The 57,671-nt window shown below is 62.9% G+C and carries 42 protein-coding genes and 11 pseudogenes (1 of these 53 running past the window's edge); 16 read left to right on the forward strand and 37 right to left on the reverse strand.

The genetic code is table 11. The features are described 5' to 3' along the window. Positions 1 to 593 precede the first annotated feature (593 nt). Together D3877_RS27875 and D3877_RS29655 are read right to left on the reverse strand one after the other, a co-directional pair. Positions 594 to 890: a hypothetical protein gene (locus tag D3877_RS27875; protein ID WP_147395305.1), complete on the reverse strand. Its 297-nt coding sequence runs from the start codon at positions 888 to 890 to the stop codon at positions 594 to 596. Then, positions 853 to 1,329: a hypothetical protein gene (locus D3877_RS29655; RefSeq protein WP_147395306.1), complete on the reverse strand. Its 477-nt coding sequence runs from the start codon at positions 1,327 to 1,329 to the stop codon at positions 853 to 855. The genes D3877_RS27875 and D3877_RS29655 overlap by 38 nt, the downstream gene beginning before the upstream one ends. A gap of 240 nt (positions 1,330 to 1,569) precedes the next feature. Between D3877_RS29655 and D3877_RS27880 the strand changes: the two genes are divergently transcribed. Continuing rightward, positions 1,570 to 2,715, forward strand: coding sequence for a class I SAM-dependent methyltransferase (locus D3877_RS27880; protein WP_158600022.1), 1,146 nt, complete (start codon positions 1,570 to 1,572; stop codon positions 2,713 to 2,715). 119 nt (positions 2,716 to 2,834) lie between these two features. Here D3877_RS27880 and D3877_RS27885 read toward each other — a convergent pair. Both D3877_RS27885 and D3877_RS27890 read right to left on the reverse strand, forming a co-directional pair. After that, positions 2,835 to 2,986 (reverse strand): annotated as a pseudogene (locus D3877_RS27885) (IS110 family transposase); the annotation flags it as partial. Between the two features lie 30 nt (positions 2,987 to 3,016). Next, positions 3,017 to 4,219, reverse strand: a pseudogene (locus D3877_RS27890) (IS256 family transposase). Positions 4,220 to 4,262: 43 nt separating this feature from the next. Between D3877_RS27890 and D3877_RS27895 the strand changes: the two are divergent. Next, a pseudogene (locus D3877_RS27895) lies at positions 4,263 to 4,418 on the forward strand (IS110 family transposase); the annotation flags it as partial. Positions 4,419 to 4,908: 490 nt separating this feature from the next. Continuing rightward, positions 4,909 to 5,820 (forward strand): sulfotransferase, encoded by a 912-nt coding sequence (locus D3877_RS27900; RefSeq protein ID WP_119834086.1) that lies wholly within the window; start codon positions 4,909 to 4,911, stop codon positions 5,818 to 5,820. A 9-nt stretch (positions 5,821 to 5,829) separates the two neighbouring features. Here D3877_RS27900 and D3877_RS30695 read toward each other — a convergent pair. From D3877_RS30695 to D3877_RS27915, 3 genes and pseudogenes are all read right to left on the reverse strand, one after another. Further along, positions 5,830 to 6,015 (reverse strand): annotated as a pseudogene (locus D3877_RS30695) (transposase); the annotation flags it as partial. Between the two features lie 247 nt (positions 6,016 to 6,262). Further along, on the reverse strand, positions 6,263 to 6,838 hold the full coding sequence (locus tag D3877_RS27910) for a recombinase family protein (RefSeq protein ID WP_119834087.1): 576 nt from the start codon (positions 6,836 to 6,838) through the stop codon (positions 6,263 to 6,265). A gap of 83 nt (positions 6,839 to 6,921) precedes the next feature. Continuing rightward, positions 6,922 to 8,040 carry an ISAs1 family transposase gene (locus D3877_RS27915; RefSeq protein WP_119834088.1) on the reverse strand — a complete coding sequence of 373 codons (1,119 nt, stop codon included), beginning with the start codon at positions 8,038 to 8,040 and terminating at the stop codon, positions 6,922 to 6,924. Positions 8,041 to 8,699: 659 nt separating this feature from the next. Here D3877_RS27915 and D3877_RS27920 point away from each other — a divergent pair. Beyond that, complete coding sequence (locus D3877_RS27920; RefSeq protein ID WP_119834241.1) at positions 8,700 to 9,611, forward strand: recombinase family protein; 912 nt, start codon at positions 8,700 to 8,702, stop codon at positions 9,609 to 9,611. Positions 9,612 to 9,623: 12 nt separating this feature from the next. Here the strand turns inward: D3877_RS27920 and D3877_RS27925 are convergent. The 10 genes and pseudogenes from D3877_RS27925 to D3877_RS27965 form a co-directional block, all read right to left on the reverse strand. Continuing rightward, positions 9,624 to 10,581 (reverse strand): IS630 family transposase gene (locus D3877_RS27925; protein ID WP_119834089.1). Its coding sequence is split into 2 segments (ribosomal slippage): positions 9,624 to 10,238 and positions 10,240 to 10,581, totalling 957 coding nucleotides; the frame shifts between segments, so codons are not numbered across the junction. A gap of 84 nt (positions 10,582 to 10,665) precedes the next feature. Continuing rightward, entirely contained in the window at positions 10,666 to 11,634 is a 969-nt protein-coding gene (locus tag D3877_RS27930; protein WP_119834090.1) for a hypothetical protein, read from the reverse strand. Continuing rightward, positions 11,631 to 12,932: a tetratricopeptide repeat protein gene (locus D3877_RS27935; RefSeq protein ID WP_119834091.1), complete on the reverse strand. Its 1,302-nt coding sequence runs from the start codon at positions 12,930 to 12,932 to the stop codon at positions 11,631 to 11,633. The genes D3877_RS27930 and D3877_RS27935 overlap by 4 nt, the downstream gene beginning before the upstream one ends. Positions 12,933 to 12,947: 15 nt before the next feature. Beyond that, a complete protein-coding gene (locus tag D3877_RS27940) occupies positions 12,948 to 14,621 on the reverse strand; it encodes a glycosyltransferase family 4 protein (RefSeq protein WP_119834092.1) in 1,674 nt (557 codons plus the stop codon). A 43-nt stretch (positions 14,622 to 14,664) separates the two neighbouring features. Further along, a complete protein-coding gene (locus tag D3877_RS27945; protein WP_119834093.1) occupies positions 14,665 to 16,182 on the reverse strand; it encodes a glycosyltransferase in 1,518 nt (505 codons plus the stop codon). Continuing rightward, on the reverse strand, positions 16,179 to 17,399 hold the full coding sequence (locus D3877_RS27950; protein WP_119834094.1) for a glycosyltransferase family 4 protein: 1,221 nt from the start codon (positions 17,397 to 17,399) through the stop codon (positions 16,179 to 16,181). The genes D3877_RS27945 and D3877_RS27950 overlap by 4 nt, the downstream gene beginning before the upstream one ends. Positions 17,400 to 17,418: 19 nt before the next feature. Next, on the reverse strand, positions 17,419 to 19,047 hold the full coding sequence (locus tag D3877_RS27955; RefSeq protein WP_158600023.1) for a tetratricopeptide repeat protein: 1,629 nt from the start codon (positions 19,045 to 19,047) through the stop codon (positions 17,419 to 17,421). After that, a complete protein-coding gene (locus D3877_RS30700; RefSeq protein WP_238475141.1) occupies positions 19,026 to 20,318 on the reverse strand; it encodes an O-linked N-acetylglucosamine transferase, SPINDLY family protein in 1,293 nt (430 codons plus the stop codon). Before D3877_RS30700 ends, D3877_RS27955 begins: the two co-directional genes overlap by 22 nt. A 696-nt stretch (positions 20,319 to 21,014) precedes the next feature. Further along, positions 21,015 to 21,233, reverse strand: a pseudogene (locus D3877_RS31105) (hypothetical protein); the annotation flags it as partial. An 81-nt stretch (positions 21,234 to 21,314) separates the two neighbouring features. Next, a complete protein-coding gene (locus D3877_RS27965) occupies positions 21,315 to 22,856 on the reverse strand; it encodes a calcium-binding protein (RefSeq protein WP_119834097.1) in 1,542 nt (513 codons plus the stop codon). A gap of 368 nt (positions 22,857 to 23,224) precedes the next feature. Here D3877_RS27965 and D3877_RS30345 point away from each other — a divergent pair. Both D3877_RS30345 and D3877_RS27975 read left to right on the forward strand, forming a co-directional pair. Next, positions 23,225 to 23,356, forward strand: a pseudogene (locus D3877_RS30345) (transposase); the annotation flags it as partial. 498 nt (positions 23,357 to 23,854) lie between these two features. Further along, positions 23,855 to 24,244 (forward strand): annotated as a pseudogene (locus tag D3877_RS27975) (transposase); the annotation flags it as partial. 203 nt (positions 24,245 to 24,447) lie between these two features. Here the strand turns inward: D3877_RS27975 and D3877_RS29660 are convergent. Beyond that, positions 24,448 to 25,182, reverse strand: a complete 735-nt coding sequence (locus D3877_RS29660; RefSeq protein ID WP_147395308.1) for a hypothetical protein — start codon at positions 25,180 to 25,182, stop codon at positions 24,448 to 24,450. 444 nt (positions 25,183 to 25,626) lie between these two features. Between D3877_RS29660 and D3877_RS27990 the strand changes: the two genes are divergently transcribed. Next, positions 25,627 to 26,463, forward strand: a complete 837-nt coding sequence (locus D3877_RS27990) for a hypothetical protein (protein ID WP_119834100.1) — start codon at positions 25,627 to 25,629, stop codon at positions 26,461 to 26,463. A gap of 37 nt (positions 26,464 to 26,500) precedes the next feature. On the opposite strand, the gene D3877_RS27995 is transcribed toward D3877_RS27990, so the two are convergent. Genes D3877_RS27995 through D3877_RS28005 form a run of 3 tightly spaced genes read right to left on the reverse strand, consistent with a single transcriptional unit; the run spans position 26,501 to position 31,241 of the window. Next, the gene (locus D3877_RS27995) at positions 26,501 to 27,490 is read right to left on the reverse strand and encodes a hypothetical protein (RefSeq protein ID WP_119834101.1); all 990 of its coding nucleotides are present in this window, start codon (positions 27,488 to 27,490) and stop codon (positions 26,501 to 26,503) included. Then, the gene (locus D3877_RS30055; protein WP_158600026.1) at positions 27,477 to 29,474 is read right to left on the reverse strand and encodes an HAD-IIIA family hydrolase; all 1,998 of its coding nucleotides are present in this window, start codon (positions 29,472 to 29,474) and stop codon (positions 27,477 to 27,479) included. Before D3877_RS30055 ends, D3877_RS27995 begins: the two co-directional genes overlap by 14 nt. Before the next feature lie 48 nt (positions 29,475 to 29,522). Further along, complete coding sequence (locus tag D3877_RS28005) at positions 29,523 to 31,241, reverse strand: hypothetical protein (protein ID WP_147395309.1); 1,719 nt, start codon at positions 31,239 to 31,241, stop codon at positions 29,523 to 29,525. Between the two features lie 452 nt (positions 31,242 to 31,693). Here D3877_RS28005 and rfbF point away from each other — a divergent pair, with 452 nt between their 5' ends. Continuing rightward, the gene (rfbF, locus tag D3877_RS28010) at positions 31,694 to 32,467 is read left to right on the forward strand and encodes a glucose-1-phosphate cytidylyltransferase (RefSeq protein ID WP_119834103.1); all 774 of its coding nucleotides are present in this window, start codon (positions 31,694 to 31,696) and stop codon (positions 32,465 to 32,467) included. Between the two features lie 288 nt (positions 32,468 to 32,755). Then, positions 32,756 to 33,940, forward strand: a complete 1,185-nt coding sequence (locus D3877_RS28015) for a radical SAM protein (protein WP_119834104.1) — start codon at positions 32,756 to 32,758, stop codon at positions 33,938 to 33,940. 295 nt (positions 33,941 to 34,235) lie between these two features. On the opposite strand, the pseudogene D3877_RS30350 reads toward D3877_RS28015, so the two are convergent. Both D3877_RS30350 and D3877_RS28025 read right to left on the reverse strand, forming a co-directional pair. Further along, positions 34,236 to 34,411, reverse strand: a pseudogene (locus tag D3877_RS30350) (IS110 family transposase); the annotation flags it as partial. 46 nt (positions 34,412 to 34,457) lie between these two features. After that, positions 34,458 to 35,108, reverse strand: a pseudogene (locus D3877_RS28025) (transposase); the annotation flags it as partial. A 366-nt stretch (positions 35,109 to 35,474) separates the two neighbouring features. Between D3877_RS28025 and pseB the strand changes: the two are divergent. The 4 genes from pseB to D3877_RS28045 all read left to right on the forward strand — a co-directional run bounded on the left by pseB (position 35,475) and on the right by D3877_RS28045 (position 39,466). Further along, a complete protein-coding gene (gene pseB / locus D3877_RS28030; RefSeq protein ID WP_119834243.1) occupies positions 35,475 to 36,467 on the forward strand; it encodes a UDP-N-acetylglucosamine 4,6-dehydratase (inverting) in 993 nt (330 codons plus the stop codon). Positions 36,468 to 36,486: 19 nt separating this feature from the next. Further along, positions 36,487 to 37,734 carry a UDP-4-amino-4,6-dideoxy-N-acetyl-beta-L-altrosamine transaminase gene (pseC, locus tag D3877_RS28035; RefSeq protein WP_119834105.1) on the forward strand — a complete coding sequence of 416 codons (1,248 nt, stop codon included), beginning with the start codon at positions 36,487 to 36,489 and terminating at the stop codon, positions 37,732 to 37,734. Positions 37,735 to 37,850: 116 nt separating this feature from the next. Further along, entirely contained in the window at positions 37,851 to 38,147 is a 297-nt protein-coding gene (locus D3877_RS28040; RefSeq protein WP_119834106.1) for a hypothetical protein, read from the forward strand. A gap of 83 nt (positions 38,148 to 38,230) precedes the next feature. Next, positions 38,231 to 39,466: a calcium-binding protein gene (locus tag D3877_RS28045; protein WP_119834107.1), complete on the forward strand. Its 1,236-nt coding sequence runs from the start codon at positions 38,231 to 38,233 to the stop codon at positions 39,464 to 39,466. 12 nt (positions 39,467 to 39,478) lie between these two features. Here the strand turns inward: D3877_RS28045 and D3877_RS28050 are convergent, their stop codons facing one another. The 8 genes and pseudogenes from D3877_RS28050 to rfbC all read right to left on the reverse strand — a co-directional run bounded on the left by D3877_RS28050 (position 39,479) and on the right by rfbC (position 46,083). Further along, on the reverse strand, positions 39,479 to 40,387 hold the full coding sequence (locus D3877_RS28050) for a hypothetical protein (protein WP_119834108.1): 909 nt from the start codon (positions 40,385 to 40,387) through the stop codon (positions 39,479 to 39,481). Positions 40,388 to 40,689: 302 nt separating this feature from the next. Then, positions 40,690 to 40,821: pseudogene (locus D3877_RS28055) on the reverse strand (IS256 family transposase); the annotation flags it as partial. A gap of 326 nt (positions 40,822 to 41,147) precedes the next feature. Next, positions 41,148 to 41,419, reverse strand: a pseudogene (locus D3877_RS28060) (transposase); the annotation flags it as partial. Positions 41,420 to 41,504: 85 nt separating this feature from the next. Beyond that, positions 41,505 to 42,458 carry a UDP-glucuronic acid decarboxylase family protein gene (locus D3877_RS28065; RefSeq protein WP_119834109.1) on the reverse strand — a complete coding sequence of 318 codons (954 nt, stop codon included), beginning with the start codon at positions 42,456 to 42,458 and terminating at the stop codon, positions 41,505 to 41,507. A gap of 52 nt (positions 42,459 to 42,510) precedes the next feature. Next, the gene (rfbA, locus tag D3877_RS28070; RefSeq protein ID WP_119834244.1) at positions 42,511 to 43,374 is read right to left on the reverse strand and encodes a glucose-1-phosphate thymidylyltransferase RfbA; all 864 of its coding nucleotides are present in this window, start codon (positions 43,372 to 43,374) and stop codon (positions 42,511 to 42,513) included. Positions 43,375 to 43,467: 93 nt separating this feature from the next. Further along, on the reverse strand, positions 43,468 to 44,364 hold the full coding sequence (gene rfbD, locus D3877_RS28075) for a dTDP-4-dehydrorhamnose reductase (RefSeq protein ID WP_119834110.1): 897 nt from the start codon (positions 44,362 to 44,364) through the stop codon (positions 43,468 to 43,470). Continuing rightward, positions 44,361 to 45,449, reverse strand: a complete 1,089-nt coding sequence (gene rfbB / locus D3877_RS28080) for a dTDP-glucose 4,6-dehydratase (RefSeq protein ID WP_119834111.1) — start codon at positions 45,447 to 45,449, stop codon at positions 44,361 to 44,363. Before rfbB ends, rfbD begins: the two co-directional genes overlap by 4 nt. Before the next feature lie 82 nt (positions 45,450 to 45,531). Beyond that, positions 45,532 to 46,083, reverse strand: coding sequence for a dTDP-4-dehydrorhamnose 3,5-epimerase (gene rfbC / locus D3877_RS28085; protein ID WP_119834245.1), 552 nt, complete (start codon positions 46,081 to 46,083; stop codon positions 45,532 to 45,534). Between the two features lie 207 nt (positions 46,084 to 46,290). Between rfbC and galE the strand changes: the two genes are divergently transcribed. Next, entirely contained in the window at positions 46,291 to 47,301 is a 1,011-nt protein-coding gene (gene galE, locus D3877_RS28090) for a UDP-glucose 4-epimerase GalE (protein ID WP_119834112.1), read from the forward strand. A gap of 58 nt (positions 47,302 to 47,359) precedes the next feature. On the opposite strand, the gene D3877_RS28095 is transcribed toward galE, so the two are convergent. The 5 genes from D3877_RS28095 to D3877_RS30715 form a co-directional block, all read right to left on the reverse strand. Beyond that, positions 47,360 to 47,953, reverse strand: a complete 594-nt coding sequence (locus tag D3877_RS28095) for a D-sedoheptulose-7-phosphate isomerase (protein WP_119834113.1) — start codon at positions 47,951 to 47,953, stop codon at positions 47,360 to 47,362. Between the two features lie 16 nt (positions 47,954 to 47,969). Then, entirely contained in the window at positions 47,970 to 52,610 is a 4,641-nt protein-coding gene (locus D3877_RS28100; protein WP_119834114.1) for a glycosyltransferase, read from the reverse strand. Continuing rightward, a complete protein-coding gene (locus tag D3877_RS28105) occupies positions 52,610 to 53,809 on the reverse strand; it encodes a glycosyltransferase family 4 protein (protein WP_119834115.1) in 1,200 nt (399 codons plus the stop codon). Before D3877_RS28105 ends, D3877_RS28100 begins: the two co-directional genes overlap by 1 nt. Before the next feature lie 19 nt (positions 53,810 to 53,828). Then, positions 53,829 to 54,704, reverse strand: a complete 876-nt coding sequence (locus D3877_RS28110; protein WP_119834116.1) for a glycosyltransferase family protein — start codon at positions 54,702 to 54,704, stop codon at positions 53,829 to 53,831. Positions 54,705 to 55,043: 339 nt separating this feature from the next. Then, positions 55,044 to 55,181 carry a hypothetical protein gene (locus D3877_RS30715; RefSeq protein ID WP_238475143.1) on the reverse strand — a complete coding sequence of 46 codons (138 nt, stop codon included), beginning with the start codon at positions 55,179 to 55,181 and terminating at the stop codon, positions 55,044 to 55,046. On the opposite strand from D3877_RS30715, the gene D3877_RS31110 reads away from it, so the two are divergent. Together D3877_RS31110 and D3877_RS28120 are read left to right on the forward strand one after the other, a co-directional pair. Continuing rightward, positions 55,158 to 55,523 carry a tetratricopeptide repeat protein gene (locus tag D3877_RS31110; RefSeq protein ID WP_420796921.1) on the forward strand — a complete coding sequence of 122 codons (366 nt, stop codon included), beginning with the start codon at positions 55,158 to 55,160 and terminating at the stop codon, positions 55,521 to 55,523. The genes D3877_RS30715 and D3877_RS31110 overlap by 24 nt on opposite strands. A gap of 36 nt (positions 55,524 to 55,559) precedes the next feature. Beyond that, complete coding sequence (locus D3877_RS28120; RefSeq protein WP_119834118.1) at positions 55,560 to 57,458, forward strand: hypothetical protein; 1,899 nt, start codon at positions 55,560 to 55,562, stop codon at positions 57,456 to 57,458. 37 nt (positions 57,459 to 57,495) lie between these two features. Here the strand turns inward: D3877_RS28120 and D3877_RS28125 are convergent, their stop codons facing one another. Continuing rightward, positions 57,496 to 57,671, reverse strand: partial view of a sensor histidine kinase gene (locus D3877_RS28125; protein WP_119834119.1) — the 3' portion only. Its footprint extends 1,288 nt past the window's final position; only the last 176 of its 1,464 coding nucleotides appear in the window; its start codon lies off the right edge, out of view — the gene reads right to left on this strand; it ends in the stop codon at positions 57,496 to 57,498.

A 57,671-nucleotide genomic window follows, 5' to 3' on the forward strand; every position in this document is an offset into this window, starting at 1 on the left:
GCCCGGCCGCCTCGATCGCCCGCTTGACGATCAGACGCCGCCGCCGGCTCCAAACAGATAAACCGGCCCAACGCCTTCAGGCGCCGAGGATGAGAGAGCGTCTTCATGTGGGCGCGGTTTCCGAGTCGCTGACACGTGGACGGGGGCTTGGCGCGAGCAGGCCACGGGAGACCAGCGCCTGGGCGATGGCATCGGCGATGGCGTCGGCAAACGCTGCGGTGTAATGGACGGCATCGACATAAGCGGTTCAGCGCGCTCGTCCTGAAGATCAGCCAGCCAGATGAAAGTGTCGCCCATGGGCGAAGCCGCGACCCATTCCGCCATCCGCGCGTAACCCATCCCGGACCGCTCATGCCCGCACAGACCTGTGTCGGGTGCATCGCGATGTGATGGCGCAGGTCGTAACGATAACCGGGAACGGGCTGCCAGACGAACACGCCCTCGTCCCGTTCTCTTCGGACACCGTTCGATCACGTTCTTGTTGAAGAGATAACGGCGGATGACCGCATCAGCCGCCATGGGCGTGAGCGATTCGGTGCGGTAGACGGCGGTCTGTTCCGTCCGTGTCAGATGGCGTCGATCAGGCCGGTCGATCAGACGGGGAACCGGCAGGCTGTTCCAGACATGCGCAGAGCATGCCAATTCGGCCGGGAGCCGGTTTCGTCGAGCCCACTCCTCGCATGCCGCCGCAAGGCGTCCCGGAAAATGGCTCCGGTCGCCGGAACCCCATCGTGGAAGTAGAAATCATTGAGGCCGTCGAGAAAGATCGCCATGTTCGGGATGTAGCCCCGACAGACAAGGTCCAGATATAAAAGCGCTTCCTGCGAGGAGAAATAAGCGCCCCGGCCAAAGTTATAGATCTTCACCTGTTTCTTGGTCGAACCGGCCAAGGCGTCCTGAAGCCGATTGGCGATGCCGGTCCAATCGGGACCGAAATGCATTGCCGTTGAACCGCCGAAAAAAAAGATCGGTGTACTGATCAGATGGTGGGGGCCAGGGACCTTGCTCCATCACCGGGCGGAAGCCATGCTCGGACATGTTGAGGGTGATGCCCGTGACGGGCGAATGGCGAAATTCCACGAATGGCTCGTAGACATACCCGAACCTGTGCATGAGCCGGGTTTCCGCCTCGTACACCGGCCATTGTTCAGCGCTCAGCCGGAACCAGCCAAGGGCATGAGCCTTTAATGAACCATTGAGGCGCGAAAAAATATCATTCGGGTCGTCCTGAACGAAACGGGGCATTGCCGCGAGTACAGCCAGTGCCGCACCGTTCAAAAACATCAATGCCACGATAAGATAAACAATGTAGATGCCGATCTGCGCCATGTTGGAAAACACCTTCTTTGCCATTCCATGGAATAGCCGCCTGACGCAGGCTTTTTTGAATTAGATAGCCCAAGGTTTCCTGCCAATCAACGCGTTTGCCGCGACGGGTGGCGGCTTTCCTGTACGGTTGCCGGACAGAGAACGGAAGCGGAGATCTGGACAGGGGGATTTCCAAAAAACCGCTGATCGTCTATGGAGTTCCTGGGCGCAACGCGCGACCTTATGCGAGGAGCCGCAAAGATGTCCACGGCAGGAGCCACCCCCGGCAACACTCCCACCGCCAACTTGGCCGCCGAAGCGGCCGCTTTCGACCAAAGGATCCAGGAGCGCGTGGCCGCTGGCTTTGTGCCGGACCTACGACGGATGGCGCCTTGCGATTACTTCTACAAAAGCTTCTGGCGGGATCCGCATTTCGCCAACCTGTTCGTGGGGTGGAGCGTTGATCGCTACCTGCAACTCTTGAGCGATCGCTGCGGTCCCGGCCAACGCATCCTAGATGTCGGCTGCGGTCCCGGATACGTCTCGCTTGAACTGGCGCGCGCCGGGCATCACGTCACCGGCATCGACATCTCCGAAGCCAACATCGACATCGCGCGTCAAACCCTGGCGCAGAATCCCTGGCACGAGGGATTCGGCTCGCTCGACTACCAAATTACCCCGCTGCACGCGGTCAAGGGGTGCTGGGACGTGGTGCTGTTTTCAGTGTCGCTGCACCATATGCCCGATGTGGCGGCGGCGGTCGCCCACGCCCACACGCTGGTGCGTCCCAGCGGTTGGCTCTTGACGTGGGAGCCGTGCCACGACCGCTTCACCGAACGGGACGCGGCGACCGTGGCGCTGGTCCGCACCCTTCTCGCGCTTACCGGTCACTGGTATGAACCGGCGGACATCGCCAACCTGACGGACGAGAACAGCCTTGCCGCGCATGTCCGCGATGTATGGTCGGAGTACGTGTTCGAACGCGACCCGTCCGAACCGGATGGTCAGTCCCCAACGATCTGGCGGCGGACGGCGCGGCGATCCTGGCCGCCCTACGGGGCCGCTTCGAAGAGACGGACTTCTTCCCCGGCTATTCCTACATCTACCGCCTGCTGGGCGGTATCCGCGGCGACGCGGCAACGGTCCGGCGGTTGGCCGACGCGATCACCCTGTTCGACCGGCTGTCGGTTAAGTCTTGGGGGCAAAATCCCAACCATTTCTTCTTCATGGGCCGACGCCGCGACTGAGCGGACCCTCCCCGCCCGTAATTTCTTCCGTAATGGGCGGTTGGTCGTCAAGCCCCCGAATGGATCATGTCGCCGGTTTCATGCTTCCGTCCGTGGTCAGCACGTGGCCGCCACACCATGCGGTCAGAAGGAAGCCGCGAGCCGATCTCACAGAGCGTGACGCCCGTCCGCAAGGGCGGGTTCACCAGCAATTGCCCGGCTTCATCGGATCCTGCGTCCCGGCGACGGGACCTCGGGCGGCTGGGCCGCTGATCAGCCCGACCGGAAACGGTTTGGTTCTTATGCGGCGGCGGTCTCCTTGCCGAAGCGGAAGTCGGCGCCCCCCACATCCGGTGGCGGACAGTGGCCAGCTTGCGCGCCAAGGCGACCTTGGCGCGCATCATGCCGCAGCGCTTGGCCACGTCCAGCGCCCAGCGCGAGAGTGTCAGGAATTCCGTGTGTGGCCGGGCGGTTGACCAATTTCAGGCCATAGCCCAGGTGAAGCGCTCACCGAAGAGGATGGCGAGCTGGGCCTTGGCCATGCACCACTCACGCGTCGGCATGGTCCGCTCTTTTTCGGTTCAGTTCAAGACCAGGAAGAACAGCTTGATGGCGGCTTCGTCGGTCGGGAAATGGCCCTGCGCCCGCACCGCTCGCCGCAGCTTGGCGTTGAACGGCTCGATGGCGTTTATGGTGTAGAGGATGCGCCGCACCTCGGCTGGAAAAACATAGAACGGCACGACCTCACTCCAGGCCCGCCGCCAGATTTGGCCGATGGCCGGGCATTTCGGCCCCAGGGGCTGTCCTCGAAGGCGGTGAGCGCGGCCTCTCCGGCGGCGGCATCGATGGTCCGGTAAAGGTCCTTCAGCGCGGTGGCGACCGCCTTCCGGTCCTTCCACGATACGAACTCAAGGCTGCCGCGCAACAGATGCACGATGCAGCTTTGGACCAGCGTGTCGGGGAAGGCGGCGCGGATGGCGTCGGGGAAGCCCTTCAATCCATCGACCACCGCCAGCAGGATGTCCTCGACGACGCGGTTCTTCCGCTCGTTCATCACCCGCAGCCAGAACTTGGCGCCCTCGTTCTGTTCCAGCCAAAGACCCAGCACCTCCTTGGCGCCGTCGGCACGCACGCCGAGGGCGACATGGACCGCCTTGTTGCGAACCAACGCTGCGCGGGCTTACGCCGCCTTCGGCGACGGTCCTGCTCGCCATCGCGGATCTTGACGCGCAGGGCGTCGAAGAACACCAGCGGGTAGACCGCGCCTCCAGCGGCCGCGCCTGCCAGCTGACGGTCTCGTCCAGCACGGCGTCGGTCACCGCGCTGATCAGGTCGGGCGACACCTCCACCCCATACAGCTCGCGCAGGTGGCCGGTGATCTCCCACACGCTCATGCCGCGCACGTACAGCGACACGATCTTGTCGTCGAAGCCGGGAAACCGGCGCTGGTACTTTGCGATCAGTTGCGGGCCGAAGCTGGCCCGGCGGTCCCGTGGGATCTCCAGTTCCAACGCTCCGGCGCCGGTCAGCACCGTCTTGCGACCGTAGCCGTTGCGGCTGTTGCCGGCCTCCGCCTCGCTGGCCAGATGATGGTCCATCTCGGCGTTCAAGGCGCGCTCGCTCAGCGCCTTCTTCAGCCCGTCCAGCAGGGCGTCCGGTATGACAGGCGGTTTGCGACGGGCCATTCGAGGTCTCCTTCTTCCTCAGTATGCCCGGCCACACACGGAATTCCTGACACTCTCGCGCTGGGCGCTGGACGTGGCCAAGCGCTGCGGCATGATGCGCGCCAAGGTCGCCCTGGCGCGCAAGCTGGCCACTGTCCGCCACCGGATGTGGGGGGGGGGCGCCGACTTCCGCTTCGGCAAGGAGACCGCCACCGCATAAGAACCAAACCGTTTCCGGTCGGGCTGATCAGCGGCCCAGCCGCCCGAGGTCCCGTCGCCGGGACGGAGGATCCGATGAAGCCGGGCAATTTCTGGTGAACCCGCCCTTGCGGACGGGCATCACGCTCTGTGAGATCGGCTCGCGGCTTCCTTCTGACCGCATGGTGTGGCGGCCACGTGCTGACCACGGACGGAAGCATGAAACCGGCGACGTGATCCATTCGGGGGCTTGACGACCAACGGCCCATTACGGAAGAAATTACCAAGCAAACGCCACCTCACCGAAGACGATCAGGACCATCGCCGAATTTGCAGCATCTTAACGGACGCTATCGAAATCGCTGCCCAATTGAGCCAGTGGCGGAGTCACATTGACAGAATCAATGCGGAGTGATATTGGTCCCCGCAAAATCAGGGTCCAACCAAGAATTACATTGTTGCTATCTTGGTGATCTCTGAAGAGGCAAAAATCTTATTGTTATGAGAGAACTATGAAATTCCACATGCACACAGAGGTCACCTCCATCGTCGAAAATTCCATCTTTATAACGGGTGGATCACGCTCTGGAACGACGATGATGAGTCGTCTCGTGAATTCTCTGTCGAATGTGGAAAATTTTTTTGAACATCCTTTTGTTTACCTTCATTTTTATCTTATCGATAAAATCGAGGAGAGCGCTTGGCGCTTTCAGTTGGAAGGATTCCTAGTCGAAGAGTTGATGCTACAAGCAATGTGTGGGCGGATTCTCAATTTCAATTCGCATGATGATTCTTGGGTTTTCCATGGTCGTCCACGCGAGGAAATCGAAGCTCGAATGGCGCGGACTTGGCGCCGACAGGAAGCGTTCCCGCTCATGCTTGATCGCAGACTTGCATTCAAAATGCCGGAAATGCTTCCGCAGCTTGATCGTTTAAAGATGTACTACCCCAACATGACATCCTTGGTTATGTTGCGACGCCCAGAAAGCGTGATCTCTTCAGTTATGAAGAAGGGCTGGTATTCGGACGATCAGATGCAGGGTATAAATGGGGAGTTTATCTTTAAGACTGGATACAGCAAGAGAATTCCACCTTGGGTTCCCGACGGAATGGAGGAGAAATATATTGCAATGCCTGAAGTTGAACGGGCAGCTTTCTGCTATATTCTCCAGTATGAAAATCTAATATCTCGCAAAGACTGCGTGGTTGTTGATTACGATAAGATGATGCTTGATCCATATAATTATTTTTCTGCGGTGTGCGAACGAATTGGATGCAGCTTTGGATCTCTGACGAATGAAATAATTCAAAGTATTCGAGAGCCGTCTAAAGACAGATCTGTTGAAGTCAATATGATTACTCCTGAGTATCGTCAAAAAATATCTGACGTTTATGAGACATGCCGAGCGCTTGCCATCAGATAAACGATTACTTTAAGAGTCTGTTCGACAGCCTGTACAGTGGGGAACTCGTCGGAGTGGCATGGTGCCCATAGCGATCAGAATCATGCCGCCTGACACATCGATGCGTCGTTTGAAATCGCGGACCAATCGTCTCGAACGTGTCATCCATCTGAAAATTCGCTCGACAACCCATCGTCTTGGCAGAAGCTTGAAGCCCAAGTTCAGCATCGGTGCGTTTGACGATTTCGATCGTGAAGTCGAGGTGGGCGGCTTTGTCCATTAATTCTACTATGCCATAGAGTGCGCAGTTGATGGCGGCAGGGACATCGTTGGAGATTTCGAGCGAGCATCCGGACGATAGCGATGCGCAGGGTGGCAATGGACGTCGGGACATGGCCTTCAAGACAGAGCGGCGGAACTCGGGTCAGTACATTATTGGGACTCAGATATACGGTAGGGCGCCCTACCCCGGCAGCATCGCTTGGCGATGGGCGGCGATGAGACGCGAGACGGTCGCTTCACTGATGTTGTAGAGGCGAGCCATCTGCGCCGCCGTCCGCCGTCCGGATAGGACGTTGTCGATGACATCCGCCTGCTGGACGGGATTGAGCTTGTGCCGGCGGCCTCCAATTCGGCCTTCCGCCCGCGCCGCCGCCAAGCCGGCCCGGGTCCGTTCCCGGATCATGGCGCGCTCGAATTCGGCGAAGGCGCCGACCATCTGCATCATCATGCGGCCGGCGGGGATCGTGGTGTCGACGGCCTCGGTCACCGAACGGAAGCCGGCGCCCCTCTCCTCGATCCGGTCCAAGATCGCCAGCAGATCCTTCAACGACCGTGACAGCCGGTCGAGCTTCCAAACCACGACGACATCCTCGGTCCGGATCTGGTCGAGCAGGCGGTGCAACTCCGGCCGATCCCAGCAGCCGCCGGACGCGGTCTCTTCGAAGAAGCGCTCCACCCCGGCCTGGGTCAAGGCGCGGCGTTGAAGGGCGGTGCTCTGGTCGTCGCCCTTGGAGACCCGGAGGTAGCCGAGAAGCAAGGTGCCACCCTTTCACAAACGTCCGTTTTTGGAAGCGTATCGCGCTTCCCGAGCGGGCTTGACGCAGGGCAATCGCTTGAAAGTTATCCGGCCGCCAGAGTGATGGCTTTTCGCAGGTAGTCGTCATCCCAAGCGGCTGTTTTTCGCCGGACTTTCAGGCTTGCCTTGTCAGGAATCGCGCGGAAGAGGTTGAGAGCGGAATGACGGATCACAGCCATATTGGCGGGTCTGTTTTCGGTTCTCAGGCGCATGAGGTCGTCGTGGAAGACGACGTCGAGGACCCAGTGGAGGCGGTTTTCGATGCCCCAGTGGGCGCGGACGGCTCGGGCGAACTGAGCGGCGGACAGCGGCGCTGACGACAGGTAATAGCGTCGGGCTGTGCTGGTTTTGCCGTCTTTTTCGACGTCGGCCTCGATCATGCCGATCATGGCGAGGCCAGGGAAACGGGGTTCTCCGGGAAAGCGGCGGTTGGTGGTGAGCCAAGCGACGTCATGGCTGACGGCGTGGCGCCGGATCTCAATCCGGCCATGGTCGCCATCGGTGGTCTCATGGCGGTCAAAGGCGTCGCCTGGCTCTTGATGAAAGAACAGCCGCACGTCATCGGCCAGGGTTGGCCAGTTGTCTTTGAGGGCAAGGAGATAATCGGCGTCCTTGGCGCGGATGGCTTCGGCGATGGACCGCTGGCAGCCCATCGCGTCGATGGTGACCAAGGCTCCTTTGAGTTCAAGACGCTCCAACAGCGCCGGGATCGCGGTGATTTCGTTGCTCTTGGCCGCCACGGCTTCCTGCCCCAAGACCAGACGCTGGCGGCTGGCCCAGGCCGACACGGTGTGGAGCGGGCTTTCCTCAGCCCGCCGCGCCCGGCGCGAGGTTTTGCCGTCGATGGCGACGATGTCCGGGTCGCCATCGCGCAGATCCGCCACCCAAGCGGAAAAACAGGCGGAAAACAGCCTGGCCGGCAGAGCGTTCATCACGTCGTTGAGCGTATCGTGCGAGGGAATACCTCGCTCGAAGGGCAAAAGGCTGCGCAGAAAATCCTCTTTGCGCCGCGCCCAGCGTTCGATTTCAACGAAATCTTCCCCTCCCGCCATCGTGCCGCACAGGATCACCAATAGGATTTCCGGCAGCGGATACACCACTTTCCAAGCCTGGCGCGGATCCTCCAGCGCCGAAAAATGATCCAAAAGCGACCGTGCCTGCATGGGATGAGCCTCCGATTCGAGGCCCTCTATGAATCACAGCAAGCCCCGTACCGGAATCCCCCTCGTCTTCAAGCGATTGCCCTGCCTTAGACGATCAACGATTGATTTTAATGATAGCAAAGTATTAGTTTTCTTCTGAGCTATCGATATCTTCTCTGTCAGTCGTGAGGAGCGCGGTCGGCTTGCAAGGGCGAAGATGGCTATCTTCGACATTGTCTGCCGTTGTCGGGCAGTTCATGCGAAAAGCCGGATTCCAAGGGGTTGGGGTACTGCCGCGTCTCGGTTTTGCAGACCGGCTCATGCAAAATGTCGGCAGTTCATGCGAAAAGTCCGTTTCAGGAATCACGGGATCATCTTCAACCCATTGGAAATCGGGAGTTTATCCCAAAACAGCCCTCGTCTTCCGCAGTGTTGGCCAGCCCCGTCAGGCGACTGTTTGGTCTGGGATTTTGTCGCGCGGCATCTGCGCGCCGACGGCCGCCGAGCGGGAGGAATGGAGTGGTCCAACTGGGGGCCTGTTCCGGCTTCCGTTCCGCCCGCTCAGCCCCCCTTGCGGACCGCTGTAAAGGAATTGGCGCGCTCTGAAACGACCGTTTACTCTCATTCTCATAGACTTTACAAAGGGGTATCCTGACGCTTTTTTCAGCTTGGAATCCGCCATGGCGCTCATCGGCTACGCCCGCGTCTCGACCGACGATCAGACCACCGCCGCCCAGATGGACGTGCTGCGCGCCGTCGGCTGCGCCACGATTTTCGAGGAGAAGGCCTCGGGCGCCTCGCGGGCCCGGCCGGAACTGGCACGGACCCTGGCCCGCCTCAGCCGGGGCGACACGCTGGTCATCTGGAAGCTGGACCGGCTCGGTCGCTCGCTGTCGCATTTGCTGGAGGTGATCGAGGACCTGCGTGGGCGTGGTTGCCACTTCCGCTGTCTCACCAGCCCGATCGACACCGCCAGCCCGCATGGCACGCTGGTGCTCCAAATGCTCGGCGCCGTGGCCGAGTACGAACGTTCGCTGATCCGCGAGCGGACGCGGGCCGGGCTGGCGGCCGCCAGGGCGCGGGGCCGGGTCGGTGGCAACCCCAAGCTGAAGCAGGGCGACAAGGTGACCGCGCAGCGTCTTGCCGACCGGCAGCGTCAGCTCTACCTGCTGGAGTTGACCCGCACGGCGGAGGAGTGGCTGCCCACCGTGCGGCGGCTTCGGCCATCCCGCTCCTGGGCGGCGGTGACGCGCGCCGTGAACGCCAAGCTGCCACCGGGTCGGCACTGGACCGCCGAACGTTTGCGTCGGGCCGTCCGCGTCTTCGTCGATGAAGGGCTGGCCAACCGGGTGCTGCTCGACAAGGTGCCCTCGGTGCGCGCCGACGACCGGCTGATGGTGCTGGTGGCTGGCATCGCCCGAGCGAACCCGAAGCTGTCGCTTCGGGCGATCGGCGCCCAGTTGGAGGCAATGTGGGAGACAACGCCACGTGGTGGGCAGACCTGGGCGGCGGCGTCGGTCAAAAATCTGTTGGATCGTGCCCGCGCGCAGGGACTTCTGTCTGCCAGCCCGTCAGTCGGCACGAATGATTAGAGCATCGAGCGTTTAATCTGGCGCATATCCAGCGTGCTTGAGGTAGTTCCAGCATTCCTCATGCGTATAGAGGTCACAGATGGAGCCGACGGCATTCCAGAGTTCCTCAATGGTGCGTGCGCCGATGCGTCGGAGATGGGCCTTGAGCTTGGCGAAGGCCATCTCGATGGGGTTGAGGTCGGGGCTGTAGGGGGGCAGAAAAAGGAACCAGGCTCCTTTTTCTTTGAGGATGGCTTTGGCCTTTTCGCTTTTGTGGCTGGACAGGTTGTCGAGGATGACGACGTCGCCCGGTCGCAGGGTGGGGGCAAGCTGAGTCTCGACATAGGTTTCGAAGAGAACCTTGTTCATCGCGCCCTTGATGATCCAGGGGGCGGTAAGGCCATCGCAACGCAAGGCGGCGATGAAAGTCTGGGTTCCCCAATGGCCGAATGGCGCTTTTGCCTTGAACCGCTGGCCGCGCTTGGCTCGCCCGCGCAGCCGGGTCATCTTGGTGGTGGTGGCGGTTTCGTCGAGGAACACCAACCGATCCGGTTCCTCGCGCATCCGGGGCTGGCGGTGGTTTCGCCACGTCCGACGGTCATCAGCGACATCAGCGCGACCGGCTTCGGTCGCCAGCACTGTTTTTTTTGACGGTGAAGCCGCTGGCGATCAGGAAGCGCGACAGCGAGGCGGGGTGAGCCGTGATCCCGCGCTCGGCTTTCAGCTTGGCCGCCAGTTCCGGCATGGTGATGTCGCCCTGAGCCTCCACCCAACCGATCAGAAGCGCGGCGTGGGGAGCCAGTTTGCCGCCTCCCGGCGAACGTCCTTGCCGCGCTGGTTCCAGCGATCCCGTCGTCGCCATCCGCTGGGCAAGGCGGATGCTCGTGCTGGCGCTCACGTCAAACCGACGCGCCGCTGCCCGGCGTGACCCGCCTTGCTCGATCTCACCGTAAATCCGAACACGAAGATCCGACGAATAGCTCTGACCCATGTTTCACCTCCAACTACCGTGAATCATGGCGAAAAAACAAACGCAAGCCTTCGATTCAGATTTCACGCGCGATGCTCTAAGGCCCTATGGAGCGTAAACAGCGTCATGTCCTCCAACAGACAATCCCACAGGTGGACGATGTCCAAGCTCCCGGATCGCGCGATAATCGAATGGGGTCTGAATGGAGCGCCCAGTCAGCGTATGCGTTTCAAGGGGAGCCATCTTGTCGGCGATGGAGCGACCGCTGTGGATCAGGTGCAGAATTTCGATGACGTCGTGCGGCGGTTGGGGAACGCGCAAGCTTCCGGTCGTATCGTCGATCAACGGCCTTGCTTCTCCCAACACCCAGTTGAAGCGGGCGGGCAGAAAAGCGGCGTCGGCATGGCGGCGGTGAACCGCCAGATTCAAAGCGGTCTGCTCGAAGATGTGATACAGCGTGTCCGACCGTTCCATCGAGAAGTCCAGGATTGGGCCAATTTCCGCCGCCCACAGGTCCCAAATCGGCGAGCCGGTCGGCATGGCGAAAACCCCGGAACAAATTTCGCCCAGCACCAGCATGGTTTGCGCCAAAGCTTCGGGCAACAGTGTTCGGTACACCGGCAGAATGGCTGCCCGCGCCTTCAACGCTCCCAGCCCGTGATAGCGGGTGTAGGCTGGATCAACCGTTGGCACGACGGCGATGTCCCGACCTGCGGCGGCGGCGGCCAGCGTCGCAAGCGCGGTCGGCGTCGCCACCCAGGTGTCGGCGTCGAGCCAGATGTAGGTCTGGTAGCCGGGAAAATAATCGCGGAGATGGGGGCGGGCGGTCATCGCCTTGATCCATTCCGGCGGTCGGAAACGGGCTTGGTGCTCGGCGCTCATGTGCCAATCGGGGACGGCGAAGCGATCAACGTAGGGGGCGAAGCGGTCGCGATCCTCGACCGTCAACCCGGTGTCGAGGATGCCGACCGGCAAACCCCCGCCATGGTCGCGCACGGACTCCAGAAGCCCGGCCAGCAGCGGCGCATACGCCGTGTTCGCCGAGGTGACGATGATGGTGTCTGCGGGTGTCATGACGCGCCGCCCTCTCGATGTTGCTCGGTGCGCAGATCGCTCCGCAGATGTTCCAGCGCGGTTGTCCATCCGTCATCCGATCTTTGCCGGTACACGGTGAAACCGGGAAACCATACGCTGTGTGGGCCATCGCCCAGCCAGCGAAACTCCGCCGGGAACGGCACGAGGACCCGCGCGTTCAAACCCAGGGCCGCGCGCAGATGCGTGTTGGTGTTGCTGACGCCGATCACCTCCTCCAGCAGAGCGAGAAGCGCCAGCATCTCTTCCAGATCCTCGTTGAGCGCGCCAAAATCGACGACCGACCGACCAACCAACTGGGCGAAAGCGGCCACCTCGCCCATTTCCGGCTGGCGCTGCAACGACAGGATCGTGCCTGGGGTTTCGGCCAGGACAGCGGCGAGCGCCTCGCAAGGGATCCGCTTGTCCAACATGTCGATCACGCCCGCCCGCCAGGTGACGCCGATGTATGGCGGCGGCCCCAAGGCGCTCAACCGCGCGCGCAGGCTCGCCACACGGTCGACCAGAGGGAAAAGGCGGATTGAAAGGGGATGATCCGGTTCGGCAAAGGCTGCGGTCAGGTGGGGCAGGTCGCCCACCGACAGCAGCGTGCCAAGGCCCGGCGGATCCTCAGCGGCGCAGGTCGAGACATGATCGAGAAAGGGCAATCGGGCGACCAGCCCAGCGATCTTGGGATGCGCTCGGTAGGTGATCCAGGCCCCGGCCTCTTTCAGGCGGGGGACGAAGCGCAGAAAGAAGATCTCGTCGCCCAATCCCTGGTCGGCCATCACCAGAAGCCGACGCCCTTGCAGATCGCGGGGAAGCGGGCGTCGATCGAATGGATTCGGATCCAAGCGGGTGGATGGGCGAGCGAGGTAATGCGCCCAGCCTTCAGCCAGCCGACCCTGGCAAAGCAGAGCGTGCGCGAGGCTGTAACGGGTGTTTGGGTTCTCGGGTTCTAGGGCAAGAACCCTTTTGCCCAAAAGGATGGATAGGTCAAGCAGCCCTTTGCTGTGCGCCGCAACGGCCAGAGCGTGCAGCCCGGCCCCGTTGGATGGATCAATGGCCAGAGCGCGTTCCAGAACCGCCGCCGCTTCCTGGCAAAGCCCCTGGACGTTCAGCATCTGCGCCAACCCCAAACGGGGTTCGACAGCGGTCGGATCCAACGTCGCCACGGCCCGGTAGAGAGCCGCCGCCTGGGGCCAGCGTCGTTCGCTCCGGTGCAGGGCCGCCATGGCGTACACCTGGGCGGGAGACAGCCGGATCGGTTGCGGGGCGCCAGATGGGGACGTGTCGGTCATGCTGCGCCGCGCGGGTCAGACAAGCCGGGCGGTCAAGAGATCGCACTTGACGAGCCACCCCACGCTGCGCGCGACGCGCGCGCCCTCGCCCGGCGGGAAAAGAGCAAGCAATTCGTCCAAACCCCGCTCGGTGTCCTGGACATGCGTCAGCAAACGCAGGGTTCCCTCCCGTGACAACAGGGTCGCGGCGGAAAACGTGTTCATGCTCGCCACCAGAATGTGATCGAGCGCCGCCGACGGATCCGCATGCCGACAGGACAGGCGGGTTTCCAGCCCCATCCTTTGGGTCGCAAAGCCTTCGAACAGGCTGAAAGGATCCCGGCGCAGGGGGGCCGGCGGAGCGCTGGGGCGCTGGGGCGCCAACTCAGCGGCGGTTGCCCGCAGATGAGCCAGTTCCTCCCACAGCCGCTCATAGGCGGCGATCACCACCGGCCAATCAAACAGCGCGCGCGCGCGACGCCGACCGGCTTCACCCATTTGGCGGCGCAATCCGGGATCCTCAACCAGTCGGACCAAAGCATCGCTGGCGGCGGCGCTGTCCACAGCGGTCGCCTGGCTGGCGGCGCCAATGTAACGGTCAAAATTGTCGATCTCCAGCATGTGGCGGAAGGCCAACTCCTGCCCGCTGGCGCCGGGCAGCGGCATCAGCGTCGGGATGCGGAAACCGACCTCGCCATCGCTCACCGTATCGCGGTAGCCGTCCCAGTCAGAGACGATCACCGGAAGACCGGCGGCCATCGCCTCGATTGGGGTCAGGCCAAAGGTTTCCTGGATGTTGTCGGAGAGCGACATGAACAGGTCGGCGGCAAACCAGGGAGCCAGGGCGTGGGCCGGGTCGGCGCCGTCCAGCATGATGGTGTTGACCGATGGGCAATAGCGGCGGGCGCCGTCGCGGAACTGGCGCTCAATGTCCGGGTTGCTGGCCGAGCCGGTGAGAATCAGGTGAATCCGGCGGCCACAGCGCGCTTGCGCCTGTTCGCAAGCCAGAAACATCGCCAGGGGGTGCGCCTTGGCGTGAAAGGACAGCCGACCGAAAAACAACACCGCCACATCGTCGGCCCCGATTCCGTGCGCCTGCCGCAGTTGCGCGCCTGCCGTCCGGTTTTCCGGGGTGTCGGCAAAGCGGTCGCAATCGACACCCAACGGGATCACCGGCAAGCGCACGGGGCTGATGGCTGGCGCGCCAAAGCGTGTCGCCAGATAGTCTCCCCAACCACCGAGCAGAGTTTCAATGGCGGCGCGCGCCGGGTTGGAGGTGACGATCAGCGCGTCCCACGGCTGAACCGGCGCGATCATATAATCGCCGAAGGCGTCGAGCACCCGTTCAGAGCAAATCGTGTGCGTCACCCCGCACAGGCTGTAGGCCCGGGCGTTGGCGAAGCGCCGCCGCCATGCGGATTCGCCCAGCGCCGGGCCGGGCAGGAACAGGCAACCGGGACCGGAGAGCTTGCCCGGCTCCCCGGTCGGAATCCAGGAGACCGGGCGGGGGCGTCCCGCCGCCCGTTCCACCACCCCGGCGAACTCCACCGCCAGCCGCCGGTCGGCGGCGTAGCAGTGCAGGGCGGCGGCCTCATGATGGCGGGCAAACGCCGTCAGGAAGCCGGCCCCGGCGGCATGACGCCCTTTCAGGTCAGAGCGCCCGATGGAATAAGCGTCGGGGTGGTAATAGACGGCGGCGGTGGCGGGCATGCGGGTCAGCTCGGTGTCTAGACGCTTGATGAGCGCGGAAATCTCAAGGGCGCAATTCCGGCACCCGCTCGTACAGGCGGGCGTCGAGTTCTTCCTTACGGTCCAAGAGGGAGTGATACCAGTCCAATCGTTTGCGGAAATGCTGCGCCATCAGACGATGGTCGCGCACATACCCATAGGCGTTGGCGGCGATTCCGGCGCGCCAATCGGCGTCTTCGATCAACCGCGTCAGCCCTGCGGCGAACTCTGCGGGCGAATGGAACAGAACGCCGGTGTCGCCATCGCGCAGCGTCTCGGTGTAGATGACCGGGCTGGCCAGGGCGGCGACCCCGTGCGCGGCGCATTCGATGAATTTCAGGTCGGATTTGCTGCGGTTGAACAGGGTGTCGTTCAGCGGCAACAGACCGATGTCGCAACGGCGCAGGGCCTGGATGTAGACGTCATAGCCGCAGGTCGGAATAAAGGCTTTGTTTTCAGTGTCCAGCGCGTCGAAGAAGGCGCGGTCATGCACCACCTGCACGCCGATCCGGTTCCGGTTGGCGGCCAGGATACGGTTCAGCGGCTCCATCAGGGGCCGCCAGTCGCCGCCTCGGTTGAAGGCGCCGAAGAACAGGGCCAGCCGACCATCGGCGCGTGGCTGACGCGGCGGCGGCAGAGTGGCGATCTGGTTCGGAAAGACCTGAATTTCGGGGTTGTGGCCGCGCAACTCCCCGGCCAGAAAGTCGGTCGAAGTCTGGACCGCGTGCACCCCGCGAAAGGTCAAATACTGGTTCCGGACCATGTTTGGCCAGTGATTGGGATGATCGTCAAATTCCGAGACCAGAAGATAACCTTCCCTCAACAACCCTTTCAGGTCGGGCAGATCCGCCGGGCTGGCGATGCGCCGTTGCAAGATGGCGATGCGCCTTTCGCCGGAAAGTCGCGCCGAATTGAGAATATGCTCGACGGACGTCGTGCAGCGCACGCCAGGGATGGTTTCCAGAAAAGCGTTCGGCAAGTCGATCCGGGTGTCGTTGCAGGCTCCCGCCGGTCGCAGCGTCATCGCGCCGAGATAGAGACGCCGGAAGACCTTCTTCCGCACCGCGCGGACGATCAGGCGAGGGACGCCGTCATCCGTCCTGGTGATCCGCGCCGCGCAATCAACGCCCAAACCGCTGTCCCGCAAAGGTCCATCGGCAAGCGCGGCTTCGATCACCGCAATGACCGAGGCCCCCCCCGCCGCGATCCGCCGTTGCTCGCACCATGCCCAGGGCAGCACCATGAGAAGCGAACCGTCGGCCCGCAGATGGGGCAGAATGGTCGCCAGCACCGCGAACGGATCGGGCCGTTGCAGGACATCCTCATGCAACAGCACGGCGTCGAACGGCCGGGAAACCGTCGCCAACCCTCGGGCCAGATCATCCAACGACCTGGAGAGCGGCACAGACTCGATCATGAAGGCGGTGGTCGGGTTCCGCAGCCTGAATCGCTGCGCCACGGAATCGCCCGACCGGCACATTTCAAACACGGTGCAAGCGTCGACAGGGATCAGCGCGGCCAGCTTCGCGGCGACCGGACTCATCCCCGACGGCCCCGGACCATGGAGTGGATCAGCGACATCTGTTGCTTCAGGCAATGGGCAAGATCGTATTTGCGCAAAACCGTGCGCCGCCCAGCGCGGGCGATTTCGGTGAAATCCTCGCGGTTCTTCAGAACCGACACGACTTGATCGGCCACATTGTCCGGCGAGAAGAAATCAACCAGCAACCCGTTTTCGCCATGGGTGATGATCTCTTCCACCGGCTTGCTGCGCGAACCGATCACCAGCGCGCCCAACGCCATCGCCTCCAGCATCGACCAGGACAGCACGAAGGGGAAGGTCAGATAGACATGCGCCGACGTCACCCGGAGCATTTGGGTGAAGCGGTCGTAGGGCAAATAGCCCAGGAAATGGACACGCGTTGGATCAACCGGAACCTCGGCCAGCATCTTTTCCCGCCAGTTCGGCGCGTCGGTCGGCGGTCCGCCATAGCTGACGCCGTCGCCGCCGACGATCAGGATCTTGGCGTTGGGCCGTTGCTCGCAGATGCGCGGTATGGCGCGCATGAAGGTGGGAAAACCCCGATACGGCTCCAGATTGCGGGCGACATACGTCACCACCTCATCCTGCCGGGTCAGGACCGTGCCGTCGGGCAAGGCGAAGGTCGCGTTGGCGTCGGGTTGCAAGGCCGTGGTGTCCACGCCTTCATGAATGACCGTGATTTTCGGGTGATACAGCTTGGGGTGAACGCTGCGCTGCCATTGGGTCGGCGACAGGCCCCGGTCGCAGGATTCCAGCGACAACAGCAGATGCGTGTTGCGGATCCGCGACCGCAAAATACTGTCCAATTCTGGCGGATGGCTGGGATCGAAATCGAGATCCTGGCCACGGGACTGATAGTAGAATTCGCAATGGTTCAGCAGCGGCGTGTCCGGGAAAATATCCTTGGCGAACAGCGCTTCCCCCCACCCCGGATGGGTGATGATGATGTCGGGGATGAAGCGTTCCTTGCGCATCTGAACCAGGATGCGGGCCACCGCCTGCCCATGCAACACCGCGTCTTCCGTCCGGTACAGATATTGATGGATGGACTTGCTCGGCTCGCGGGCCACCTCGTACGAGATCCGCTTGACGTTCGGCAGGCTCCGGTCCTTGCGCTTGGTGATGAAAACCACCTGATTGTCCGGATTTTGCGCCAACTTTGCGGCCAGATGCTTGTATTGCCCCGGCATATTCTGGTGAATGAAGACGATTTTCATGGCAAGCCGGAAGAAAATGTTAGCGGAAGGAGCGACCGGAGCCGGTCGCCAGAGCGGAGCGGAGGCTGGCGAGATGGGCCGCGATGGCGTGGATCACGCCGGTCCAATCACCGGGAGCGGTTTGGCGGAACAGCCGCGCGGAAGGATACCATGGACTGTCCGGACGATCCAAAAGCCATCGCCAATCCGGGGAATGGGGCAGCATGACGCAGACCGGGCGGCCCAACGCCCCGGCCAGATGCGCGACGGAGGTGTCGACCGTGACGACCAGATCCAGACTCTGGATGAAGGCGGCGGTGTCGACGAAATCGGCGATGGCGGGGGCAAGGTTGATGGCCGAACCCGCAGGATCCGCATCGGCAAGATCGCTTGTCCGCGCGCCTTTCTGAAGGCTGTAGAAGGTCGCCTCTGGAATCGCGAGAAGCGACGCCAAAGCCTGGCGATCAAGCGACCGTTGGCGGTCGTTGCGGTGGGCGGGATCGCCCCCCCAGACCAAGCCCACCGCCACCGTTCCGGCCCGGCCCGGCGGCAGCGCGGCGCCGGGCGGCGCTTGCAGATAGGGTGTGGCGGTTGGGATGTGGTCCAGCCGGGTCTCGAAGATCCGGGGCAGGCTGAGCAGCGGCAGATGCCGGTCGAAATCCGGCAGTGGATCACCGGCTGAAACCACCGTCACGAACGAAAAGCTGTCCGCGAGCAAGCGGCGCAGCGGCGGTTGACATTCCAGAACCAACTCTCCGACCCGTTCCGCCACCAGCGGCAGATAACGGGCGAGATGGAGCGTGTCGCCCAACCCTTGCTCGGCGTGCAGCAAAAGGGTCTGGCCCTTCAGCGCTTCGCCATTCCACAGGGGTTGCTCGAACGGGCGGGGTTGGCATTCGGCCAAGCGCCACCGCCATTCATACTCATCCCACCCTTCGGCCAAGCGACCGGACACCAGCAGCGCCAAAGCGCGATTCCAGTGCGCCGCAACATTGTCCGGGTTGGCGACCAGAGCCTCGTCGTAGCAGGCGAGAGCCTGGGCAAGCCGGTTCAGCCGCTGATGGGCCATGCCCCGGTTGACGGCGGTTTCGACCAACGGACCGCCCGCCACGGCGTCGGCGCGGGCGTAAGCGCGCAGCGCCTCCGCTTCCCGGCGCAGCCGCAAAAACAGATCGCCCAGATTGCTCCAATATTTTCCGCGCCCTGGTTGGAGAGCCACCGCAAGGCGGTAGAGGGCCTCCGCCATCTCAGCCCGGTCGGTCAGAGCCAACAGCTTGGCGAGGTTGAAGGCGGTTTCCGCCTGATCCGGGGCCAAGCGCAGCGCGTGACGGTAACTGCGCTCCGCCGACGCAGACTGTCCGGCCCCCTGCTGAGCCGTGCCCAAATTGGTGTGGAAATGCGCCACGCCAGGAGCGAGCGCGACCGCCCGGAGAAGCCGGGGCAAAGCGTCGGCGGCGCGTTTGCCGCTGAGCGCGGCAAGGCCGTGCAAATGATGGCTGTCGGCGTTGGCCGGTATCCGACCGACCAACGCGCGGCACAAAGCCTCCGCGTCCGCTGAATGACCGGCGCGGATCAGGGCGAGCGCCTGTTCCAAACGGGCCTGGACCGCCGACGCTGACGGATCGAACGGATCGGCCACCGCCTGAATCACCGATTTCGGGTTCTGCACCAGCGGGTCCACATGTCGCGATAGGCGGCCTCCATAGCGCGGGCGAAATCCGGGCCGTCGCACAGCGGCGACCGGGCCATCCGGTCGCGCAGGCTGCCCCGCAAGGCGGCCAGAGCGTCGATGTCGCCCGCCAGACGGGCGGCGATCTCGCCGAACTGGTCGGGATCCGTGGCCACCAGATCACCCAACCCGACGGCGTTCAACACGCTGTTGCCATAACGGGCGCTGGTCCGGTCGCCCGCCAGGGTGATGACCGGAACCCCCATCCACAGCGCTTCGCAGGTGGTGGTCATGCCGCCATAGGGAAAGCTGTCCAGGCCGATGTCGACCTGGTTGTATTGCGCCAGATGCGCGTCCTGATGCTCGGTGCCGCTGACAAGGTCGATCCGCGACAGATCCGCGTCGGCGCGGCGGAAGCGGTCGAGCAGGGATTCGCGGGTTTCGTCGCTTTGGATGTAGCGTGATTTCAACAGCAAACGGGCGGTGGGAACCCGCTTCAAGGCGGCGGTCCACAATCTTGCCGCCGCATCGGACACTTTGGCGAAGTTGTTGAACGACCCAAAGGTGATGAAACCGTTGGTCAAGGCCGGCAGAGCGTTGGGCGCCTCGGCTTCCGGGGCGCGGAAACAGTGGGAGACGCGCGGCAGATTGTAAACCTGTTCGGAAAAAATCTCCGGCGTGCCGTCGGGCGTCAGCCAGGGATCGGACAAGCGGTAGTCGATGGCCTGCAAGCCGGTGGTGCCGGGATAACCCAGCCATGTCACCTGAACCGGCGCCGGTTTGCAGGCAAAGGTGAGAAGGCTGTGCCGGGCGGTGTGGCCGGTCAGATCGACCAGAATGTCGATCTGGTCTTCATGAATTTTGCGCGCAAGTTCCGTGTCGCTCAGCGCTTCAACATCATGCCAGACTTCAATCTGCTCTTTCAGCAGATCCGTCACCTTGTCGGCCCGATCAACATTGGCGTAAGCGTGAATCTCAAAGGCCGCGCGGTCGTGATGCGTCAGCAGATCCATCATAAACCAGGCGCAGGAATGTTGCTTCAGATCCGGTGAGACATAGCCGACGCGCAGGCGTCGATCCGGTGACGGGTCATTGTGGTGCTTGGGCCAAGAGCGGCGCAGCGGTTCGGCGTGCCGGATGTTCCATTCATGATGAAGCTCGTACAGCTTCCGGGGCGTGGTCGTGTCCAAATACTGGCTGTAGAAGACAAGATTGCTGCGACCGCGATAATTGCCCGGCTGACCAGCGCACAGGTGCGCGAACGCGTCCACGGCTTCGTGACTTTTCCCAAGAGACGCCAAAGCCAGTGCGTAATTGTTGTAAGCGGGAAGGTAATTCTTGTTTATTTTTAGAAGATCGCGCGAGACATTGGCCGCCAATTGGGCGTTGGCGTGCTTGTGGCCGATGGCGGCCAAATTCATATAGGCGGCGTATTTTTTGGGATTGTAGTGAATAGCCTTGCGGTAGGCCGTAATCGCTTCCTTCGCGCCACGCAAGGAATACAAGATCATGCCAAAAACAAACCAAGCGTCGCTATTTTCCGGCTCCATCCGAAGAAACGCTTCAATGATGTGCACAGCCTCGGCGTCACGCTTGAGATGATGCAGACTCAGCGCGTGCGGGATCCAATCTTTTTGGGCCTTCTTCTTCTCCGCGTGGATCTGTCGAAACACCGCCTCTGCTTTTGTCCAATCCAGCCGCCCAGCTTGGGCATGGGCCAGATTCCGCAAAACTTCGATGCGACCGGGAGCAATCGTCAGAGCGGTTTCGAACTGTTTGCACGCCGCGTCATACTCATGAAGCGCGTGATGAGCCAATCCCAAGGCGTTCAAAGCCGACAGATTGTTTTTGTCCAGCGACAGGGCAAGCTGCAACAGTGGAATCACGGATTTCGCGGATTTTGTCAGGGTTCCAATCGACCCCAGCAGGATCAACGCATCAACAACAGCCTGACCATTCCGCAAAGCGTCGCGACAACACGCCACCGCCTCCTCATAACGGCCAGCGGCGAAAAACGCTTTGGCGTTCGCAATCGCGGACACCGGGGCCATGGTCTCGGCAGAGGACGGGGATGCGTGCATTGTTGGCAAAATCCAGAAAAGAAACGCGCCGCACACCTTATGGGCAGCCGGACGGGGAGGCAATCGAAAGGAACAGGACGCAAACGGGACGTCCAGAAAAAGCATCAAGCGACAAAGACGGCGCGGCGTGGGCAAAAAAAAGGGGCAGGCCAAAGCCTGCCCCCTTCTTAAGCGACTATACTGAACTTAGGCGATGATGATGAAGTCAGACGAGTTGATCTGCGTCACACCATCCAGGGTGGCGATGCCAGAGCGCCCATTAGTGTCCGTCGGGCTGGCGTCATAGTACAGGATGCTGCTGCTGGTGTCGAACAGCAGATACATGCCGGCCAGACCAGCGGCGCTGCCTTGACCCGAAGCCGAATAGACCTGGGTGGACAGGTTGCCCGTGTCAAGCGCCGTGAAAGTGGCGGTCGACAGAGCGATCTTGTCGGTGCCACGTTCAAAGCCCGTGACCAAGTCGGTGCCGGTCGCCGCCGTGATGGCGCCAGAAGCAGCATAGCCCGCGCTGGCAGGCACGTTGTCGAACACCAGGACGTCAGCGTCCGCGCCGCCGACCAGACGGTCGCTGCCGAGGCCGCCATACAGGGTGTCAGCGCCAGCGCCGCCATTCAGCGTGTCAGCACCCGAACCGCCATAGATGACGTCGCTGCCGTTGTCGCCGTACAGCATGTCGCTGCCGCCCGTGCCATCCGAACCGCTGGTGGTCGAAACGAAGTCACCATAGATGGTGTCGTTGTCAGCGCCGCCATAAATGGTGTCGGCGCCGTTGATCGAACCGTACAGCGTGTCAGCACCGGCGTTGCCGATCAACAGCGCGCCAGTCGAGTTGCTGCTCACCAGAGCGCTGTCCGTGAAGCCGTAGATCAGATCGTTGCCAGCGCCACCGGTCAGGGTGTCAGCAGCAGCGCCAGCGGTCGCCGCAGCGCCCGAGGCCACGCCGTAAATGACGTCGTTGCCGTTGTCACCGAACAGAACATCCGCAGCGCTGCCACCCGAGAGGGTGTCGTTGTCGGCGCCGCCATAGATGGTGTCGGCGCCGAAGCCGCCGAGCACGGCGTCGTTGCCGGCGTTGCCAAACAGTCGGCTGCCGGTGGTGTCGGCCGTGTAAGAGATCGAATCGTTGCCAGCGCCGCCATAGACGGTGTCGGCGCCAGCCAAAGCGGTCTGCGCGAACACGGTGTCATTGCCGACATCGCCGAAGATCAGATCGCTGCCGTTGCCGCCATCGATCAAATCGTTGTCGGCGCCGCCGTAAACGGTGTCCGCGACGCTGCCGCCGTAGATGGTGTCATTGCCAGCGTTGCCGAACAGCAGGTTGCCCGAGCTGTCAGTCGCGCCGGTCGAGTCGCTGCCGCCGAGGATCGAATCGTTGCCCGCGCCGCCATAGATGGTGTCGGCGCCGCTGCCGCCAACCAACGTGTCGTTGCCGGTGTCGCCGAAAACGCGATCCGCGCCAGCGCCGCCGCTGATGACGTCAGAGTCGATGCCGCCAAACAGGGTGTCGGCGCCGTCAGAGCCGAGAATGCTGTCGCTGCCGCCGTTGCCGAACAGGAGCTGACCGATGGTGCTGGACGACGAGACAATGGTGTCGTCGCCGCTGGCGGCATAAATGGTGTCGGCGCCGAGCGCCGTCAGGCTGTCAGAACCGCCGAGACCCAAGACCAGATCGGACTCGGACGACGACGTCAGGGTATCAGCGGATTCCGTAAGAGTAATCGTTGCCATTTTAGCCCCTCTAACCAATAAACCGGTTCGTTTGGATCCAAGGGGGGCGATGCCGTAGGCACAGCCCTGGCGAGCCAGGCCGATAATCCCTTGAACTGTGGATACGCATAAGGGGTGTCGCACAAAAAGGCAAGCGCATCGGATGTGATGCCCCTGATTTGGAAGCCCCTCCGAAATCGGAGGGCGGGACTGTGGCGTTCGAGACACACCTTAGAAGGCGGGGAAAGTGAAAATGGCTTGAGTGACGCGCGTGGATTCATAAAAACTAGAGCCATGCGCGCGGAATCCAAATCTGAAAGCTTGCGGTTGGAGTTGCCCTGGAAAAGTGGAGAGCCTTTTGAGAAAACAACGAGGATCAGGAGGCTTCCGTGAGCACAACCAAACAGCGGAAAGTTACGGAAGACTTCAAGCGTGAAGCAGTGCGGCTGACTGAGACGAGCGGACGCGCTGTGGCGCAGGTCGCCGCTGATCTGGGTATCGGAAAATCGACGCGGACGCGGTGAAAAACCCAATTTAGAGCGCCGCGCGCTAAATCTGAAACAGCGCGGCGCTCTAATCTTTGATTTATCGAGCAGATTCACGCGTCGAATCGATCCCGATTTAACGCGATCTGCTCTAAAGAGGCGGATGTTCTGTTCGGTCCGCAAGACGACATGCAAAAAGAACTGGCGCGGCTTCGGCTTGAGAATAAATTTCCACGTCAGAAACGGGATCTCTTAAAAAATGCGGTGGCCTTCTTCGCCAAGAAAACAAGTCGATGATTTATGAGAGCATCGACGCGGAGAAGGCTGAAGCACTCGTCCATCACGGTTGCCGTCTTTTTGGGTTCAGAATCAGCGAATATTACGGCTGGAAACGCCGCCAACCTCAACATCCATCATGTTTGGGCCAGGGCAATCGCTTGAAAACGAGGGGGATTCAGGTACGCGGCTTGCTGTGATTCATAGAGGTCTTCGAATCGGGAGCGCATCCCATGCAGGCACGGTCGCTTTTGGATCCTTGTTCGGCGCTGGACGCTGCGGACCAGGAGCCTGGACGCCCTGCTGCCGGCGCTCTACCCGCGCGGCGTCTCCACCGGCGACTTTCAGGAGGCGCTGAGCGCCCTGCTTGGCAAGGATGCGCCAAACATTCGGTCTCGGTGATCGGTCGACTATGCGCGGTGGCAAAAGCGCGATCTGTCGCCGCGCCGCCGCGTCTACATCTGGGCTGATGGCGTTTACCTTCAAGCCTGCATGGAACCGGCAGCCGAGCGCATGCTGGCGATCATCGGCGCCACCTCGGAGGGCAAGAAGGAACTGGTCGGCTTTCAGGTCGGCGTGCGCGAGAGCGCGCAAAGCTGGCGCGAACTGTTGATCGACATCCAGGCGCGCGGCCTGGCGCGACGCCCAGTTCGACACACTCCGTCTCGGCCTCTGATCAAGGTCGCCGCCTGGGGCGCCGAGAGGGCGGCCCGGATCACCGTCGCGCTGCCGACCACCTTCGCCCATCAGCGCGCCATCGCCAGCTTGGCAACCGCTCTCGCCACCCGTCCGCCCTGACCGATGGGGCGGCGTGCCCCATCAGAAACCCGCTCCCGCAACCCAGCTGGTTGTCAGGTTGCGTCAGCCGCGCCCCCGCAGGTCAGGGCGCGGACGGATTGCGCATCGAAAATCCGGTCCAGCAGAGCCTCACGGACACCAAAGAAGGATTGATACCCTCTACGATCATACATCTCGTCCAAATGCTGGCCGTGCCAAGCGTCGATGCTGTTGACAAAGGCGATGAGCGTGTTGGGGGCGAACGGCACCCGCTTGGCTTCCACGCATGTGATGCTGGAAGAGGATGCATACTGAGCGTAGAAGGGCACCGGCATATCTTTTGGCAACAGAGGGCGACCGGGGCCAACCTGTTTATAGAACAAAGTTCCAAGATGCATATGGTCGCTGTCTGGCGGCATATAATACAGGATCGTCAAAGCGCCACGCAGATTGTCGATATGAGGCGCTAAAATGTGCTTGTTTCGTCTTGTCACAAGTTCATCTTGTATGATTTCAAAATCATCTTTCTCCAGCATCAATTGATCGTGACAATCTAAATCATATCTCCGCAAATGTTCATTGATGGCTGGTTTGAGTTTTTCGAATACGAGAGAAAACACGCAGCCGACCATAAGCTCTTCGAATTGCAGCCAGTCGTGCTTCAGATCATCCGCCAATTTGCCAACCTGTCCCAGGCTGTCTGGATTGTCCGCATGCATCCCATGGAAGCTCATGGCACGGAAGCTTTGGCTCCCGACAGAAAGAATATGCTCATAGGGCCAGATTTTTATTAAATAATCATAATACATATCGGGTAAAAATTGTGAATTCAAAGATGTTGAGTCGGAATTTCCTCAGGAAACGACTTTGAAAATTTCTCGACAACATGATTGAGAATATTTTTAACATCATATTTCATGACGCAACTCCTAAGAAAGTGTTAAGAAAACGATATTCGCGCTGTGCCAAATTGAGTTCTTGCTGGACAACGTTGTTGTCCATTGGACCTGCGCATTCGTTGATAGCCCCCAAGCCCTAAAAACGCCTGCCGACAGTCTGGAGGATTCTCCAGAAGGCACTTAACCGATCAGCAGCACGACCCTTTAAATATGGTAAAGGTTGTTTTTTGATTATCAAGAGAAAAACATTCAAATTATGAGCTATTTGGTTGTAAAAATAGAAACATATCTCGAATAAATTGTTGACGACGATTGATTAGGCTCCAAATATGTGAAAAATACCTGGAGCCGACAATGCCCGTTCAGACATTCAACCCATCGGACCTGCCGCAGAGCACCACCAACTGGGCGGTCGCTCAGCGCGTCGTCGGGCCTTTCGCACCGCATGCGCAGACCACACCCAACATGACCATCATCGTCGATGCCGGGCATCTGCTCAACGGCGCCACGCTGACCGAAGTCAACCCGCAGACGGTGGGTCCTTTCACCGCGACCCCCAGCCAACGGGTGGACCGTGTGGTCGTCGACCGCACGGCCGGGACGGCCAGCATCGTCGTCGGCACGGATGGCAGTGTCACGCCACCGGCCCTTCCCGCAGGCAAACTGCCGGTGGCCCGCGTCCATCTGCTGAACACCCTGTCGTTCATCACCAACGCGGTGATCAGCGACGAACGCGCGCTGTCCGACCTGACGACCTCCTCTCTGGCGAATGAGGTTTTCTGCCGAATCACCCTGAACGGCGTCGACCAGACCGGCGTTCCGAATTCGACCGCCACGCGGGTCAACCTGACGACCGCCGACTTCAACGTCGGCGCCGCCTTCGACACCACGACCTGCCGCTTCAAACCGACGGTGGGCGGCTATTTCATCATAGCGGCTCAGGTCAATATCGTGAATTCGAGCAGCGGGGTAAATATCGGAGCCGCCATTTATAAAAATGGCGCAGCGCAATCCTGGAATTTTGTCGCGCCGGCTCGGACCGGCAACTACCCAGCGCAACTCAGCGATATCGTGCAGATGAACGGTACGACGGACTATGTCGAGCTTTATTGCTCACAAGACAACGGCGCCGCCCGCAGCATCAGCGGCGCCAAACACGATACCTGGTTCTCCGCCTCCCGGTTGCGCTGAACCCGGTGGGCTGGCGGCCTGTTCCGCCCCCTTCTGCTTAGAACGGCGGCGACGCGGATTCAGCGGCAATCAGGCGCTGCAACGCGGCAACCGTGTCAGCGTTGGGAACTGGCCTGTCCGGCGTGGATTCCAGGTGATGCGGCTTGATCCAGCCGATGCGCCAATCGACCGCATAGAAACGTTCCCGCCACCGGACAAGGGTGTAGCCGATGTGGTAGAGCGGCAGGATGTGGACGGCGTCGGGCCGATCCACGGGACTCCCCGGCATGGGCGGATTGCGCAGGCTGGTGTCGAGCGCCCGTTCGCAGTACCGCTCGAGATCATTCTGCCCCGCCCGCAACGGCCGGATGCAGACCGGAGCGTCCCCTTCCGTCAGCGGCTCGTCCTTTCGGCTATCGCCGGATTTGAGGACGGCCAAGCGTGTCTGGGCTTCGGCCTGCGCTTGGGCGAAGCTCTGTCCGTAAAGCGGCAGCATGCCATGATGCGCCACAGCGAGGTACTGCGCCGCCGCCGCCGCCGGGTTGGCGGCCCGCCGGATGTCGGCAAGCCGCCGACGCGCTGCGGGAAGTTCGGGAGCCGCCGCGACGGCTGCCGCCAGCCGGGGCGTTTCCCTGCCACGCCAGGAACGCGCGCGTTCGATCCGTGACGCGTAGAAGAACGCGAGCGCGCTGCCAGAAAACCACGCGGCGGCCCGTTCCAGATGCGGCAGGGCGGCTTGGGGATCGCCACGCTCCAGGCAGAGGAGGCCGCGCCAGAAATGGGCGCGGAATTCCTCGGGACGGGTTTCGGCGATCAGCGCCAGCATGCGGTCGGCCTGTTCGAGCGCATGGCCCGAAGCCGCCCCCATGGCAAGCAGTCGATAGGGCGCCTGGGTTTCCAGGGGAACCCCCAGCCGGGGCATGGCGGACGCCAGGATGCGGCGCATGCCGACAGCCTCCAGGATGATCCGGGCGCTGTGCAGCAGAGGCTCCGACCATTGCGCCGAGTAGCGGAGAAACTGTGCCGTCACGGGATCACGGGCAGACATGGGAGCCTCCTTTCGCTTCGTCCGTCGCCAGGATGATCCGGGCGGCCTCCGCCAGCGACGCGACGCGATGGTCGGGAGAGTCCGCCGCCGGCTCGGCATAACCGCCGTCGATCAGATAGGTGGAACATCCTGCGGCGCGGCCTGCGGCGATGTCGCGCCAGCGGTCGCCGACGAGATGGCTTCGCGCCAGATCAATGTTCCAATCGCGCGCCGCATCAAGCAGCATGCCGGGCAAAGGCTTGCGGCAAGCGCACCCATCGGCGTCGGTGTGATAGCAGACGCGTATGTCGTCGACCCCCAGGGTGCGGGCGATGCTTTCGTGCATCGCCTCGACCACCGCCCTTTCCTGTCGGCCGGTGGCGACATCTGGCTGGTTGGTCACGATGACGACGAGAAAGCCACGGCTCCGCAAGGCGGCGATGGCTTCTGGAACGCCGGGCAGGATGTCCAGATCCTCGAGCCTGTCCGGGGGATAGGGTTTGCCGGCGCGCAGGATGGCGCGGTTGACGACGCCGTCGCGGTCGAGAAAGACGGCGGCCTGTGGCGGACGGCGGCTGGGCCTCGGCGGATCGGTCAGAAAATCGTCGATCAGATAAAGCCGGTGGTCGTGCGGCAGGACAAGCTGGTCCAGCACCGCCCGACCATTGACCGTTGTCCGGCCGGCGTCCGCAGTCAGGACCAGGTTTCCCCCGCCGATGGTTTGAGCCGTGACCGCTTCGTGCCCATCGATGGGAGCGGCGAGCGGCGAGTCGACTGTGTGCGCCGTGATCAGGGCAAACAGGAGCGCCCCGCTCTCCGGCGCCAGCAAGGCGTTCCAGGCGGCGTCACCCAAGGCCGCGAAGGCCGCGTCAGTGGGACAGAAGACCGTCACCGGCCCCTTCCAGAGCCAGCGGCGGCGCAGCCGGTTCCCGTAGAGCGCCGTAGCCAGCAATTCGGCTCCGCGCCGGTAGCCGAGGAGATCCAGAGTACGGCACAGCCGGATCATGTCGCACGCCGCCGAGATCTGGTGCACGAAGAAATCGGACTGCTGCTCGACCCGTCGCCACAGGGATTCGGTGCGATCCCCCGCGTGGAACTTCAAGGAGCGCGCGGCCAGATGCCGTTGCGCCACTCCGTCGAAATCCAGCCACCATGCCCCGATCTCCTCCGCATTGGCGCGGCGCTGCATGAAATACCAGTTCCGGTCATGCTGGAGGGGCGTCAGGCTGACGCTGTACATGGTGTCGGAATCATCGATGAAGGCAACGTCCGACGGATCGTTCAGCCGGGCCAGAGAGTGCTTCGGATCCAGGCTCAGCGCGTTGAGGTCGATGCACAAGGCGCTGCCGACCAGAAGGCGCATGATGAAGCCTTCGCTTCCCACCGGCCAGATGACGTACTCCATATGATGAGGAAAATTGTCGCTGTCCCTCATGTACGCTGCATGCAAAGGATGCATGTGCTTCATCGTCAAGGCCATCAGCGCGCGCGGCGTGAACACCACGCTGGCTGGAACAGCGTCCGACTCCTTGCAGACGATCTCGCGGTAATCGTCCTCGAACGTTTCCGAGACGACCCGGATGCACATGAAGTAGATCGCCTTGCGACCGGCTTCCAGCAAGCCGGCGATCGTGGCGAAGGCCCCGTCGGCCCAGACGAAATCGGGGTGGACGGTGAGCACGCAAGCCCCCTGGTTGCGGGCACGCTCCGCTCCTCGTGACCAGAGTTCGACATGCGCGTCGATCGGACGGCGCAGATCGACATCCGTGGGATCGACGATCTCCACCGGCATGAGGGCGGACAATGCCTTGAACGACGCGGTTTGCATGATCACCGCAGCGCAATCAGGTGGCGTAAAGATGAGGTAGGAAGCCGCTACCCGACGGCTGAAGTCAGGCAGATTGCCCGGAGCCAGCAGCGAAGGCAGGTTCATCGTGGCAAAGACCCGCGTGTGCCATTCGCCCCAGACGGCCGTCACAAGAAGGCAGCGTCGCGCTTCCGCCATGATCCACTCCACCAAACATCCTGAAAATCGCCGACACCGGACGGTCTCTTATGCGCCAACTGTTCCCGCCATGTCATCGGCCGACAACAGCCGACCGATCCGCGCCAAGGCGTCGGCATTGCACGCGCCCATGTGCCGCCACAACCGCCGCACCCCGGCGTGCAGCAACGCCATGTCGGTGGCGGTCATGGCGGCGCGCAAAGCCTCCAGGTCGCCCTGCGGGACCACCACCCCCGCTTGAAAATCCCGGACCAGACCGGCCATCAGTTCGAAACTGTCGTCGATGACCACCGGCAGTCCGCCAGCGATGAAGCCGACGAAGCGGGCCGAGAGGCAGACCGCCTTATCCGGCACCGTGATTTCCGACGGTTCGCTGAACATCCAGCCGAAATCATAGTCCGGCATCCGGCGGCGCAGTTCAGCCGCCGACAGGCGACGGAAATAGCGCACCGGCCCAGCGCTCCAGCGTTCCTGATAAGCGGCAAATCGGGGATCCTGACCCGGACCCTCGTGCACGCTGTTGAAGACATCGATCCGGATGGGGCCGGTCTCCGTCAGGTGCGCGAACATGCCCGCCAGATCATAGTCGCCGGGAACCAGCGCCGCATGCCGGGGTTGGGGCAGCAGGGCGGCATAAAGCAGCCGCAACGGTCCTGGGCGCGGCGGCGGCGGGGCGGGCGGGGGAACGCATCCCGCGTGCTGGAAGGCCATGACGCAGCGTTCGGCGGCGCGGCTGTCCGCCACCCGCGTCAGCCAACGCCGCCAGCGTGCCCCTCCACGCTTGGAAACGATCATGTCGCTGTCCAGCAGCGTCTGCGCCTCGGCCAACCGGCACAGCGCCAATTGCTCCGGCGTGACCTCGTTGAAGGCGGTGACGACGTTTTCCGGCTGCCAGGCGATAAAATCATAGACCTCGTGGACGATGCGGCTGCGCGGCGCGTGGATGCGCAGCAACCGGGCCAGGGGGTATATGGGGAAGTGGCTGCGCAGGTAGATCAGCCTTGGCTGAGCGCGGGCTAGCAGGTCGAGGAGCAATGGCAACGAACCGCGCAGGTCGAGCACGGGAAAGGACGGAGCGGTGTACAGGCCGGCTTCGGGGCGGTACGGCTGCCAGGGGGCGAAATGCACGCCCAGGACGGCGCTGCCGGTCGGCAGCGCCCGGACCAGCGCCTCATCCTCCAGAATGGAGAAGTTGGTATCGACGAAGACAAGCACATCGCATGGGGGTGGATCGCCGAGCAATGATCGGCGCAGTTCGTCCAGGGCCATCGCAGCATAGGCCGGGTCGTGGAGCAGCGACAGGACACGCGCCGTCGGCATCCCCAGGTCCAACAGGACCGCGCGCATTTCTCCGCCATGGCGCGGATGGGCGATGATCACGGTCGCCTCCTGGCCGACCGCCTCCTCCGGCGTCAGCGTGGACAGCCCCTCGAAGAACGGCTGGCTCTTCGCGTTCCGGTCGACCACGCCGATTATCCGGCCCGCCGTCTGCGGGAAGGATCGCAACTCCTCCAGAAGGGTGACGGTGAAGCTGGAGGCGCCGTACAGCAACAAGGGGCCGACCGGAGCGGCGCCAGCCAGAAACCGGGCAGCCAATGCCATATCCACTGGCGCCGGGGCATCGGTCAGCAACTGTTCCACCCACCGATCCAGCGCCGCCGCATCCGGGCGCAGTTCGTGTCCATCCGTGGAAAGACCGTCAGGAGCGGGAGTCGCCGGATTCGTCACGCTGCCAGAATGGGCCGGAACGGCAGATTGGGTTGTCATGGTGTTTCCATCTGTCTGCTCCCGCTGGCCGCCATGCCGCTCACCATTGCCGAAATCCCTCAGGCTCCACCCTTTGCGTTTATACCAGGGGTTCCGGGCAGAAGACATGGAGACCCGGCGTGGGGAAGGAACGCGGCGCCCGCGCACGCCCTTCACTTAAAACCTTGTCGTTGCGCCATGACACCATCTATTTTGCTGATGGATGGCATTTTCCAGACCAAGCTGGCGGCTTGATCGGTTTGCGCAGCATCAAGGGCAGCATCAAAGATGGTCTCGTTCGATGCCGATGATGGCGAGGAAGGCTGCGGATTCAAGCTTCAGAGCCGCGCCGGAATAACCGGTCGTGATGGCTTTCTGGGGCCGTATAGGTGCGGTGCCATGGAGAATTCGGCCATTTCCCAGATTGCGCTTTCCTTTCCGCCGCAAGGCGGGAGGCTCCAGACGAGGAATCGATGAAAGTCGTGATTTTTGCCGGAGGCCGCGGCACGCGTTTGGCCGAAGAGACGCAAATCCGCCCCAAACCGATGGTGCAGATCGGCGGCTTTCCTATAATTTGGCATATCATGAAGATATACTCACATTATGGGTTCAATGACTTTGTGATTTGTCTGGGATATTTGGGAAACAGCATAAAAGAATATTTCATTAATTACCGAATGCATTGCAGCGACATCACCATCGATTTGTCCCGGAACGAGGTTCAGTATCAGAGCGACCGCAGCGAGCCTTGGCGGATCACGCTGGTCGACACCGGCATCGACAGCAGCACCGCCGAACGGCTTCACCGCGTGCGCGCGCACATCGGAACCGAGACGTTTCTGCTGACATACGGCGACGGGGTCGGCGACGTCGATGTGCATCAACTGGTGGCCGCGCACCGGGCCGGTGGACGACAGGCGACGATGACGATTGTTCGTCCGCCTGCCCGATTCGGATCGACGATCGTTGAGGAGGACCGTGTCGTCTCCTTTCTGGAAAAACCCCAGGCTCATGAAGGGCTCATCAACGGCGGCTTCTTCGTGCTGGAGCCATCGGTCATCGACTTCATTGATCCCGATGCCACAGGTTGGGAATACCAGCCACTGCAACGCATCGTCGAGGCCGGTCAATTGACCGCCTACATTCACACCGGCTTCTGGCACGCGATGGACACCGTTCGCGATAAAATCCATCTGGAGCAATTGTGGCATACCGGAACCGCCCCATGGAAAGTTTGGGAGGGATGAAGGACTGTCATTAGATCAGACGCGCTTCTTGCTTCCAAGCCAGTGTAGATATGCAATTTTAACCATGGATTTCTACGATTATTTGTTCGGATAGGCCGTTATCAAATGGATTATTCCGGAAACTTCATGTTGGATTTCCTTATTGGGAATGGTGTTATTGGCGTGGCCATGGTTTTTACATGACTTTACGTGCCTTACCCTGTTGTGCTAAGGTCACTTCACATCTCGCGGAATAGAGATCCGGAAGAGCGACCGCGCCAACGCAAAAGCACGAATGGGATAGAGGCCATGAAGTTCTTCATTACCGAAGACGATATGTGCACAACCCAAAAACTCAATTTGGCCCGTGTGCAGACGTGGCTCGAAGCGAACGGAGGCTGTGTCGTCAGTTCCCCCGAGGAGGCCGACCGCCTATTGTGCATGACCTGCAATGGGTGGTCGCTTCTTGAGCAGTCTTCCTATGACCGCATTCAACGATACGCCAAGGATCATGCCGACAAGATGATCGTGATGGGCTGCGTCAACGACGCTCACCCCGCGAAGGTCGCCGAAATCTGGTCCGGTCCGACCGTGCGCACGGCCGCCGACCGTCCTTACTCCTTTGGTGGGATCGAAGCCCTGTTTCCCGAATTTAAGGTCCGACTGGCGGACGTTCCTGCCCAATCGGTCTTTCGCAGGAAAGAGGACTATCGCGATTACAACCTGTCGAAACGTTTCATCAACATCGCCGAAGGCTGCGCGTTTCATTGCACCTTCTGCACACACAAGCCAGGGCTTGGCAATCGCCGCAGCAGGCCGCTTGACGAAATTCTGCAGCAGATCGCGCAATGCGTGGAAGAGGGTGTGCGAATCATCAACCTGATGGGAATGGAAACCGCGCTCTACGGCCTTGACGTCGACAGCGATTTTTCCCGTCTCTTGAAGGCCGTGCTGGAATTCCACGATTCCTATGAGGTCCACGTCGCCCAGTTCAACCCGACGGGCATCCATCGCTATTACGATGCTTTGCTGCCGCTCTTCCAGAACAAGCGGGTAACAGACGTCCAGCTGCCGATCCAGACCACCTCGGCACGGCTTCTCAAGATGATGAACCGGCGCGACCATTCGGAGAGGGTCGGCTCCTTCATGGCGGCGGTGCGAGCCGCCAACCCCCGGGTGGTGCTCCGCACCGATCTGATCGTTGGCTGGCCCACCGAAACCGCCGAGGAGCGCCAAGCCTCGCTGGATTTTGCCGGGCAGCATTTCGACGAGATCGCGCTCTACACGATTGAACTGTCACCCGACTTGCCGGCCTGGAAATACCAGGACCAAGCGTTTCCTCCCAAAACGCTGGAAGAGATCCGGCGGACCAGCGCCGATTATCTGAATGCCCGCTATGACGTGGTCGTGCACTCCGGTCAACAGGACGACCGCGCTATGGCCACTGCGGAAGCCAAACGCAAGGCGTTGCGCGCGCGTCGCGCCGCCGCCTGAGCGTGGCCTCCGACCGCCACCCTGGCGGGGGTATTGCTTCCGTAATGGGCCCGTTGGGTCGTCAAGCCCCCGAATGGAACACGTTGTGCCGGTTTCATGCTTCCGTCCGTGGTCAGCACATGGCCGCCACACCATGCGGTCAGAAGGAAGCCGCGAGCCGATCTCGCAGAGCGTGATGCCCGTCCGCAAGGGCGGGTTCACCAGCAATTGCCCGGCTTCATCGGATCCTGCGTCCCGGCGACGGGACCTCAGGCGGCTGGGCCGCTGATCAGCCCGACCGGAAACGGTTTGGTTCTTATGCGGTGGCGGTCTCCTTGCCGAAGCGGAAGTCGGCGCCCCCCACATCCGGTGGCGGACAGTGGCCAGCTTGCGCGCCAGGGCGACCTTGGCGCGCATCATGCCGCCGCGCACCAAAGCGTCGCCCGTCTTGCTGATGGCGCCGGTGACGTCGGTCTCGCCGGACTGATATTGGCCCATCCGCGTTCTCGGTGCAGAGGACCAGCTTGAACAGTACTGTTCAGGCGGCTTCGAGGGCACGATGGCGCAGCAAATCGAAGCCTCCGCGTCCGTTCATCGTGCCCTTGATCGTCTTCAGCTCACGTTTCAGGCCGCCGGCGAATCCCGCCATGGCCGTGCCGTCGGTCGCCAGCAACCACTCATCCAGTTCTCCGGCCCGCTGTTCGCGAACCATCGTCCGGAAGGCCCGAGCCAACGCGACGGTCTGCGCCAGCTCCGGGGAACGGGAAAGCAGGGCGGTGACGAAGGACTGTTCGGTCGCGTCGATCTCAGACGCGTCGGCGACCACCACCCGCCCCCTCTTGCGGTCAAGGCCGAGCGTCTGGGCGATGCGGGTTTGCGACCAGTCGCGCGCGTCCAGCGCGACAACCTCCTCGAAACGGGCATGGCGGGCAGCCTTGATGACGGCGCTCCGCTGCTCACGACGGGTCGGTGGTTTGGCGCCCTCATCGGGTTGCGGCGCGTGCGCCTCTTGTCCGGTTCCATCGACGGGAGCGACGGCCAGCTTGGCGGCCGCCCGCAGATCCCGATGATGGCCGGTGAGAACCCCACGCAGCACATTGGTGAGGTTGTGCAGAAGATGCCAGCGGTCGACGACCTGAACGGCGGTCGGTACGCCTCGGCGGATGCCGTCGTCGTAGGCGCCAGCACGACGTGATCGGCATCGACCGTAACCAGATCAACGACAAGCCCGGCTGGCAGCAGAGAAAGCAGCGATTTGGACAAGGAAGCGGGTGCTCATGCAGGAAATGGTTCCCTTTATGTGCTCATTCCGACCCGCTTCTGCATCTGGCCTGCACCGAAAATGCGGATGGACCAAAGCTTCTCGCGAACGGAGACCGAACCGAGAGGAACCCGCTTGCACGGCACACCCTGGTGAATTAACCCCATCATCAGGAAGGTCCGATTACAGTCGGTCGATCCGAGGCGCGATCAACAGGCGAGACTGGCTGCAATGACAAAATTTGGCGAGTCCCTTGACGTTTCAGTGGAGCAGACGCTCGAAGCTGGATTGCGGATGTTCGATGGGCGATCCGTTCTGGTGACAGGGGGGAGCGGATCGTTCGGGCAGCGCTTCGTCGAAACGGTGATGCGCCACGCCAAACCGCGCCGTGTCATCATTTTTTCTCGCGACGAATTCAAGCAGTACGAGATGCAGCAGCGCATGCCCGCAGAATGGGCCTCGACGCTGCGTTTCTTCATCGGCGATGTGCGCGACCGTGAACGGCTGGAATTGGCCATGCGCAACGTTGATTTCTGCGTCCACGCCGCCGCGCTGAAGCATGTTCCTGCCGCCGAATACAACCCCATGGAGTGCATCCACACCAACGTCTACGGCGCTGAAAATGTGGTGCGGGCGGCTCTGGCGATGGGGGTGCGGCGGGTCATCGCTCTGTCCACGGACAAGGCGGCGAACCCAATCAACCTGTATGGGGCCAGCAAGCTGGCCTCGGACAAGATCTTCATCGCGGCCAACAACCTGTCCGGCGCTCTCGACACACGTTTCTCCGTGGTGCGTTACGGCAACGTGGTCGGATCGCGCGGCAGCGTCGTGCCGTTGTTTCGCAAGATGATCGCGCAAGGGACGGACCATCTGCCGATCACCGACGCGCGGATGACCCGTTTTTGGATCACGCTTCAGCATGGCGTCGATTTCGTCCTGTCCTGCTTTTCGATGATGTTGGGGGGCGAAATCTTCGTGCCCAAGATTCCCAGCATGCGCATGACCGAACTGGCGCAAGCCATGGCGCCGGATCTGCCGTTGAAGATGGTGGGCATTCGCCCCGGTGAAAAGCTGCACGAGGTCATGATCACCGAGGATGATTCGCGCCAGACTTACGAACTGACCGACCGTTTCGTCATCGAACCCGCCTTCGCCTTCTGGCAGCATGCGCCGTATGAGCGGTTGAGCGCCCGCCCGGTGCCGGACGGTTTCCGTTACGCCAGCGACAGCAACGGTGATTGGCTGGATGGCGAGCGACTGCGCACGCTGCTGGCGGAAGCTCATTGACGCGGGCAAGGGAGGGATCATGACCAGCGCCTTGCCTTTTCTGCCCTATGGCCGACAGGCTGTGGACGATGCGGACATCGCCGCCGTGGCGGCCGTGTTGCGGGGCGACTGGCTGACCCAGGGGCCGACGGTGACGGCGTTTGAGCGGGCGTTTGCCGACAAGGTCGGCGCGGCGGCGGCGGTTGCCTGCGCCAACGGCACCGCCGCGCTGCGGTTGGCCTACACCGCTTTGAACGTCGGTCCCGGCGACGCGGTGATCGTTCCATCCAACACCTTTCTCGCCACCGCTTCGGCGGCCCGTCACGCCGGGGCTGAAGTGGCCTTTGCCGACGTTGATCCCGTCACCGGGTTGATGGGGGTTGAGCACGCCGAAGCCGCTTTGGCCCAGGCGCGCGCGGCTGGGTGGCGTCCGCGAGTCCTGGCTCCGGTCCATTATGCGGGGCAGACCGCCGCGATGGCCGATCTTGGCGCCCTGGCTCGCGATCAGGGGCTGGCGGTCGTTGAAGACGCCTGCCACGCCGTCGGCGCCGTTGATTGCAGCGGTTCTGTTCCGTCGCCTGTTGGCGCTTGCGTCCAGAGCGCGCTGACCGTGTTCTCCTTCCACCCGGTCAAGACCATCGCCGCCGGAGAAGGGGGAGCCGTGACCGGGGCGGATCCAGCCCTGATGGAGCGGGTGCGCCGTCTTTGCAACCATGGCATCCACCGGACTGGGCCGGGTGAGGTGGACGCGTTCACCGATCCCGAAGCCGCCTGTGACCAGAATGGCTTGGCCAACCCCTGGTATTATGAGATGGAAGAGCCGGGCTTCAATCATCGGCTGTCCGACATCCACGCCGCTCTTGTTCTCAGCCAGCTTGGGCGGCTCGACGCCTTCGTTGAGCGGCGGCGGCGTCTGATGGCGTTGTACGCCGCGCGTCTGGCCTCGTTGGCTCCGCTGGTCGAGGCGCCGCGTGTGGTTCCCTGGTGCCGTCCGGCTTGGCATCTTTGCGCCGTCCGCATCGACTTTGCCGCCGCTGGCCAGTCTCGGGCGCGGGTGATGGCGGCACTGCGCGCGCAAGGCGTCGGCAGTCAAGTCCATTACATTCCGGTTCATCGCCAACCCTATTGGCGGCGGCGCTATGGTGATCGGTCTCTGCCGGGGGCGGAGCGGCATTACGCGCAAACCTTGTCTCTGCCGCTTTATCCGACGATGGTGGATGAGGACGTTGATCGGGTTGTTCGCGCGCTGGAAAGGGCCTTGACCGGCGCTGAGGGCGGCGGCGGGTGAACCACTGACGACGGCTGACAGGGCGCAGCCGTATTCCTTTGATGGCGGAAATGCGCTATGTCAGCCCATGTCTCCGCAACGCCTTTTTAGGGCAACGCTTTTTTAGGAGTGGGACCATGGCCGAAGGAACTGTGGATTATTACGCGATGGTCGAAGAGGCGTGGCAGCTCAGCGACACCGCGCGTGACTATGTGAAGAACGCGGGCCGTGAGGTGGACAACACCGAGCTGTGGGAGAAGGTGTTCGTCACCTCACCGTTGCTTGATCTTGATCGCACCCAGGCCGAGGGCGGTCAGCCCCTTCAGAAGATTTTCTTCAAGAATCCCTACGGCCTGCAATACCGCGCCGATCACAAGGATTGGATCCCTTTCCGTCATGGCGCTTTGGATCCGGCTTACCTTCAGGTGGTCTGATCCGTTTGGTCAGAAAACCCTGGGCCGGTCCGGGTCGAACATTGTCCTTCGTGTGGTCTACGCTCAACAGAATGAGGTGAGACATGGCGCTGTTGGCAGGAAACGCGCGGGCAATTTGGGCGGCGGACACGGTCGCCGGGACGGCGAACGCCGACACCCTGACCGGAACCAGCGGAGCTGACGCCGTGAACGGGCTGGGCGGCGTCGACCGTTTCGTCCTGACCAGCGACATCTCGGCCTATGCCATGACGTTCGGCAGCGGCGGAAGTCTGTTCATCAGCGGCCCGGACGGCGCGGACACCCTGACCGGGGTTGAACTGGTGCAGACGAGCAGCGGCTCGTTGATCTCGGTTGCTAGCCTTGCGGGTTTTTCGGAGCCGTCCGTCTCCGGCCTGACGGTCGGCCCAGGCGCGACCAGCGCCGCCGATTACCTTCTTGGAACGTCCGCTGTTGATTGGATCGGTGGTGCTGGCGGCAACGACACCATCTATGGCCTGGCGGGAGCTGACGCCCTGTTCGGCCAGTCCGGCGACGACGTCCTGTTGGCCGGGGCTGACAACGACACGCTGGAAGGCGGGGCGGGCAACGACCTTCTGTTCGGCGGGACCGGAGATGATCGGCTGAACGGCGACGCCATCGGCCAGTCCGGCGCCGACACCCTGTTGGGCGAGACGGGCGACGATTGGCTGGATGGCGGGGGCGGGGCTGACTTTCTGGATGGCGGGTCAGGCAACGACACGCTTTACGCGGGATTCGGGGCCGACACCTTGCGCGGCGGCGCTGGCGACGATGTGCTGTTTGGGGATGTCTATTCCGACCGCGCGCATGAAATCGCGGTCGCCATGTCGGGCGGCGCGCCGTTGCTGTCCCAGGACGACGTTCTTTTGGGTGGATCGGGCAACGACACGCTGATTGGCGGCGTGGGATCCGATCTTTTGGATGGCGGCCTTGGCAACGACGTGTTTTCGGTGCGCAACCTGAACGAATCGACGCTGACCGCCCCTGACGTCATCGTGAATTTCAACGGTCCGACGATTACGGCGGCGGCCCTGTTGGGCAACGTCAGCTACGCGACGCCGGGGGCTGAGGCCGACCGCATCGACGTGTCGGAAATCGACGCCATCTCGGGAACGACGGTGAATGACGGCTTTTCCTTCATCGGAACCGCCGCCTTCTCGGCGGCAGGGCAGTTGCGTTACGAGACGGCCAACGGCGTGACCATGATCGAAGGCAATGTGAACGCCGACCTGGCCGCTGATTTTCGGATTCAAGTCGACATCGCCAATTACGAATTTTCGTACTTCGACTTTGTCCTGTGACCTTTCGTCGTTTCAGGTCCGTTTTTTCGGGGCGACGGCCACGTCGATGACCAGACGATGGCCGTGCTCCTTTTCGGGGGGCAAGACGAAGACGGTCTTTGTCTGAATAGGACCTTGGCCACCGAGAATCAGGTGGTTGACGCCCCCGCTCGTGGCCAGCCGATAGGTCAGCGGCGCTGCCGCGAAGGCGCCGGAGGCTGGCGCTTTCCACAATGTTCCCGGCAACACCAGTTCCAGCCGGTTGGGCGCACGCTGCGCCAGCAGGGTGAAGCGGGGTGGTCCGTCGAGATCCAGAACGACGCGGACGGTCCCACCGTTGGTGGCCGCACGCAGTTGCGTCACCGCAAGCGTTTGGCTTGGCTTTTCAGTCACACCGGCTGTTGGGGCCGTTGTCATGGTCGGTTTGGGGCGCGGAACGGGCGCAACGGGAAGCGGCGCGGCGGGGGGGGCGACGGTGGGCTTGGCGTCCAGCGCGACGTCTGGGGAAGCGTTCGCAGGTGGCGGGGCCGCCGCGACCATGGGCGCGGCGGGCGCGGGCTGTGTTGCGATGGGAAGGCTGTTCGGCGCGGGATTGGGTGGCGGCGCAGGCGGCGGCGGGGAGGGAAGCGCCGCTGTTTTCGGCGATCCTGGCGCGCCTGGACGGCCTTCCGCGCGGCCAAAAAGGCGATAATGGTCGTAGCCGCTGCGCCATTGTCCGGCTTTCACGGCGGCGGCGACGTCGGGGTTGGCGGCCAGATAGGTGGTTTCCCGCCAGCCCGGAATGGGAGCATCGGTCAGATTGAGGTCTTTGACCTTGTCCTTGCGCGCCCATTCCAGAACCGGGCCGGGAAGCGACACGCGCAAATCCAGCATCTGCACCCCCAGAGACAGCCAAAGGGGGGTCAGCAGAAGAACCGTCAGGCGCAGGATCTGGGAAAACAAAGCGCTGAAGCGTCCGGCTGAAAGGTTTGAAGGGAGGCGAAGAACCCCATCGCAGCGTCTTTTTCGCCTTGGCCTCTTGGTGCGCTGACGACACTCGAATGGGTACTCCGCCCGACTCGTCGCCGTCCAGAAAAAGCCGAACGGGCGGTGATGGCGAGGATGTTGACTGTTTGGGGATTGAGTAGGTCCCCATCGATAGCGTCCGTTAAGATGGACCAAATTCGGACTGGCGTTGAGGTGGCCATCGATCAGGCGGCTTTGGCTGAAAAGGTGATGGTCGGGGTGCTTTCGACGGCTGTGCTCAGTTCGGCCATGACCTCGACCTGCATGTAACGGTTCAACATCTGCAACACCGCCTCGGCAACGCTGCGCAGAAAGTCGCCGTCGTCGGTCTTCTGCAGAAGATCTGCCAGTGCCATACTGTCATCGGTCACTGAGTTCGTCCTTCGGTTCGAGCTGAAGCGTTGCAACTCCACTCTAGCCGACCAATCCGATGACGACCTCTTTCACACGAGCCGCCGCCCGTGGGGGCATGCTCCCCACGGGCGATCAGAGAATTTCCACCACAACCGTGGACGCTATCTGGAGGACAATTTTCCTTTCCAGATCAGCGGTCGAAACTGCCATTGGACGCTGTATCGACGGGCTTTATAATCCTGCTCGGCGACATTCGGCGCTCGGCTGCAAAAGCCCACGCGCTTTCGAGCGCCAATGCATAGCCGAAGACCAAAGGCTCTCTACTTTTCCAGGGTGACTCCATGTATTCGTTGTCGCTAACTTCAGCCAGAGCCTTAAAAAGCCGTTCGAAAACGCCGCTTTCGCACCAGCGACGGTAGCGGCGGTGGGTATTCTTCCAGTCCCCAAAACGGGCGGGGAGATCGCGCCACGGAATGCCGGCCCGGTAGCGGTACAGCACAGCATCGACAAACAGGCGGTTGTCCTTCGCCCTCCCACCGACATGCCCGGCGCGGCCCCCGGCAGAAAATCCTGGATCCATTCCCACTGGTCGTCCCGTAATGCATAGCGTCGCATCGGTCGGCCCTCCCATCAGCCAACCTTCTGGGAATCACGCATTCCTATCGATGGGAATCCCCTAACTGACGACACTCCCTCAGGATCAGGCGAAGAAGCGGTCGCGGAAATAAGCGATGGTGCGCTCCAGCCCGGCGTCGAGCGGCACCGTCGGTTCCCAGTTCATCAAGGCCTTGGCCTTCGAGATGTCCGGGCGGCGCTGTTTGGGATCGTCCTGGGGCAACGGCTTGTGCTCGATCCGCGAGGAGGAGCCGGTCAGCCGGATGATCTTCTCGGCCAGTTCCAGCATGGTGAATTCGCCAGGATTGCCGAGATTCAGCGGGCCGGTGATTTCGGCGGGCGTGTCCATGAAGCGCAGGAAGCCTTCGATCAGATCATCGACGTAGCAGAAGGCGCGGGTCTGCTGGCCGTCGCCGTAAACGGTGATCGGTTCGCCCTTCAGCGCTTGGATGACGAAGTTCGACACCACCCGCCCGTCGTTGGGGTGCATGCGTGGGCCATAGGTGTTGAAGATGCGGATGACCTTGATCGACAGCTTGTGCTGGCGGTGATAGTCGAAGAACAGCGTCTCGGCGCAGCGTTTGCCCTCGTCGTAGCAGGCGCGCGGGCCGATGGTGTTGACGTTGCCCCAATACTCCTCGGTCTGCGGATGCACCGCCGGGTCGCCATAGACCTCAGAGGTCGAGGCCTGCATGATCCGCGCGTTCAGCCGTTTGGCCAGCCCCAGCATGTTGATGGCGCCATGGACGCTGGTCTTGGTCGTTTGCACCGGATCATGCTGGTAATGAATCGGCGACGCCGGGCAGGCCAGATTGTAGATCTGGTCCACCTCGACATAGAGCGGGAACGTCACGTCGTGACGAATCAGCTCGAAACGTGGGTTGGATAGAAGGTGAAGGACGTTGTCGCGGCTGCCTGTGAAATAATTGTCGGCGCACAGAACCTCGCAATCCCGCTCCAGCAGGCGCTCGCACAGATGCGAGCCGAGGAATCCGGCGCCGCCGGTGACGAGAACCCGTTTTCTGTTGAGAGAACGCATAGGGGGGGCTTTCACCGCAAAAGAAAAGAAGGACGGAGGCGGATGGTCCGCATCATCCCAACAGGCTGAGCAGATAGCGACCGTACTCGTTCTTCTTCAACGGTTCGGCCAGCCGGGAGACCTGCTCGCCATCGATCCAGCCGGACACATAGGCGATCTCTTCCGGGCAGGCGATCTGAAGACCCTGACGGTGCTGGATGGTGCGGACGAACTCCGCCGCTTCCAGAAGGCTGTCGTGGGTGCCGGTGTCGAACCAGCCATAGCCGCGCCCCATCTGCTCGACGTCGAGCAGGCCAAGATCGAGATAGGCGGCGTTGACCGAGGTGATCTCCAACTCGCCACGCGCCGAGGGCTTCACGGCGGCGGCGATGTCCAGCACCTGATTGTCGTAGAAATACAGCCCCGTCACCGCCCATTTGGAACGCGGCGCGGTCGGCTTTTCCTCGATGCTCAGCGCCCGCCCGGTCTCGTCGAACTCGACCACGCCGTAGCGTTCGGGATCGCGCACGCCATAGGCGAAGACGCGGGCGCCGGTGGTCTTTTCCCCGGCGGCGCGCAGAAGCTGGGTCAGGCCGTGGCCGTAGAAGATGTTGTCGCCCAGCACCAGCGCGCAGCTGTCGGCGCCGACGAACTCACGACCGATGATGAAGGCCTGGGCCAGCCCGTCGGGGGAGGGTTGGGCCGCGTAGGACAGCGACACGCCCCATTGCGACCCGTCGCCCAGAACGGTCTGGAACAGCGGTTGGTCGTGCGGCGTGGTGATGATGAGGATGTCGCGGATGCCCGCCAGCATCAACGTGCTGAGCGGGAAATAGATCATCGGCTTGTCGTAGATCGGCAGCAGCTGTTTGCTGATCGCGCGCGTCACCGGGTAGAGCCGGGTGCCGGATCCGCCTGCCAGAATGATGCCTTTCATGTCCGCCGCCTGTCTGTCTGTGGTCTGGATGTCGCGAAGGATGAATTCCAAACGGCGCGCTCGGCATGAGCGCGCCGTCGTCAGCGTGGGTCGTCAGGTCGCCGGTGGCCGCTGGCTGAACAGTTCGTCCAGCACGCGGTCCAGGCTGTCCGCCCAGTCCGGCGGTTCGACGCCGAAAGCGGCGCGCAGGCGGGAACCGTCCAGCCGGGAGTTGATCGGGCGGCGCGCCGGGGTCGGGTAATCGGCGGTGGCGATCGGCTTGACCGCCGGGCGGCGGCCTTCCTCGCGCGCCAGACGCTCGAAGATGCGCTCGGCAAAGCCGAACCAGGTGGTTTCTCCAGCGCCGGTCAGATGATAGGTGCCCCACGGAACGTCGTCGGGCTGGCCCTGGATGCGCGCGGCGATGCGGGTGATGGCGGCGGCGATGTCGTCCGCCGAGGTCGGCGCGCCGGTCTGGTCGGCGACGACGCTCAGCTCGGCGCGTTCCCGGCCCAGCCGCAGCATGGTCTTGACGAAATTGGCGCCGTGGGCGGCGTAAACCCAGGAGGTGCGCAAAATGACGTGGCGGGGCGCTGTGGCGCGCACCGCCGCCTCTCCCGCTTCCTTGCTGGCGCCATAGGCGTTGACCGGGGCGACGGGGTCATCCTCGACGTAAGGGGCGGGCTTGGTTCCGTCAAACACATAGTCGGTGGAGATGTGAATCAGGGCCGCTCCGCGCGCGGCGCAGGCCGCCGCAAGATGGGCCGGACCGTCGCGGTTGATGGCGAAGGCGGCCTCGCGCTCGCTCTCCGCCTTGTCCACGGCGGTGTAGGCGGTGGCGTTGACCACCAGATCCGGGGCGTGTTCAGCCACCGCGCGGTCGATGCTGTCGGGATCGGCCAGATCCACCGCCGGGCGGGCCAACCCGACGACGCGGGCGCCGTCCGGCCAGCAGGCGCGCATCAGGGCGTGGCCGACCTGCCCGCTGGCGCCGAGGACGAGGATGTTCACGCCGCTCCCCCAGTCTTGGACGTCGGGGTCGCCGCCTCGGTCAGCCCCAACCGTTCCCCGCAATAGGAGCCGTTCCGCACCGCTTCCCACCAGGGCCGGTTGGCCAGGTACCACGCGACGGTCTTGCGCAGGCCGCTCTCGAAGGTTTCCTCCGGGCGCCAGCCCAGCTCGCGCTCGATCTTGTCGGCGTCGATGGCGTAGCGCTTGTCGTGGCCGGGGCGGTCGGTGACGAAGGTGATGAGCCGGTCATGCGGGGCGCCGTCGGGCGCCAGCTCGTCCAGCAGGGCGCAGATGCTGCGGACCACCGCGATGTTGGTGCGTTCGTTGTGGCCGCCGATGTTGTAGCTCTCGCCGATCCGCCCCTTTTCCAGCACCAGCCGCAGGGCGCGGGCATGATCCTCGACATAGAGCCAGTCGCGCACATTGTCGCCCTTGCCATAGACCGGCAGCGGTTCCCCGGCCAGACCCTTCAGGATCACCAGCGGGATCAGCTTTTCCGGGAAATGATAGGGGCCGTAATTGTTGGAGCAGTTGGTCAGCACCACCGGCAGCCCGTAGGTCTCGTGCCAAGCCCGCACCAGATGGTCGCTGGACGCCTTGCTGGCCGAATAGGGCGAATTCGGGCTGTAGGCAGTCGTTTCGGTAAAGAAACCATCCTCGCCCAACGTGCCGAACACCTCGTCGGTGGAAATATGGTGAAAGCGGAAGCCGTCCTTGCGGTCGGCGGGCAGAGTGGACCAATAGCCCCGCGCCGCTTCCAGCAGCCGATAGGTGCCGACGATGTTGGTCTGGATGAAATCGCCGGGGCCGTCGATGGAGCGGTCCACATGGGATTCGGCGGCCAGATGCATCACCGCGTCCGGCTGGTGTTCGGCGAAGACCCGGCGCAGGGCGTCGCTGTCGCAGATGTCCACCCGCTCAAAGGCGTAACGGTGGTTGTCCACCGCGCCTGGCAGCGAGGCCAGATTGGCCGCGTAGGTCAGCTTGTCCAGATTGACGACGCGGACGTCGGTTTCGGCGAGCAGTTGGCGGACCACGGCGGACCCGATGAACCCGGCGCCGCCGGTGACGAGAATGCACTTCATCAAAACACCTGCGCCCTATCCAGGAGACAAACAGACACACTCAAGGATTATTCCGAAAGGATTGTTTCGGATTTGGCCTTGTTCAGAACAGGTCACTCGCCTCGGCAAGGCGGGGATTTTTCAGATCCTTGTCGGACAGCCGGGCCTTGTCGGCCTCGACCGGCCAGACGATGGCCAGAGCCGGATCATTCCACAGAATCCCACGGTCATGCTGCGGCGAATAGAAATTCGTCACCTTGTAGATGACTTCGGTGTCCGGTTCCAGCGTGCAGAACCCATGAGCAAAGCCGACCGGGACCAGGATCTGGTTCCACTCCGCCGCGCTGATGATTGCCGAGACATGCTGGCCGAAGGTCGGCGAGTCCCGACGGATGTCCACCGCCACGTCGAAGACGGCGCCGCGCACGACGCGCAGCAGCTTGTCCTGGGCAAAGGGCGGAAGCTGGTAATGCAGGCCGCGCACCGTGCCGACCTCCGCCGACAGCGACTGGTTGTCCTGGACGAAATCAAGCGGAAGCCCCGCCGTCTCGAACGCGCGCTTGCTGTAGGTTTCCGAGAAGAAGCCGCGATGGTCGCCGAATTTTTTCGGGCGGATGATCTTCACATCGGGAATGGCGAGTGCGGCGATGTCCATGCTCATAGCTCCTCCTGCGCCGTTGCGGTGCGGCGTCCGGCTGCCTTGGTATCGCCGGGCGTCGCCGAAGTCCATGGTGGGGTTGCCTCGGGCCGCTTTTCGCGGGCGTGTGTGACTCTGAGCGCTCTTGCGGAAAAGATGAAGCGGCGGTGGTGCGGCGGGTGATAGTCTGTTCGGCCCTTGGCAACGCAGTGTGAATGGATCGACATGGCCGACCCGATTTCCCTCCCGACCGTTCTGGTGACAGGCGGCGCCGGTTACATCGGTTCCCATGTCGTGCTGGCGCTGCTCGACGCTGGGCGATCGGTCGTGGTTCTGGACGATCTGTCCACGGGACGCGGCGCCTCTGTGCCGAATGGGGTTCCGCTGGTGGTCGGCGATGTCGGGGACGCTGGGCTGGTGGAGCGAACCATCGTCGGTCACGGCGTCAACGCCGTGATGCATTTCGCGGGCAGCATCTCGGTCCCGGAATCTGTGGGAAAGCCGCTGGATTATTACCGCAACAACACGGTCAACAGCCTGTCGTTGATCGACGCCGGGCGGCGGGCCGGGGTGGAGCGCTTCATTTTTTCGTCCACCGCCGCCGTCTACGGCATGCCTGAGGCGATGCCGATTGACGAGGATGCGCCCACCGACCCGATCAACCCCTATGGGCGGTCCAAGCTGATGACCGAATGGATGCTGCGCGACGCGGCGTCAGCCCATGGCCTGCGCTACGTCGCCCTGCGTTATTTCAACGTGGCGGGGGCGGATCCGGCGGGGCGTTCAGGGCAGAGCGCGCGGGTGGCGACCCATCTGCTGAAGATCGCCGCCCAGGCCGCGACCGGGCAGCGCCCGGACATCCAGATCTTCGGCGACGATTACCCGACGCCGGACGGCACCTGCGTGCGCGATTACATCCATGTCAGCGACCTTGCCGACGCCCATCTCGCCGCTCTGCGCCATCTGGAGGCCGGGGGTGACAGCCTGGTCCTGAATTGCGGCTATGGCCGGGGCTATTCGGTGCGCGAGGTCCTGGACATGGTTGAATCGGTGCTTGGAAAATCGTTGCCAACTCGAATCGTTCAGCGCCGGGCCGGAGATCCGCCGACCCTGGTGGCTGGAACCGAGCGGATTCGGCGGCTGTTGGACTGGGCGCCGCGCCACGAGGATCTGAGAATCATCGTTGAAACGGCGCTTTCTTGGGAAAAGAAGCTTTCAGTTTCGCAATCGGAATGATCTTCCAATCATATTGAATCCGAAACGAAGCCTGTTTTTCCTTATTGTCTGTGGACGGTCAAACTCCGGCCAACCGGGCCTCAACCTCTTCGCAGAGATGGTGGTAGAGGCAGATGTGCGCCTGTTGAATCAAGGGGGTGTGGCGCGATGGCACGGCCAGCAGCACATCGCTGAGCGCGGCCAGCTTGCCGCCACCCTCGCCGGTCAGGGCCACCGTCGTCATGCCCAACTGCCGGGCCGTCTCGAAGGCGGCGACCACGTTGGGGGAATTGCCGCTGGTGCTGAGGCCGAGCAGAACGCCGCCAGCCTCGGCGTAAGCCTCCACCTGTCGGGCGAAGACGCTCTCATAGCTGTAATCATTGGCCCAGGCCGTCAGAACGGCGGCGTTGGAGCTGAGGCAGATCGCCTTCAGCGCCCGGCGTTCCTTTAGGAAACGACCGACCAGTTCGCCGGTGATGTGCTGGGCGTCGGACGCGGAGCCGCCATTGCCGCAGACCAGCAGGGGGCGCCCCTGGCCAAGCGCGGTGACGACGCGATCAACCGCCTCCGCCACCAGAGCAGGGGGCAGGGTGTCGCGTGTCTTGCGCAGAACCTCGATCGAGGCGTCGAGATAGTCGGTCAGCGACGGGCGGGCGGCAGAGGAGGCGTCCATGGAAGGCGGTTTCCTATCAGCGGTGGACCGTGTCGAGCCAAGCGTAGGCGGTGAGCGACGACCGGCGCGCGCCTTTGGCGGGCGCCGGTTCCGTCGGCAAGCGCCAGGGCGGCGTGACGCGCGGCGGCCAGCCAAGCCCGCAATCCTCGGCGTCGAGGGTCAGGTTTGGGCTGTAGTAGGGGTCCGCTGACACGATGTCGGCCCAACGACTCGTCATATAGGCGATCTCGACGGCGAATTGCGCCAGACGCTCCGGTTTTTCGACACGGCCCCGCGACGCCCCTTCATGGTGGTACATCTCGGCGTGCGGAGTCCAAACCAGTCGGTGCCCAGCCGCGCGCAGGCGCAGGCACAGATCCACGTCGTTGAAAGCGACGTGGAGATGCTCCTCTTCGAAGCCTCCGACCGCTTCGAACACGGAACGGCGGATGACGAGGCAGGCGGCGGTGACGGCGGACAGGTTTTGCGTCAGGGCGGCTCGGTCGGCGTAGCCGGTGGCTCCGCGAGGCAAGCCCCGATGCAGGTGGCCGACCAGCGTGTGCAGGCCCAAGCCAACCCCGGCGTGTTGGATCGTGTCGTCGGGATAATACAGCATGGTGCCCACCGCGCCGATTTCGGGGCGGAGCGCGTGAGCGGTCATTTCCGCCAACCAGGCCGGGGCAATGGCTTCGATGTCGTTGTTCAGGAAGGCGAGAACCTCGCCCTTCGCGTGGCGGACGCCGAAATTGTTGATGGCCGAATAATTGAACGGCGCGTCATAGGCCAGGACGCGAGCGGCGCCGGTGCGCTCCAACTCGGCGAAATAGGCGCGCGCTTCGTCGGTTTCGCTGCGGTTGTCGATCACCAGGATCTCGAAACCGCCAGGGTAGACGGTTCGTTCGCGTAGGCTTTCGACGCACAGGCGCAGCAGGTCGATCTTGTCCTTGGTCGGCACGATGATGCTGACGAAGGGCGCCCGTTCGGGCAGGGCGTAGACGATGTGGTTCGCCGTGCCGTTCAGCCAAGGCTCCACCCGTGCGCCTTGAGGGGTCAGGTGGCGGGTCAACAGCGCATGCTCACGGCCCCGGCGGGGCTTTTCCATGTCCTCGTCGGCGGTGCGGTGGGACAGCACGAAGGGCGCGTGGCGCACCACCGGCTCCGGGCCGACGCTCATCCGTCGCAGAACCGTCGCGTAGACCAGATCCTCTCCCGCCGAGATGGTCGAAGCGTCCAGAAGCGCGCGCCGCAGGACGACGAGCGGTCCCAGATAGTTGCGGGCCAGGAAGAGGTCGGGACTCCAGTCGGGCTTGAAATCGGGCTTTACGCGCCGCTTCCGGCTGTCCAGCCGGTCTTCGTCCGCATAGAGGATCTCGGTCTTGGGATCCGCCGCCAGACAGTGGGCGGCCATGTAGAGGGCGTGTGGCGCAAGCTGGGTTGCCGGATCGACGAAGACCAGCCAGCCATCGGCTCCGATCAGAGCGTCGGCCTCGGCCATGAGGGAAACGCGCGGATCATGCGCCAGGGTGGCGACGCCATCTCCCGCCGCCTCGTGAGGGGCGAGGATAATCAGGCGCCAGTGGGGGTAAAGCTGCGACCGCAAGGACGCGATGGTGTCGGCCAGATCGGAAAAGGCGGCGTTGTGCGCGGGGATGACCACCGTGAAGTCGGTCTTCAACGCCGCGCCACGCTGTTGGATGGTCTTCTGGTCTTCGTCGGTGAGGATGTCGAAGCAGGCGACCCAATCCTCATAGGTCAGGGCTGGAGCGGCGTTTTCCAGGCGGATGGCCTCATCCATCACCTGAGCCAGTCGACGCGGTCCTCTCAAGATGCCCGCCAGCATCATGCTGGGCCGCCGCGCGAGCAGAAAGGCGAGCAGCGTCAGGCCACCGCAGGAGATCGCCTCCACCGTGTCCAACCGGAAGCGTCCAGGCCGGGCCATCGGGTCGAAGCGCAGGCCGCGCACCCCATCGGGCAGGCGCAAAATCTGGCGAACCCGCCCCTCGCGCAAAGGCGGGAAAGACAGCTTTCCCGCTTCCGACAAGCCCGCGCCGGCGTCAATGAACAGTTCCGGGGTCAAGGGGAAGTCAATGCCCTGGCCCGCGTAGCTCAACACCACCCAACCACTTGGCATCCGTCCTGAAACGGGCTGGATGAAGAATTGCGGATCATCGTTGGCGCTGCGGTAAAGATCGCCTTCTTTGGTTAGGCTGTCGTTGGGGGTCAGGGTTAGGCCGCGCGGGCGGCAGGCGAACAGGCCGACCACGCGCCGGGCAAGCCGAGCGGCGCGGCGGAACGGTCCTGTCACCCGCCACGACCAGGAGGCGTGAAGGGCCGCGATCACCTGCTGTTTTTCCGTGTTTGCGGTTTCCAGAACGGTGATAGCCTGCTGCTTTTCGGCGTTTGCCGTTTCCAACGCGACAATAGCCTGCTGCTTTTCGGCGTTTGCGGCTTCCAATGTGGCGACAGCCCGCTGTTTTTCCGCATTTTCAGCTTCTAGAGCAGCGATGACGCTCTGTTTTTCGACGCTTATGGACTCCAGCGCGGCGATGGCGCGCTGTTTCTCGGCGTTCTCAACGTCCAGCGCGGCGATGGCCTGCTGTTTTTCGACGTTTGCGGCTTCCAGCGCGGCGATGGCCCGCTGTTTTTCGACGTTTGCGGCTTCCAGCGCGGCGATGGCCTGCTGTTTTTCAGCGCTTCCGGCTTCCAGTGTGGCGATGGCCTGCTGTTTTTCGGCGTTTGCCGCAGTCAGCGTTTCAATCGCCTGCTGTTTGCGTTGTCCATCGGCTTGCAGCAGCGCGACCGTATGATCGGCGCGGATGAAGGCGCCGCGCGCCAGCGTCGCCAAATCCCCGACCAGCGGCCCTTCCAGCATGGCGCCGTCAGCCAGATAAGGCCGCAAGGCGCGAGCATGGTTGAGGCCAAGCGCCGTGGTCTTAATCATGCTGGCGTCGTCGGTGCGGTACCAGAACAGCGCCTCAGGCACGGTCAGCAGTTGCGCTCCGCTCAAGACCGCGCGGGCGAAGAACTCGTAATCCTCGTGCCCGACCCCATAATCCTCGCTGAAACCACCAAGGCGGCGAAAGGTCTCGGTGCGGATCAGGGCGTTGGCGTCGCCGAAGGCGTTGAACAGGATGCCGACGCCCGCAGCCGGTCCCAGAAACAGGCGACGGGACTCAACCACCGGGCCGCCATCCTCCTCGCGTGAGAAGGTATCGTTGAAGCAGGTGACGATGTCGGCGCGGGACGCCCGCGCGGCGGCGACCAAGACCGACAGCTCTTCCGGCTTGGCCAGATTGTCGTCGTCCATGAACAGCAGATAGGGTCCCACCGCCGCCGCCGCCGCCGCGTTGCGGGCGGCGCCAAGATAGCGGTTGGGCTGGCGGATCAACCGGAAGCGCGGCGTCGGCGGGTCGCGTTCCAGCGCCGCAAGGCATTCCAGCGCCTCGGGCGCGTCGCTGCCGTCATCGACCAGAATGATTTCCAGCGCCGGGTAATCCTGCGCGGCGAGGCTGGACAGCGCCCGCCGCAACAGGTGGGGCCGGTTGAAATGGGTGACGCAAACGCTGACCAGGGCTGGTTCGGCCAACTCTTCCGGCGGCAGGGCGGTGGGACTCCCCAGCCACAGGCTGGGGCCGAGGAGGGGAGCCGGAGCCGGAGCCGAAAGGGCGTCGATCAGGCGGTTGGCGAGATCCGCCGGTGGGCCAGAGGACGCGAAGTTGGGGCCAAGCCCCGCCGCCAGATCGGCGTGGCCGCGTCCGACAGCCCGCAATCCGGCGACGCGGCACAACACGCCCAACCACGCGGCGTCGCGCCGAGCGGCGGGCAGTATGGCGATGTCGGCCTTGCGCAGGGCGTCGGCGAGAGCCGCGTCGCCGTGTCCTGTCGTCGTTGTCTGTCCGGCCAGGGCGAGAGGGGGGACGATCAGGGAGGGAGAGGCCAGCTCTTCGTCCCCGCTGGCCTCGATCACCGTCACGGTGACAGGGCTTTGCAGGTGCGGCAAAGCCTGAGTCAGCGCCTTGTCCACGAAGCGCAGTTCCGCCGGGCTGACGCCCTCGCCGATCACCAGAATTCGGGTTCCGGCTTCAGCGGCTTCCGGTTCGGCGCCGAACGTCTCAACACTGGGCAGTTCGATGCCAGGAAGAGCGGCGTCCATGACCGATGACACGCGGTCAGCCAAAGTCAGGCAACCGTCTTCCAGATGCAGCCGACTCAGCGTGTCGAAATCGGGGAAGAGGCCCCGATCCAGCAGCAGAGCGCGGCTTGGTCCCAGGGTTAGGATGGCGAAAGCGGTGCGGGTGAATCTCCGGCCCGCGACCCGGTCCAGCAGGCAGTAGTAAGGCAGGCCAAACAGGTCGGTGGCGTGGATCGCATCGTCGGCGCGGTCGCGCGCCCACAGATAAAAGCGGTAGGCCAGACGCGTGTAAAGATTTCCTTCCAGCCGTGTCGGCGGAGCGGGCGCCCATTCGGTTGTGACGCCATGACGCTCGGACAGGACGCGCAGGGACTGTTCGGCCCCAGCGGGCAAAGGCTTTTCGGTGACGACGCAGGCGGTGACGGACACGCCCTCGGCGGCTAAGGCGCGGCACAAGGCCAATCCATGGCGCCAGGCGAGGGCGGCATGTTCGTCGTCACACCACGCCAGGGGAATCGCCGCCGATGCGCGATGCTGTCCAGTCATCAGTGCTGGCGCCGTTGCATGTGATGGGACAGGTAACGCAGGGTTCGCTGCGTGGCGCTCGACAGGCCTTCGGCGCGCAGAATTTGCCAGAATTTCGCCACATAGGTGGACATCCAGCCGCGTTGAAAGGCGGGAGCCGATTGAGCGATGGCGATGGGGGCGGTCCCCATCTTGAGGCCGAGCAAGGCGATCGTCTGGTCCACCGCGACGGCCCAGCGGTATTTTCCACGCACGAAGCGATAGCCCATGATCGAATGCTGACGGACCAGATCGCGGTTGCGCGCGTAGGCTTTCAGCAGCGCCAGCATGTCGGCGCTGTCGGCGGCCAGGAAGGGAGTCATCTCCGGGTGGGCGCCGGTGTCATAGGCCAGCCCGACGGTGCCAAGCGCCTGAGCCTCCAGAAGCGGCAAGTTGCAGCCTTCCCACAGGCTGGGAGACACGAAGACGTCGAGCTTGCGCAGATACTCCGCACGCTCTTCGTCCGTCGCGTTCAGGTGGGTGACGATGCCAGCGGCGCGGAAACCCTCGGCATCCTCGGCCGCGCCGCGTCCCATGATGTGGATTTCGGCGTTGATCCCCGACGCGCGCACCGCCGCCGTCAGATCCAGGAAATTCCGCATTCCCTTGTAACGGGCCTCGCCGACGCCAATGCGCATCAGGGTGCCGATGCGCAGGGGGGCGCTGTCGCCCAACGGAAAGTCCTGCAACCCTTTGCCGCCGCGATCGGGAACATGGTCGCAGCCGTTGAAGACCAGACGCGCTTGTGGCCAGCCGATATCGCCGCTGATGAATTCAGAGATGGAAATCACACCGTCCATCGCCGGATAGACGTTCACCTGCTTGTGGCGGATGATCCGTTCACGCTCTTCCCGGTCTTCTTCAAAGAAGGACGGGCTGGGGTCGCCATGCTCCCATGCCCAGCAGGAGAATTCGCCGCGAAGCTCTGGAAGGGCCTCAAAGAAGGGCGTGGTGTGGGCGACCAGAACCGTCGCGCCGACCTCGCGGGCCAGGGCGGCGATGGCCGCCGGACGCGGTTCCACCTGACGGATGTCCAGACCGGACAAGGTGCCGTCATGCTCCATGCAGCCGATGACGACCGGAACGCCACGCGCGGCAAGCCCCCGCGCCAGATTTTCGATCACCACCGAAACCCCGTAGCCGCGGCCCATGCGGTGGCAGAGGAAAAGGAGTGCGGACATGGAATTCAACACGGGGTTCCTACAGGGCGAAGGCTTCGATGAAAGCCCCCCAACGGCGCATGAAGAGCTGGCGGTCGGCCCAGTCTTCCGATCCCTTGGGTCGGGTTGCGTTTTCCAGATGCAGCACGTGGCCCGCGTTGAGGATGGCGATCCCCTGGCCAAGACGCCGGGCGGCGAGGCATAGGGCCACGTCCTGGCATTCGGTGCGATAGGCTTCGTCGAACCCGCCGATCTCCCGGAACAGAGCGGATCGGATCATAACGCATGCGGCGGTCACAGCAAGGCAGTCCCAGCTTTCCACAGCCGTCGCGGGCATGGTTTCCCGGGCGTGCGGGTGAAAGCAGAAGCCGCGCAGAGGGCCGTCGCGGAACACGTCAATGCCAGAGTGCTGGACCGTGCCGTCAGGGAAGAACAGGCACAATCCGGCAAGGCCCAGTTCAGGGCGCCGTTCCAGCAGCGTGAACATGCGCATCAGGCAATCGGGATGGTCGCGCAGGATCACGTCGTTGTTCAGGAACAACGTCGTGTCGTAACGGGCGTGCGCGAAGAAAACCTGATTGTTGCAGCGTGAGAATTGGTATTTCAGGCCGCGCATGACCGTCACCATCGGGGGGGCGCGGTCGTACAAGGACAGGACATCCGGGTCGGTCGATCCCGTGTCGCCGATCAGCACCTCAAAGCCCAGCCCGGCGGCGCGGAAGCTTGGTTCGATGGCGATCAGGCTTTCGACCAGCGGGACGATCAGCTCCGGCTTGTTGAGGTTGAGAATGATGATCGACAGCCCACGCGTCGCGTCGCGCTCAGGAGCATCCCGCGATCCACTCTGACCAACGGCGTCCACGCGTTCCTGATTCGTGGCGTTGGCGTATGGGGCGAGCAGATGATAACGCTGCATGAGGTCGGGACGTCGTCAGGGGGCATTTGGCGGCCATAAGATAGGCCGTCGCAAGGTTCGTCAATTTATTTCATCGACAGGGAAGGTCCCCAGGGCGGTCATTGGCGGCACAAGGGTCGATCCCGGCTCAATTTCGCCGGTGAGTGGTGGTTTTGGCGGCTTTAGGACGCCTTCGTTCCTTGGCTAACCCTGCGTCAGGCGAAGTTTTCCCCGTTGGAATGGCCCATGGCGGGGAGGCTTGGGGTGGATCGGGGCGATCCATGATGGACGATGGTCGATCTCTCCTGCTAAGAGGGCAGGCGTCCGCGCCTCCATTTTTGTCAGGCGCGGCCCTTTAATTTAGATACAGGCAAGACGGGTTTCCGCGTCATGACTCTGGCCGATGATCTGCCCCGCGCCCTTGCCTGCTGGCGTGCGGGGGATTGTGTTGAGGCGGAGCGGCTCTGTCGGGCGCTGCTTGCCGAGCATCCGGATCATCCGGCGATCCTATCGGTCCTTGTTCTGGCCTTGCATGGTCAGGGGGACCACGCGGCGGCGCTGGGTTTGGTTCGCCGGGCGATCACGCGCTCTCCACTCTCGGCGCATCTGCACCACAATGCGGGTGTGTGTTTGACCGCGCTGGATCGGGTTCAAGAGGCGGCGCCCTATTTTCAACAGGCCGTCGCGCTTGTCCCGGCCCTCGCTCCTGGAGCGCCAACGCCCTGTTGGAGGGAGTGCGGGGAAGGAGCGCTGGAACTTGATCTTGGTTTCACGGCGACCGAAAGCCATGCCCGCGCGGCGAAGCCCGTTCATCCCCATCTCGCGCCGCCTCGTCGCTGAGGAGGACCTGACATCCACAGCGCCTCGGATCACTCTATGACGCACGCCATTCTCTTCGTTCATCTGGGCGACGCGCTGCCGGCTTGCCTGGATGACGCGCTCGCTCAGGCGCGGCTGTTCAACATGTGCGACATTGTTCTGGTCGCCAACGCCGCCGCTCTGGCCGCCACGCCGCCGGATCCGGCGTTGGGAATCCGCGTGGTTCTCGTGGAAGATCTGCCGATCTCCCCGGCGCTTGCCAAATTCCGGGCCGCCGCAACCACGGACCGCGCCTTTCGTTTCGGGTTCTGGACCTATGTGATCGAGCGGTTCTTTCTGGTCGAGACGGCGATGGAATCGCTGGGTCTGAGCAACGTCATCCATCTGGAAAGCGACAATCTGCTCTACGCCGACATTGGCCCGTTGTGCGCGACGCTGGAGCGGCTTTATCCCGGTCTTGCCGCGCCCTTTGACAATGACCAGCGGGGCATCGCGGGCATTCTGTATGTCCGCAATGCCGCCGCGTTGGGCCGCTTCACCCATTTCGTCGCCGAATTTTTCGTCCGCAATCCGGGAACCCGGATCAACGACATGACTCTTTTGGGGCTGTTCCGCCAGCGGTTCGGCCTGGATTGCATGGACGCGCTTCCCGTGGTTCCCGCTGATGGTCCCGTTCCGGCGGGCAGCCTGCTTGGCCTCGCCCCGACGGATCCGGGGCTGTACACCCGGCATTTCGACAAGCTGAACGCCGTTTTCGATACTGGCGCGTTGGGTCAGCATCTTGGCGGCGTCGATCCGCGCAACGTGCAGGGCCGCCGCACCGTCGGTTTCCTGAACGAAAGCGCGGCCTATCAAGCGTCTGATTATCGATTCCGGTTGATGCCGGACGCGCAAGGGCGGCGGGTTCCTCATCTGCGCGCGCGGAACCAGGGGGACGACGCTCCCTTCTGGCCGATCATCAATCTGCACGTCCATTCCAAGGATCTGGCCAGCTTCCGTTCAATTCCGCCCCGCGTGGTTGTTCCTCCGCCGTCGCCTTCTCCCGCCGAACCGGCGGACATTCCGGAGGCGGAGATCATCACGGGCGAGCGTCTTCAGGCTTTGGCCGATGTTTCGGTGATCGACGAGGCCACTTTCGCCTTTCACGCCAGCTTGCGCCATTTTCCCGACATCCGGCTGTGCCGCTTCCAGGGGCCGCGCCATCGGTTGACGGTTGAAGGCCCCGATCAGCTGCGGGTCTTGCAGCGAGCGTCGGTCATATTCGTCTACACCCATTTGATCGACAGTTTCATCCGGGATGTCCTGCCGCATTTGACCCAGCGTTTTGTCCTGATGAGCCATAACAGCGATCATCGGATTGGCCCCCAGCACCGGGCCTTTCTGGACGATGTCCGGCTGGTCCATTGGTTTTCTCAGAACGCCGAGGTCGAGCATCCCAAGCTGTCGGCTTTGCCGATCGGGCTGGCCAACGCGCAATGGCCGCACGGCGACACGGCGGCGCTTGCCGCCGTCGCGCGCGCGCGACGTCCGAAGAGCGGGCTGCTCTACGCCAATTTTGAAATCCGGACCAACCCGGTGGAACGCCAGCGGGTGTTTAACATCCTAAAGGACAAGCCTTTCGTCACGCTGACTCCGCCCAAACCATACCGCCCCTATCTGGAGGAACTGGCGTCGCACCGCTTTTGCGTATCGCCACCCGGCAACGGACCGGACTGCCATCGGGTTTGGGAAGCCCTGTCGCTTGGCGTCATTCCACTGGTCCAGTCCGGGACCTGGATGCGTTCCTTCGCCGATTTGCCGTTGGTCGCGGTGGACCGTTGGGAGGATGTGGATGAAGCTTTTCTGGAGCGGGAGCGTCAGCGGATCCTGGCGTCGCCGCTTAGGCTTGGTTCAGTGACGCTCGACCATTGGCGCCATCGCGTCCGCGCGGCCTTCGCTGCGCGGCCTTGTCCGTAACGTGAGGGAAAGACGGGCAACCACCCAAAAGGTCAAATCACCCTTTGGTTTGTTGCCCGTCTGGGTATCCGTTCCCGATCAAGTCCTGCTGAGAACGGCCAGTTCCCGTGGCCGGGGCGGGAGGAAAGCACAGCCGAACGCGCAGGCCGGGTTGGTTGTCTTCCATGACCAGTTTGGCCCCGTGCAACTGAGTCACCGCGTCCACCAGACTGA

Origin of the sequence: Azospirillum cavernae (genome assembly GCF_003590795.1) — a bacterium.
Taxonomy (GTDB): Bacteria; Pseudomonadota; Alphaproteobacteria; order Azospirillales; family Azospirillaceae; genus Azospirillum; species Azospirillum cavernae.

Bases quoted from the DNA above. Each gene is read 5' to 3' on its own strand.
- D3877_RS29655 (WP_147395306.1), bottom strand. From the start codon at position 1,329: ATGGCGCAGATCGGCATCTACATTGTTTATCTTATCGTGGCATTGATG.
- D3877_RS27880 (WP_158600022.1), top strand. From the start codon at position 1,570: ATGTCCACGGCAGGAGCCACCCCCGGCAACACTCCCACCGCCAACTTG.
- D3877_RS27900 (WP_119834086.1), top strand. From the start codon at position 4,909: ATGAAATTCCACATGCACACAGAGGTCACCTCCATCGTCGAAAATTCC.
- D3877_RS27915 (WP_119834088.1), bottom strand. From the start codon at position 8,040: ATGCAGGCACGGTCGCTTTTGGATCATTTTTCGGCGCTGGAGGATCCG.
- D3877_RS27920 (WP_119834241.1), top strand. From the start codon at position 8,700: ATGGCGCTCATCGGCTACGCCCGCGTCTCGACCGACGATCAGACCACC.
- D3877_RS27930 (WP_119834090.1), bottom strand. From the start codon at position 11,634: ATGACACCCGCAGACACCATCATCGTCACCTCGGCGAACACGGCGTAT.
- D3877_RS27935 (WP_119834091.1), bottom strand. From the start codon at position 12,932: ATGACCGACACGTCCCCATCTGGCGCCCCGCAACCGATCCGGCTGTCT.
- D3877_RS27940 (WP_119834092.1), bottom strand. From the start codon at position 14,621: ATGCCCGCCACCGCCGCCGTCTATTACCACCCCGACGCTTATTCCATC.
- D3877_RS27945 (WP_119834093.1), bottom strand. From the start codon at position 16,182: ATGAGTCCGGTCGCCGCGAAGCTGGCCGCGCTGATCCCTGTCGACGCT.
- D3877_RS27950 (WP_119834094.1), bottom strand. From the start codon at position 17,399: ATGAAAATCGTCTTCATTCACCAGAATATGCCGGGGCAATACAAGCAT.
- D3877_RS27965 (WP_119834097.1), bottom strand. From the start codon at position 22,856: ATGGCAACGATTACTCTTACGGAATCCGCTGATACCCTGACGTCGTCG.
- D3877_RS29660 (WP_147395308.1), bottom strand. From the start codon at position 25,182: ATGTATTATGATTATTTAATAAAAATCTGGCCCTATGAGCATATTCTT.
- D3877_RS27990 (WP_119834100.1), top strand. From the start codon at position 25,627: ATGCCCGTTCAGACATTCAACCCATCGGACCTGCCGCAGAGCACCACC.
- D3877_RS27995 (WP_119834101.1), bottom strand. From the start codon at position 27,490: ATGTCTGCCCGTGATCCCGTGACGGCACAGTTTCTCCGCTACTCGGCG.
- D3877_RS30055 (WP_158600026.1), bottom strand. From the start codon at position 29,474: ATGGCGGAAGCGCGACGCTGCCTTCTTGTGACGGCCGTCTGGGGCGAA.
- D3877_RS28005 (WP_147395309.1), bottom strand. From the start codon at position 31,241: ATGACAACCCAATCTGCCGTTCCGGCCCATTCTGGCAGCGTGACGAAT.
- rfbF (WP_119834103.1), top strand. From the start codon at position 31,694: ATGAAAGTCGTGATTTTTGCCGGAGGCCGCGGCACGCGTTTGGCCGAA.
- D3877_RS28015 (WP_119834104.1), top strand. From the start codon at position 32,756: ATGAAGTTCTTCATTACCGAAGACGATATGTGCACAACCCAAAAACTC.
- pseB (WP_119834243.1), top strand. From the start codon at position 35,475: ATGTTCGATGGGCGATCCGTTCTGGTGACAGGGGGGAGCGGATCGTTC.
- pseC (WP_119834105.1), top strand. From the start codon at position 36,487: ATGACCAGCGCCTTGCCTTTTCTGCCCTATGGCCGACAGGCTGTGGAC.
- D3877_RS28040 (WP_119834106.1), top strand. From the start codon at position 37,851: ATGGCCGAAGGAACTGTGGATTATTACGCGATGGTCGAAGAGGCGTGG.
- D3877_RS28045 (WP_119834107.1), top strand. From the start codon at position 38,231: ATGGCGCTGTTGGCAGGAAACGCGCGGGCAATTTGGGCGGCGGACACG.
- D3877_RS28065 (WP_119834109.1), bottom strand. From the start codon at position 42,458: ATGCGTTCTCTCAACAGAAAACGGGTTCTCGTCACCGGCGGCGCCGGA.
- rfbA (WP_119834244.1), bottom strand. From the start codon at position 43,374: ATGAAAGGCATCATTCTGGCAGGCGGATCCGGCACCCGGCTCTACCCG.
- rfbB (WP_119834111.1), bottom strand. From the start codon at position 45,449: ATGAAGTGCATTCTCGTCACCGGCGGCGCCGGGTTCATCGGGTCCGCC.
- rfbC (WP_119834245.1), bottom strand. From the start codon at position 46,083: ATGGACATCGCCGCACTCGCCATTCCCGATGTGAAGATCATCCGCCCG.
- galE (WP_119834112.1), top strand. From the start codon at position 46,291: ATGGCCGACCCGATTTCCCTCCCGACCGTTCTGGTGACAGGCGGCGCC.
- D3877_RS28095 (WP_119834113.1), bottom strand. From the start codon at position 47,953: ATGGACGCCTCCTCTGCCGCCCGCCCGTCGCTGACCGACTATCTCGAC.
- D3877_RS28100 (WP_119834114.1), bottom strand. From the start codon at position 52,610: ATGACTGGACAGCATCGCGCATCGGCGGCGATTCCCCTGGCGTGGTGT.
- D3877_RS28105 (WP_119834115.1), bottom strand. From the start codon at position 53,809: ATGTCCGCACTCCTTTTCCTCTGCCACCGCATGGGCCGCGGCTACGGG.
- D3877_RS28110 (WP_119834116.1), bottom strand. From the start codon at position 54,704: ATGCAGCGTTATCATCTGCTCGCCCCATACGCCAACGCCACGAATCAG.
- D3877_RS30715 (WP_238475143.1), bottom strand. From the start codon at position 55,181: ATGATCCGGATGCTCGGCAAGCAGCGCCCGACAGAGCCGCTCCGCCTC.
- D3877_RS28120 (WP_119834118.1), top strand. From the start codon at position 55,560: ATGACGCACGCCATTCTCTTCGTTCATCTGGGCGACGCGCTGCCGGCT.